Genomic DNA, 57,507 nt, shown 5'->3' on the forward strand with positions numbered 1-57,507 from the left:
TGAGCGGCCGAGGGTCCCGGCCCGACGCCAACGGCCTGTGGGGACGGGACCGCTGGCGCCCCTGGCCCCCCGTGCGTACGCGCACGGGGGGCCGACGCGTGTCCGGGGCCGCGGGCGGCGGGCCTCAGCGGTTGCGGCCCGCCGGGGACGGGGCCGCGCGGGCGTCGGTCGCGTACGTGTGGCGCAGGAAGCGGACCAGGGGCGAGCTGTCGAACTGGACCACCGCGACCCCCTGGGGCGAGTGGAACTCCAGGACCGTCTGGGCCCGGCCGCACGGCCACACCTCCACGTCACCCCGGCGGGCGGGTGCGCGCAGACCCGACTCCAGGAGGTCGCGCGGGAAGAGCCATTCGTTGCCGCCGGGGAAGGCGAAGCAGACCGTGCCCGGCGCGTCGGCAGGGTCGTAGCGCAGGGCCACCGGCACGGGGTTGGAGAGCGGGGCGTCGGTGACGACCCGGGCCCGGGCGTGGTCCTCGACGGAGCGGCGGTCGGCGTGGTCCTCGGCGTGGTCCTCATCGGCGGGGGACATCGGTCGCTCCTCACGCTGGGTGCTGAATGAATACCGGTTCGCGCTATTTGCTATCAAATGTCCCATATTTTTCAGGTAAACCCCCAGTGAGTCGGCTTGCCATTTGATGGCTGGCCGCTCTTGCAAGGAGTTCGCAACAGGGCACTATCATCAAACGGTTCTGCGCATGCCGCGCAGGGAAGAGGGCGCCACGGGAAATCGGAGTCCACCCATGCACGTACCCGATGGATTCATCAACGCACCTGTATCGGCCGTCACAGGCGTCGTCGCCGCGGCCGCCGTCGCCGTCAGCCTGCGCGGGGCGCGGCGTGAACTTGGGGGCACCTCCCACGCGTCGAGCAGTGGGGGAGAGAAGACGGCGCCGCTCGCCGGGCTCGTCGCCGCGTTCATCTTCGCCGTGCAGATGCTCAACTTCCCCGTCGCGGCGGGCACCAGCGGCCATCTGCTCGGCGGCGCGCTCGCCGCGATCCTCGTCGGGCCGTACACCGGCGTGCTGTGCGTGTCCGTGGTCCTGCTCATGCAGGGCATCCTCTTCGCCGACGGCGGCCTCACCGCGCTCGGCGTCAACATCACCGACATGGCGATCACCACGACCGTCGTCGCCTACGTCCTGTTCCGCACCCTGGTGAAGGTGCTGCCCCGCACCCGCCGCTCGGTGACCGCCGCCTCCTTCGTGGCCGCGCTCCTCTCCGTCCCGGCCGCCGCCCTCGTCTTCACCGCGATCTACGCGCTCGGCGGCACCACCGACGTGCCGATCGCCAAGGTGCTCACCGCGATGGTCGGCGTGCACCTGCTCATCGGCATCGGCGAGGCCGTCATCACCGCGCTCACCGTGGGCGCCGTCATCGCCGTACGCCCCGACCTCGTGCACGGGGCCCGCGGCCTGACCGCGCCGCTCAAGCTGCGGGTCGGCGGCGAACTCGTCGATGCCCCCGCCGCCCCGGCCGCGGCCCGCGCCGGGACGCGCTCCGGCTCGACGAAGACGGTCTGGGGCATCGGCATCGTCACCGCGCTCGTGCTCGCCGGATTCGTCTCCTTCTACGCCTCGGCCAGCCCCGACGGCCTGGAGAAGGTCGCCCACGACAAGGGCATCGACGCCAAGACCACCCCGCACGCCAGTTCCGACTCGCCGCTGGCCGACTACTCCGTCAAGGACGTCGGCGACGCGCGCCTGTCCGGCGGCCTGGCCGGAGTGATCGGCGTGGGCGTCACGGTGGCCGTGGGCAGCGGCGTGTTCTGGGCCGTGCGCCGCCGCCGCACGGAGCCCGCACCCGAGCGCGCCACGGAAACGGTCTGACGTGGGCGCGGGCCACTCCCACCGGCTCTACCGGCACGGCCACTCGCCCGTCCACGAGCTGCCCCCGCACTGCAAGCTCGCCGCGGTGTTCCTGTTCGTGGTCGTCGTGGTGTCCACACCCCGCGAGGCGATGTGGGCCTTCGCGCTGTACGCCGTGCTGCTGGGGCTGGTCGCACGCGCGGCCCGCCTCCCGGCCGGGTATCTGCTCAAGCGGCTGCTCATCGAGATCCCGTTCGTGGCGTTCGCCGTGCTCATGCCGTTCGTCGTGCCCGGCGAGCAGGTGCGCGTGCTCGGACTCTCCCTCAGCGAGAACGGGCTGTGGGGCGCCTGGAACGTCCTGGCCAAGGGCACCCTCGGCGTCGCCGCCTCCGTGATCCTCGCCTCCACCACCGAACTGCGCGCCCTGCTGCTCGGCCTGCAACGCCTCAAGCTGCCGCCGCTCCTCGTCCAGATCGCGTCCTTCATGATCCGGTACGGCGACGTGATCACCGACGAGATGCGGCGGATGTCCATCGCCCGCCGCTCACGCGGTTTCGAGGCGCGCGGGGTGCGCTCCTGGGGCGTCCTCGCCAAGTCGGCGGGCGCGCTGTTCATCCGCTCCTACGAACGCGGCGAACGCGTCCATCTCGCGATGGTCAGCCGCGGCTACGCCGGGGCCATGCCGGTGATCGACGAGGTGACGGCGACCCGCGCGCAGTGGACGCGGGCCGTCGCCCTCCCCGTGACGGCGCTCGCCGTCTGTCTGCTTGGGTGGATCCTGTGACTGCCGTGAACGTCCCCTCGCTCGAAGTGTCCGGGCTCGCCTTCGCCTACCCCGACGGCCACCAGGCGCTGTTCGGCGTCGACCTGACCGTGGCACGCGGCGAGCGGGTCGCGCTGCTCGGGCCCAACGGCGCGGGCAAGACCACGCTGGTGCTCCACCTCAACGGCATCCTCGAAGGCGGCGCGGGTTCCGTGACCGTCGCAGGGCTGCCGGTCGCCAAGCGCAACCTCGCCGAGATCCGTCGCCGGGTCGGCATCGTCTTCCAGGACCCCGACGACCAGCTCTTCATGCCGACCGTCCGCGAGGACGTCGCGTTCGGCCCGGCGGCGTCCGGGGTGCGCGGGGCGGAGCTGGAGGAGCGGGTGCGCGACGCGCTCGCCCGGGTGGGGATGGCCGAGTACGCCGACCGGCCGCCGCACCACCTGTCCTTCGGACAGCGGCGCCGGGTCGCCGTCGCGACGGTGCTCGCGATGTCGCCGGAGATCCTCGTCCTGGACGAGCCCTCCTCCAACCTCGACCCCGCCTCGCGGCGCGAACTCGCGGACATTCTGCGGGGGTTGGACGTCACGGTGCTCATGGTCACGCATGATCTGCCGTATGCGCTGGAGTTGTGCGGGCGGTCGGTGATCCTCAGTGACGGGGTCATCTCGGCGGACGGGCCCACCGTGGAGATCCTGTCCGACGAGGCGCTGATGCGGGCGCACCGCCTTGAACTGCCGTTCGGCTTCGACCCGACGTCGGCACCGCTCCCCAACTGACCCGCGCGCCCCCGGCTCCCCTTTCGCGCAGTTCCCCGCGCCCCTTCACCCGCCTTCGTCTCGCGGCCGTGCCCGCTTCTCGCGCAGTTCCCCGCGCCCCTTGGCGGCATCGTGCTGGCCCGCATGGGCAACCTCAGCCCGTCCGGCGTTTGAGGACGAGCGCCCTTTAGGCGCGAACGGGGTCTGGGGCGGAGCCCCAGGAACGCCTTCAACCCCCGGAGGGTTTCGGGAAGGGGCGGGGTGGGGGCTCCCGGGGTCTGGGCGGAGCCCCAGGGGGTGGCGTGGGGTCGGGCACCATGGTGGGGGGCGTCAGGGTGGCGTCCGGGCAGCGTGGGGAGACGGATCGTGGTCGACGTACAGGGCGCCGTGGCACCGGGCTACGAACCGGTGAAGGACGCCTTCGTGCGCAACTTCGAGCAGCGGGGCGAACACGGCGCGGCCGTGGCCGTCTACCGGGACGGGCACAAGGTCGTCGACCTGTGGGCCGGCACGAAGGACGTGGACGGCCCCGCCCCCTGGGCGCTGGACACCGCCCAGATCGTCCGCTCGGCCACCAAGGGCGTGGCCGCCGCCGTCCCCCTCCTCCTGCACCAGCGCGGCCGCCTGGACCTGGACGCCCCAGTGTCGACGTACTGGCCGGAGTTCAAGGCCCGCGGCAAGGAGCGCACCCTGGTGCGGCACCTGCTCGCGCACCGGGCCGGGGTGCCCGCCCTGGACGTCCCGCTCACCCCCGCCCAGGCCGCCGACGGCGAGTCGGGCCCGGCCGCGGTGGCCGCCCAGGCCCCGTTCTGGGAGCCCGGCACCGCACACGGCTACCACGCGCAGACCTACAGCTGGCTGCTGGGTGAGCTCGTGCGGCGCGTCACCGGACGCACCATCGGCCGCTGGACCGCCGAGGAGATAGCCGGGCCGCTCGGCCTGGACTTCTGGATGGGCGTGCCGGACACCGAGGCGCACCGGGTGGGCCGGGTCGGCCCGGTGGAGGCGCCCGAGGGCGAGGGCGGGCTGCGGCTGCGGCCCAAGCGCGCCGTCGCGGAGGCCTACCAGGACCCCCACTCGCTGACCCGCCGCGCGTTCGGCGCGATCGACCCGCTGCCGGACGAGAACGACCCCGCCTACCGCGCCGCCGAACTCCCCGCCTCCGCGGGCGTCTCCACCGCGCGCGCACTGGCCCGTTTCTACGCCGCCACCATCGGCGAAGTGGACGGCGGGAAGCGGCTGTTCGCGCCCGCCACGCTCACCCTGGCCCGCACCGAGGAGAGCGCGGGCCCCGACCGGGTGCTGGTCGTGAACACCCGCTTCGGGCTCGGCTACATGCTGCACGGCCCGGCGTCCCCGCTGCTCGCGCCCGGCTCCTTCGGCCACCCCGGCCGCGGCGGCTCGCTGGGCTTCGCCGACCCGGAGTCGGGGATCGCGTTCGGCTATGTGACCAACGGGCTGCAGAAGGGCGTCACCGCCGATCCCCGTGCCCAGGCCCTGGTACGGGCGCTACGTTCGACCGTATGACGCAACCTCAGACGGCCTTGACCACGGCGCGCTTCGCGGGACACGCGGCACTGATCACCGGAGCGGGACGCGGCATCGGCGCCGCCGTCGCGCGCAGACTGACCGCCGAGGGTGCCCGGGTCCTGGTCGCCGACGTCGACCTGGAGCGCGCGAAGGCCACCGCCGCCGAGCTGGAGGGCGCCGTCGCCCGGCACTGCGACGTCTCCGACCGGGCTTCGGTGGAGTCCGCGGTCGCCTTCGCCGTCGAGGAGTTCGGCCGGCTCGACGTCCTGGTCAACAACGCCTACTCGTGCAGCCCGGACGCCGACCGCTTCGAGGACGAGGACGACGAGGAGTGGGCCCGCGACCTCGACATCAGCCTCACCGGCGCCTTCCGGTGCGCCCGCGCCGCCCTTCCGCACCTGGCCGCCTCCGGCCGGGGCGCGATCGTCAGCGTCGGCTCGGTCAACGGCGCCCAGGACTTCGGCAACCACGCCTACAGCGCCGCCAAGGCGGGCCTCGCCTCGCTGACCCGTACGCTCGCCGGGGACGCGGCCCCGCGCGGGGTCCGGGTCAACCTCGTCCAGCCCGGCACCGTCCGCACCCCCGCCTGGGACGGCCGCGAGGACCGGCTGGACCGGTTCGCCGAGGTGTACCCGCTCGGCCGGGTCGGCGAGCCCGAGGACATCGCGGCGGCCGTCGCCTTCCTCGCCTCCGCCGACGCGTCCTGGATCACCGGCACCACCCTGCGCGTGGACGGCGGACTGCTCGCCGTGAACACGGGGTTCCAGCGACTGGCCCACGGCGAGTGAGGCCCGCGCCCGGGTGAGGGGCGGCTCGCCCTCCGTAGTCCCGGAACATCGCCCGGCGCGCCCCGGTCCCGGGAGGTCGTGCGTCAGCCCGCCCGCAGCATCAGGCCGATGCCCACCACCAGGAGGCCCGCCGCGGCGATCCGCGGGGCGCCGAAGCGCTCCTTGAAGAAGACGGCGCCGATCGCCGCGCCCACGATGATCGACGATTCGCGCAGCGCCGCGACCGGGGCCAGCGGCGCCCTGGTCTGCGCCCACAGGACGAGCCCGTACGCGGCGACCGAGAGCGCCGCCCCGAGGAGCCCGCGGGCCGCGAACGGGCGCAGTTCCCCGGCCAGTCGGGGGCCCCGGCGGTACAGGGCGTAGGCGGGGACGGCCAGGCCCTCAAGGAGCATCAGCCAGGCGATGTAGCCGACGGAGGAGCCCGAGGCGCGCACTCCGACGCCGTCGACGACGGTGTACCCGGCGATCGTGAGGCCGGTGGCGAGCGCGGCGACGATGGCCGGCCAGTTCGGCCGCGAGCCGCGGATGCCCCACAGGGCGACCCCGACCAGGCCCGCGCAGGCGACCGCCACCCCCGCCGCCTGCCAGGCGTTCGGCGTCTCGTGCACGAAAACGGCGGCGAGCACGGTGACCACCAGCGGGGCGGTGCCGCGCGCGATCGGGTACGTCTGCCCGAAGTCGCCCAGGGTGAACGACCGCATGAGCAGCAGCATGTAGCCGACGTGCAGCGCCGCCGAGACCAGCAGATACGGCCAGGCCCCGGCGGCGGGCACCGGCACGAAGGGCAGCGCGAGCAGTCCGATCAGCGCGCCGCCGCCCGATATCAGGGTGAAGGAGAGCAGCTGGTCCTTGAGGTGGTGGGCGAGCGCGTTCCAGCTGGCGTGCGCGAGGGCCGCGAGCAGCACCGCGCAGGTGACGGTCGGGGTCACGAGCGCCGCCCGCTCGGGTCGTGCGGGTCGTCCAGGTCGTACGGAGAGTTCATGGCCCGCACGCTAGTAGTAGGTGTACGGGCCATGCGAGGCGGTTTCAGCCGGCGCGCAGGACCTGCGCGACGATGGGCCCTGCCGCGGTGCCGCCGTGCCCGCCGGACTGCACCAGGGCGGCGGCCGCGAGGTCGTCGCTGTACCCGGTGAACCAGCTGTCCGACTTGTTCTGCCCGTCCCTCTCCGCGGAGCCGGTCTTGGCGCCCTTGGCGCCGCCGACGCCCGCCATGGCCTCGGTCGCCGTCCCGTAGGAGGCGGTCGCGGTGATGTGCATCATCTCGCGCAGCTGGGCGGCGATGCCCGACGGCAGCGGCGCGGCCTGGGCGAGCGCGCGGCCGTCCAGGGACTGCGGCACCAGGACGGGCTGGCGGAAGCGGCCCGACTGCGCGGTCGCCGCGATCGAGGCCATGTCGAGCGGGCTCATCTGCACCTTGCCCTGACCGATGTACGCCGCCGCCGTCTCGGCGCCGGCCGAGGCGGGCACGCTGCCGTCGAAGGACGGCACGCCGACCTTCCAGTCCTGGCCGATGCCGAAGTAGTCGGCCGCGACGCGCCCCAGCGCCCCGTCGTCGTTCACGTCGTCGACGAGCTTGATGAAGGCGGTGTTGCAGGACCGGGCGAAGCTCTTGGAGAAGGGCTGGCCGTCCATCGAGAAGTTGTCCAGGTTGTGGAAGGTGACGCCCTGCCACATCGCGTTCGCCGGACACTCGGCCGGTTTGTCCGCGGCCGCCTTGCCCTTCTCGATCAGCATCGCCGAGGTGACGATCTTCATCGTGGAGCCGGGCGCGACCCGGCCCTGGAGCGAGGCGGGGAACTTGTCGGCGCGGTTGTCCGCCACCGCCCTGATCTCGCCGGTGCTCGGCTTGACGGCGACCACCGACGACTCCCCGAAGCCCTTGACCGCCTTCTCCGCGGCGGCCTGCACGTCCGCGTCGAGCGTCGTCCTCAGCTTGCCCGGGGTGCCCTTCTGCAGCGTGATCAGGGTGCGCGCCGGGGTGCCGTTGCCCTGGATCTGGAGCTCGACGCCCGGCGTGCCGTCCACCTTGGTGCCGTACTTCTCGCGCAGCCCGTCCAGGATCGCGCCGAGCGAGGGGTACTGCTCCTTGGTCAGCGGGCGGTCCTTGTAGTCGACGGCCTGGATCTCGGGGTTCTGCGCCTTGTCGGTCACCAGGCGCTCGTCCTTCTTCAGCTGCGGGTACAGCACCGCGGGCTGCCAGTCGACCAGCGCCCTGTGCGTGGTCTGGCCCCGGACGACGGTCAGTTGGGAGGCGTAGGACAGCGGGGCCGTCCTGCCCTCGAAGGAGACGTCGGCCTTCACCGTGTACGGGACGACCGCCCCGTTCGGCGCGCCCGCGGCGACCGTCACGTTGGTGATGTGTGCCTGGTCGCGGAAGCCGGTCAGCGCGGTTGACGCGGCCTGCTGATTGTTGGTCAGGGCGGCGGCCCCCGCCGCGTCGCCCTTCGACCATGCCGTGAGGAAGCCGGTGGCGGCCTCCTTGATCTCGTCCGTGCCCGGCGGGCCGGTGCGCGCGGGCGCGCCCTGCGTGTGCGTACCGCCGGGCCCCTTGTCGTCACCCCCGCCCACCAGCGTGTAGCCCCCGTACGCGACGCCTCCGGCGGCCACCACGAACACCCCGCCCACGATGGCGACCTTCGCTCCACTGCGCATCCCGCAGTTCCCCTCCCCAGGAGTCCCCCGAACTCCTTGAACGTGTTCAAGGAGTACTTGGGAGGGACTCTACGGGACGGCAGTGACAAGGGGGCCGCCAGTTGTCCGAACGGTTACCGGAACGCGACCGGCGTCACACCCAGGTGTCCAGCCACATCCGGTTGCGCCAGGAGTCCAGCGGAATGGCCGTGCCCGTGTAGATCGGCCAGAAGTAGACGAAGTTCCACACGATCAGCAGGACGAGCACACCCGCCGCGATGGCCCCCACCGCACGGCGCCGCTCCCCGGGGGCGAGCCCCGCTTCCGCCGACGCCGCCGCGCCGCGCGCCGGCTGCGGCGGCCCGATGATCGCGCCGATCATCATCGCCACCGCCAGACACAGGAACGGCACGAACACGACCGCGTAGAAGAAGAAGATCGTCCGCTCCTGGTACATGAACCACGGCAGGTACCCGGCCGCGATCCCGCACGCGATGGCGCCCGCCCGCCAGTCGCGCCGGAAGATCCAGCGCCACAGGACGTACCCGATCGCGAAGCAGGCGGCCCACCACAGCAGCGGGGTGCCGAGCGCGAGGACCTCGGCGGCGCACTTCCCGCTCGTGTTCGCGGGGCATCCGGCGGTGCCGGGGCTCGGGCTCTCGTAGTAGTACGAGACGGGCCGGCCAAGGACCAGCCAGCTCCACGGGTTCGACTGGTAGGTGTGGCCCTCGGTCAGGCCCACGTGGAAGCTGTAGACCTCGGTCTCGTAGTGCCAGAAGCTGCGCAGCGAGGCCGGCACCCAGCTGAGGTCGAACTGCGGCAGATGGTTGACGGTGCCGATGACCGGCAGCTTGACGTGGTCGGGGGACAGGCCCGCCCGGCCGTCCGCCCAGTGCCGCCCGTACCCCTTGTCGGTGACGAACCAGCCCGTCCACGACACCATGTACGTGGCGATCGCGACCGGCACCGTGGACAGGAACGCCCAGAGCGCGTCCCGGCGCAGCACCGCCCGGTAGGGGCTGACCGCGCCCGCCGTGCGCCGGGCGCCCGCGTCCCACAGCACGGCCATCACGCAGAAGAACACCAGGATGTAGAGGCCGTTCCACTTGGTGCCGCAGGCCAGGCCCAGCATGATCCCGGCCGCGATCCGCCAGGGCCGCAGGCCGAACCGCAAGGTCGCCGCGCTCTCCGCGTCCGGGCGCAATTGCCCGTCCTCACCCTCGGGCAAGGCGGCCGCCAGCTTCGCCCGCGTACGGTCGCGGTCGACGAGCAGGCAGCCGAAGGCGGCCAGGACGAAGAACATCAGGACCGTGTCGAGCAGCGCGGTGCGGCTCATCACGAAGTGCAGCCCGTCGACCGCGAGCAGCGCGCCCGCCAGGCACCCCAGGAACGTGGAGCGGAACAGCCGGCGCCCGATCCGGCAGAGCAGCAGCACCGACAGGGTGCCGAGCACCGCGACCATGAACCGCCAGCCGAACGGCGTGAAGCCGAACATCTTCTCGCCGATGCCGATGAGGTACTTGCCGACCGGCGGATGCACCACGTAGCCCGGCGCGGTCGGCACCGCGATGAGGTCCGGGTTGGCCAGGATCGACTTGTCGATGTCCTTGGGCCAGTCGCCCTCGTAGCCGTGGTTGATGAGCGCCCAGGCGTCCTTGGCGTAGTACGTCTCGTCGAATATCACGGCATGCGGGGCGCCCAGGTGCCAGAACCGCATGAGTCCGGCGACCAGCGTCACCAGGAGCGGCCCCGCCCACGCCGACCAGCGCACGATCCGCGCCGCCCACAGCGGGGGGATGCCGAGCACCGTCCACAGCTGCCCCGACGGCCGGGTGAACGGAGGCACCAGGCGCTCGCGCAGCCCGGTTCTCGGCCGCGCGACATGGCCGAACCGGCGCATGCGGTGCTGCCAGGAGGGCGGCTCGTCCCCGGCTTCGTGGCCCGGCAGGGTCTGTGGCGCAGTACTGGTCACCGCGCCATCGTAGGGAACTCGCCTATGGGAGTCCCGTGGCCGGGCCCGGCGGCCGGGGCCGCGGCGGGCTGCGAGGATGGTCGGTGTGACCGGAACACTCGTACTCGCAGGCACCCCCATCGGCGACACCGCGGACGCCCCGCCCCGGCTCGCCGCCGAACTGGAGCGCGCCGACGTCGTCGCCGCCGAGGACACCCGGCGCCTTCGCCGGCTCACCCAGGCGCTCGGCGTGCACACCCAGGGCCGGGTCGTGTCCTACTTCGAGGGCAACGAGTCGGCGCGCACCCCCGAACTCGTCGAGGCCCTCGAAGGCGGCGCCCGGGTGCTGCTCGTGACCGACGCGGGCATGCCCTCGGTCTCCGACCCCGGCTACCGCCTGGTCGCGGCCTGCGTCGAGAAGGACATCAAGGTCACGGCGGTGCCGGGCCCCTCCGCGGTGCTCACCGCGCTCGCCCTGTCCGGGCTGCCCGTGGACCGCTTCTGCTTCGAGGGCTTCCTGCCGCGCAAGGCCGGCGAGCGCCTGGGCCGCCTGCGCGAGGTCGCCGACGAGCGCCGCACGCTGGTCTACTTCGAGGCCCCGCACCGCCTCGACGACACCCTGGCCGCGATGGCCGAGGTGTTCGGTGCCGAGCGGCGGGCGGCGGTGTGCCGGGAGCTGACCAAGACGTACGAGGAGGTCAAGCGCGGGCCGCTGAAGGACCTCGCGGTGTGGGCGGCGGAGGGCGTGCGCGGCGAGATCACCGTGGTGGTCGAGGGGGCGCCCGAGACCGGACCGGCCGATCTCGACGCCGCCGAGCTGGTCAGGCGCGTACAGGTGCGCGAGGAGGCGGGAGAGCGGCGCAAGGAGGCCATCGCGGCCGTCGCCGCCGAGACCGGTCTACCCAAGCGCGAGGTCTTCGACGCGGTGGTCGCGGCAAAGAACGCGGCACGTCAGGGCTCCGCGGACAGTAAAGGACTATCGTAAAAAGTAAAACGCAGGCCGCGCACCGGGGCAGGGAAAAGCACGCAGCCCTAGGAAAGGCCAAGACCACGCCAACTCTCGACAGCCCCTGATGCGTTTTGGCAGCGAAAGGCGTCTCCTGGATCGGGGACCTTTCGCCCCCGCTCGCAAGAGCGCTCGCAAGAGCTTGTCCAGCGGACAAGAGGAGCCGGCACATGAGTGAGATCGCTGAGACCACGGCACACGAGGCGTATGCCTTCGCGTGCATGAGGTGTGGATATGGCTGGGAGCAGGCGTACGAGATAGAGCACCACGTAGACGCCACGGGCCAGGCATTCGTCGTCTACAAGGCCAATGGCGACCGGGTGCCGTCCCCGCTGTCCTCGCCCACCTGCCTCAACTGCGGCGGACACGTGGTGCGCATCATGCGCGCCGGGCGGGTGTCGTCCGCGCAGCAGGGAATGATCCAGCACCGCGCGCCCGCGCCGACGCAGCCCGCTCCCCAGCACGGGGCCGACGGGGCCGACGCCACCGTGAAGCCGGAGCACCACTGGCACCTGTCGGACCTTCTGCACCCCTTCCACCGCAAGTGACCAGGGGCGCGTGAGCGGGCCGCCCACGGTCCGCCGCGCGCGCCTTTCGTAGGATCTGCGGTATGAGTGCCAAGGATGCCCCGCCGCCCCTGCCCGAGCCGCTCGCGGTGGCCGTGGCCGATTCGCACACCCACCTGGACATGCAGGACGGCACGGTCGAACAGGCCCTGGAGAAGGCCGCGGCCGTCGGCGTCACCACCGTGGTCCAGGTGGGCTGCGACGTGAAGGGCTCCCGGTGGGCGGCGGACACCGCCGAGGCGTACGCGAACGTCCACGCCGCCGTCGCGCTGCACCCCAACGAGGCCCCGCGGATCGTGCACGGCGACCCGGACGGCTGGTCCCGCCAGGGAGCGCGCGGCCCCGGCGGCGACGGCGCGCTCGACGAGGCGCTCGCCGAGATCGACCGGCTCGCGGCGCTGCCCTGGGTCCGGGCCGTCGGCGAGACCGGCCTCGACCACTTCCGCACCGGGCCAGAGGGAAAGGCCGCCCAGGAGAGGTCCTTCCGGGCGCACATCGAGATCGCCAAACGGCAGGGCAAAGCGCTCGTCATTCACGATCGCGAGGCGCACGCCGATGTACTGCGCATCCTGCGCGAGGAAGGCGCCCCCGAACGGACCGTGTTCCACTGTTATTCCGGTGACGCGGAAATGGCCGAACTCTGCGCCGAATCCGGGTACTTCATGTCCTTCGCGGGAAACGTGACCTTCAAAAACGCCCAGCCGCTGCGCGACGCTCTCGCCGTCGCCCCGCTGGAACTCGTTCTCGTCGAGACGGACGCGCCGTTCCTCACGCCGGCGCCGTACCGCGGACGGCCCAATGCGCCGTATCTCATTCCGGTCACGGTGCGCGCCATGGCGGCCGTGAAGGGCCTCGGCGAAGACGTGCTGGCCGCGGCGATCGCGGACAACACCGCGCGCGCGTTTGATTACTGACCGATAACGGAATGCGCCTCCTTCGGGTGGCGTGCAGGGTAGTGCCACGACACCGCGTAGTCGAATTGCTTTGGAGAGTGACCGTCGCTCCGCTAGTCTCCCGGCCCGCACCATCGGACCGGACCCTGGAGCGTCGTGAGCAATTCGCAGGGCAGTCACCGTGCCGCACGCGGCGGGCACCGCGCCGCGATCGCCACGGCCACGCCGCCTTACGGGGTGACCGCGCCCGCCGACCGGACTCCCGCGCCCCCCTCCGGACCCCCCGCCCCCCGGTTCGGAGGCCGCCCAGCCGCGGCCGCCTACGCCGACCACGAGACCCAGATCGCCCCGCTCCCCGTCCCCGAACCCCGCGAGCCCGCGCCGGACGGACGCGAACGCCCCGGCCGCGAAGAGGGCGAGAGGGCCGGGGCGCGCCGGGCGGCCCGGCGCCGCAGGTCCTCCGGCAGGCCCGACGCACTGCGCCGCCTCCTCCCGCAGGCCCTCGTCGTGGCCTTCCTGGCGGGCGGCACCTCGGCCTTCCTCGCCACCGACAAGGCCGTCAAGCTCACCGTCGACGGCGTGCCACGCACCATGCACACCTTCGCCGACAACGTCGAGGAACTCCTCGCCGACGAACACGTGCCGGTCGGCGCCCACGACATCGTGGCGCCCGGCCCGGCCGCGGCGCTCGCCGGCGGCGACGAGGTCGTGGTGCGCTACGGCCGCCCCGTCCAGCTCACCCTCGACGGACAGCGCCGCCAGGTGTGGACCACCGCGCGCACCGTGGACGGTGCCCTGCGCCAGCTCGGCGTGCGCGCCGAAGGCGCCTACCTGTCGGCGTCCCGCTCCTCGGAGATCGGCCGCGCGGGCCTCACCCTGGACGTCCGCACCGAGCGCTCGTTGACCTTCCTGGCGGACGGGCGCGAGCGCACCCTGCGCACCAACGCGGCCACCGTCGCCGAGGCCCTCCAGGAGGCCGGGATCTCCCTCCAGGGCCAGGACACCACCTCCGTGCCACCCTCCTCCTTCCCGCGCGACGGGCAGACCGTCACCGTCATGCGGATCAGCGGCACCAAGGAGGTGCGCGAGGAGCCCATCGCCTTCAAGGTCGAGAAGACCAAGGACGACACCCTGTTCGCGGGCACCCAGGTCGTGGTGCGCCAGGGGCGGCAGGGCGCCCGCAAGGTCACCTACGCGCTGCGCACCGTCAACGGCGTCAAACAGAAGCCCAAGAAGATCGCGGAGGAGGTCGTCCGCGCGCCGGTCACCCAGCAGGTCAAGGTCGGCACCAAGGCGCCGCCCTCGTCCGTCGGCGGCGCCGACCACCTCAACTGGAGCGGGCTGGCCCACTGCGAGTCCGGCGGACGCCCCGGCGCCCTCGACCCGTCGGGCACCTACGGCGGGCTCTACCAGTTCGACGCGGGCACCTGGCACGCGCTCGGCGGCAGCGGGCGGCCCGAGCAGGCACCGGCCGGCGAGCAGACGTACCGGGCCAAGAAGCTCTTCGTGACCCGGGGGTCGAGCCCGTGGCCGCACTGCGGCCGTAGGCTGTATCGGTGAGCACCACTGAGCCCGACGCACTCCTTACCCCCGCCGACATCCGTGAACTGGCCGCCGCGCTTGGCGTACGCCCCACCAAGCAGCGCGGTCAGAACTTCGTCATCGACGCCAACACGGTCCGCCGCATCGTGCGCACCGCCGAGGTCCGCCCCGACGACGTGGTGGTGGAGGTGGGCCCGGGCCTGGGCTCGCTGACCCTGGCGCTCCTGGAGGCGGCCGAGCGGGTGGTGGCCGTCGAGATCGACGACGTGCTGGCGGCCGCGCTGCCCGCGACGATCGCGGCGCGGATGCCGGCCCGGGCCGACCGCTTCGCCCTCGTCCACTCCGACGCCATGCTCGTCCAGGACCTCCCCGGTCCCGCCCCCACCGCGCTGGTGGCGAACCTCCCCTACAACGTGGCGGTCCCGGTCCTGCTCCACATGCTGGGCCGGTTCCCCAGCATCGAGCGCACCCTGGTGATGGTCCAGGCCGAGGTCGCCGACCGGCTCGCCGCGAAGCCCGGCAACAAGGTGTACGGGGTGCCGTCGGTCAAGGCGAACTGGTACGCGGAGGTCAAGCGGGCCGGGTCCATCGGGCGGAACGTGTTCTGGCCCGCGCCGAACGTCGACTCCGGGCTGGTGTCGCTGGTGCGGCGGGCCGCCCCGGTGGCGACGACGGCCTCCCGGGCCGAGGTGTTCGCGGTGGTCGACGCGGCGTTCGCGCAACGCCGCAAGACGCTGCGGGCGGCGCTGTCGGGGTGGGCCGGTTCGCCTGCCGCGGCGGAGGCGGCGCTGGTCGCGGCCGGGGTCTCGCCCCAGGCGCGGGGCGAGGCGCTGACGGTGGAGCAATTCGCCGCGATCGCCGAACACCGCCCAATCTGACCCCCTCCCGGGGCTCCGCCCCAGACCCCGTGTCGCGCCTCAAGGGCGCTCGTCCTCAAACTCCCCCAAGGCCTTAAGGGCCAGGGGGGACCCCCATGACGGGCTGAGGTTGCCCATGCAGGCCAGCACCGGTACCGCTAAGGGGCGCTGGGAACTGCGCGAGAAGCGGGCACGGTCCGCAGATCGAAGGGGGTTTGAGGGCGCGCGGAACCGCGCAGGGCGGGCCGCACCGGCAGGGGGCCGCGGGGTGGGCCTCGCGTGAGGGAGAATCGGGGCGCCCCGTACCAGAAGGAGCCCCGTGACCCCCCGCACCGTCACCGCCCGCGTCCCCGCCAAGGTCAACGCCCAGCTCGGCGTCGGCCCCGCCCGGCCGGACGGGTTTCACGACCTCGCCAACGTCTTCCTCGCGGTCGGCCTCTACGACACCGTCACGGTGACCCCCGCCGAAGAGCTCCGCGTGACCTGCGCGGGCCCGGACGCCGCCCAGGTCCCCCTGGACCGTACGAACCTGGCCGCCCGGGCCGCCGAACTCCTCGCCGCCCGGCACGGGATCGAGCCCCGGGTGCACCTCCACATCGACAAGGACATCCCCGTCGCGGGCGGCATGGCGGGCGGCAGCGCGGACGGCGCGGGCGCGCTCCTCGCCTGCGACGCACTCTGGGGAACGAACGCCTCCCGCGCCGAACTCCTCGACATCTGCGCCGAGTTGGGCAGCGACGTACCCTTCAGCCTCGTTGGCGGCGCCGCCCTCGGCACCGGCCGCGGCGAGAAGCTGACCCCCCTCGAGGTCGGCGGGACCTTCCACTGGGTGTTCGCGGTGGCCGACGGCGGGCTCTCCACCCCGGCCGTCTACCGCGAGTTCGACCGCCTCACCCCGGACGCCACCGCCCCCGTAGCCGCACCCGCCCTGCTCGACGCGCTCCGTACCGGCGACGCGAAGGCGCTCGCGGGCGCCCTGTCCAACGACCTCCAGGCCGCCGCGCTGTCCCTGTGCCCCTCGCTCGCGGACACCCTCGCCGCGGGTACGGCCGCGGGCGCCCTCGCCGCCCTGGTCTCGGGCTCCGGCCCGACCACGGCCTTCCTGTGCGCCGACCCGGAGACGGCCCGCACCGTCGCGACCGCCCTGACCGCGTCGGGCACCTGCCGCACCGCCCGGACCGCCTCGTCCCCGGCCCCGGGCGCCACCCTGGTGACGGGCTGAGGTTGGAACGCGGCCAGCCCGTCCGGTCCGGCAGCGCGCCAGGCCTCCTGCTCAACCCTCGATCGTCCACCGAAGGCGGGCCGACCGCTCGCGGCGACTACCCTGGACGACGATCCATCCCCCTGCTCAGGAGTGAAATGGCCGTCAACCTGGTCAATGTCGAGGCAGTCAGCAAGGTGTACGGGACCCGTGCCCTGCTCGACGGCGTTTCCCTCGGCGTCTCCGAAGGGGACCGGATCGGCGTCGTCGGGCGCAACGGCGACGGCAAGACCACCCTGATCCGGATGCTCGCCCAGCTGGAGGAGCCCGACACCGGCCGGGTCACGCACGTGGGCGGGCTGCGGCTCGGGGTGCTCACCCAGCACGACTCGCTCGACCCCGAGGCCACCGTCCGGCACGAGGTCATCGGGGACCTCGCCGACCACGAGTGGGCGGGCAACGCCAAGATCCGCGACGTCCTGACCGGCCTGTTCGGCGGGCTCGACCTGCCCGGCTTCGCCCAGGGCCTGGACACCGTCATCGCGCCGCTGTCCGGCGGCGAGCGGCGCCGCATCGCGCTGGCCAAGCTGCTCATCGGCGAGCCGGACCTGATCGTGCTCGACGAGCCGACCAACCACCTCGACGTCGAGGGCATCGCGTGGCTCGCCCGGCACCTCCAGGCCCGCCGGTCCGCGCTCGTCTGCGTCACCCACGACCGCTGGTTCCTCGACCAGGTCTGCACCCGCATGTGGGACGTCCAGCGCGGCTCCGTCTTCGAGTACGAGGGCGGCTACTCCGACTACGTCTTCGCCCGCGCCGAGCGCGAGCGGATCGCGGCGACGGAGGAGGCCAAGCGGCAGAACCTGATGCGCAAGGAGCTGGCCTGGCTCCGCCGCGGCGCCCCGGCCCGCACCTCCAAGCCGCGCTACCGCATCGAGGCCGCCAACGAGCTCATCGCCGACGTGCCGCCGCCGCGCGACACCAGCGAGCTGATGAAGTTCGCCAACGCCCGGCTCGGCAAGACCGTCTTCGACCTGGAGGACGTGACCGTCCAGGCGGGCGAGAAGCTGCTGCTCAAGCACCTCACCTGGCAGCTGGGCCCCGGCGACCGCATCGGCCTGGTCGGCGTGAACGGCGCGGGCAAGACCTCGCTGCTCCGCGCGCTCGCCGAGGCCTGGCGCACCGCGGGCGAGGCCCAGCCCGCCGCGGGCAGGGTCGTCGTCGGCAAGACCGTGAAGCTCGCCTACCTCTCCCAGGACGTCGCCGAACTCCCGCCCGCGCTGCGGGTGTTGGAGGCCGTCCAGCAGATCCGGGACCGCGTCGACCTCGGCAAGGGCCGCGAGATGACCGCGGGCCAGCTCTGCGAGCAGTTCGGCTTCTCGAAGGAGAAGCAGTGGACGCCGGTCGGGGACCTCTCCGGCGGCGAGCGCAGGCGCCTCCAGCTGCTGCGGCTGCTCATGGACGAGCCCAACGTGCTCTTCCTCGACGAGCCCACCAACGACCTCGACATCGAGACGCTGACCCAGCTGGAGGACCTCCTCGACGGCTGGCCCGGCTCCATGGTCGTCATCTCCCACGACCGGTTCTTCATCGAGCGCACCACCGACCACGTGTGGGCGCTGCTCGGCGACGCCACGCTGCGGATGCTGCCGCGCGGCATCGACGAGTACCTGGAGCGGCGCCGGCGGATGATCGAGTCCGCCCCGGCCCCGGCCGGGGCCGGCGCCGCCAAGCCCGCGAGCACCGTCTCCGCGCAGGACGCCCGCGCCGCGAAGAAGGAACTCCAGAAGGTGGAGCGGCAGCTCAACAAGATTTCCGACCGCGAGACCCGTCTGCACGCGCAAATCGCCGATAACGCCACGGACTTCGAGAAGGTGGCGAAACTGGATGCGGAGCTGCGCGAACTGATCGCCGAGCGCGACGAGTTGGAGATGCGCTGGCTCGAACTGGCCGAGGATGCCTGAGGCACACGCGTACGGACGTCGTGCGGCGCTTGCGTAGAGACGGCGTACAGAGTCAGTAACGGCGGCATTACGGGCCGGTTCTCCCTTGGGAACAGGGGTGGACCGGCCCATGGCGTGTGGTGCTCCGAGTGATAGAAAGTAGCTCCGTTCGACTGACGTAAAGACGCAAAGACGCAAATTCGGGGGTATCTCGCTGTGACTCAGCCGCCCAGTCCGCAGCCACCGCAGGGGGGCTTCGGGGCACCGCAGGACAAGCCTCAGGGACCGCCCCCGCCTCAGGGCCCGCCGTCCCAGCCGCCTCAGGGCCCGCCGTCCCAGCCGCCTCAGATGCCGCCCGCCCCGCCGGCCCAGCCGCCGCAGATGCCGCCGACCCCGCCGGCCGGCGCGCCCGGCTACGGCTATCCGCAGGCGCCCCCGCCGCAGCCCGGCTACGGCTACCCGGCGGCCCCGGGGCAGGCTCCGACGCAGGCCAACCCCTACGCGCAGACCCAGCAGGGCGGCTACGGCTACCCGGGCCAGCCGCAGTACCCGGGCGCCCCGATGCCGCCGCAGAACGGCGGCGGCAAGAACCCGTTCAAGGGCAGGCCCGCGGTGATCGTGGCCGCGGCGGTCGCGGGCCTCCTGGTCATCGGCGGCGGCGTGTACCTGGCGACGAGCGGCGGCGGCGACGACAAGAAGCCGGTGGCCGACAAGAGCCACGGCGCTCTGCCGTCCGGTTCGCCCTCCGTCGACAAGGGCGACGGCAAGGGCAACGGGGGCAGCGACTCCAACGACATCAACGGCGGGATCAAGCCCGGCGAGGCGCGGGTCTGGCTGCACGAGAACGAGACCCCGCTGACCCAGAACGGCGCCGAGCAGTACGGCCCCTGGCGCCTGGGCGACGTCGTCGTCAAGGCCATGTACAAGGAGATCGTCGGCTACGCGGTGGGCGACGGCCAGGAGAAGTGGAAGGTGTCCCTGGACACCCCCATCTGCGGCGCACCGCACGACACCACCGCCGACGGAAAGATCGTCTTCGGCGTCCAGGAGAACAACACCAAGGACGCCAAGTGCAACCAGCTCCAGCAGGTCGACCTCGCGGGCGGCAAGGCGGGCTGGAAGACGGCGGTGCCCTCCGAGGGCCTCTTCGACATCATGACCGGCTTCGACATGGCGATCACCGGCAACACGGTGACGCTGGCCCGCATGGGCGGCGCGAGCGGCTTCTCCGTCACCGACGGCAAGAAGCTCTTCGGCACCCCGAAGACCGGCAACTGCAGCGCCGACGCGTTCGCGGGCGGCCCCAAGCTCATCTCGGTCAGCACCTGCAACGACCCCAACGACACCAGCATGGACGCCCCGCGGTCGGAGCTCCTCCAGGAGCTGGACCCGGCCACCGGCAAGTCCAAGTGGAACTTCCAGTACGACAAGGGCTGGTCGATCCGGCGCGTCTACTCGATGGACCCGCTGGTCGTCTACGCCGCCAACAAGGACAAGAAGTCGTGGAACATCTCCACCTTCACCCCTGACGGCAAGGTCCGCTCGCAGGTCGACTCCAAGTCGCAGCTCACCGCGAAGTGCAGCGGCTTCGGCATCATCGCCCGCCAGCTCCAGGACTGCTCGGGCACGGCCCCCGACGCCAACACCCTCTACATCTCCACCGAGGGCAAGGACAGCGGCGAGCTCGGCGTCGGCCGCAGCAACGACGTGGTCGCCATCGACCTCGGCACGGGCAAGGAGAAGTGGCACGCGGCCGCCCCCAAGGGCCGCATGATGGAGCCGCTGGCCGTCGAGGGCGGCAAGGTCGTGGTCTACATCGAGCCCGGCATCGACGACGAGGGCGCCGCGGTCGCGACCCTCGCCCCGACCGGCGGCAGCCCCACGATCACGTTGCAGAGCCCGGGTGCCGCCGCCGGTACCGAGCAGAGTTTCTACAGCCCGCGCGTGGCGTGGGCGGGCGGCCGGTTCTTCCTCCTGAACGGGCGGGTCAGCACCCCCAAGGCCGACAAGAAGGACAACGCGATCCTGTCGTTCGGCAAGTGACGCCCCAACTCCCCGTTCCCGCCTTCCAGTCAGAGGTCCCTCCGGCATGAGCCAGCCACCCCAGCCACCGCAGCAGCCCCCGCGGCCCGAGGACGCGCCCCAGGGCTTCGGCGCCCCCCAGCAGCCCCCGGCCCCCGGGTTCGGCGCGCCCCAGGAGCCCCCGGCCGGCGGCTTCGGCGCACCCACCCCGCCGCCGCCCGCCGGCCCGCCGAGCACCCCGCCGCCCCCGGCCTACGGCTACCCGCAGGCCCCCGGCACCCTGCCGCCCGCGGCGCCGCCCGGCTACGGCTACCCGCAGAACCCGCAGCAGCAGCCCGGCTACGGCTACCCGGGCCAGCCCGGCCCGGCGGGGTACGGATACCCGGCCCAGCCGCCCACCCAGCCGATGCAGCCGCAGCCCGGGATGCCGGGCGCGCCCGGCCCCGGCGGCGGCAAGAAGCTCAACGCGCAGCTCACGATCATCATCGCGGCGGTCGTCGCGGTGGCCCTGATCGTCGGCGGCGGCATCTGGTACGCCACCAAGGACAACGGCAAGAGCGACGCCAAGTCCGGTGACAGTGGCGGCGCCAAGGGCGACGCCGGCGGCAGCGCGACCGGTGGCGGCGGCAAGGAGAAGGCGCCCGCCAACACCTCCGCCAAGGTGCTCTTCCAGACGCCCCAGCCCAAGGTCACCGACCTCACCGCGGTGCACGGCTCCTGGCTCACCGACAAGGTGTACGCCAAGTCCGGCGTCAAGGAGATCGTCGGCTACGACCCGGCCAAGGGCACCCAGCTCTGGAAGCTGCCGCTGACCGGCAACGTCTGCCAGTCGACCGCGCACGTCTCGGCCGACGGCAAGACCGCCTTCGCCTTCGAGACCCAGGAGAACGGCGCCAAGTACGCCTCCTGCACCGAGGTCGCCGGCCTCGACCTGAACACGGGCAAGCTGCTGTGGCAGGCGGACATCAAGGGCGCCAACGGCGACCGCAAGACCCGCTTCGACGAGGTCACCCTGGGCGCGGGCACCGTCGCCGCGGGCGGCCTCGACGGCGGCGCGGCCTGGGACCTGAACACCGGCAAGGAACTGTGGAAGCCCACCACCACCGCCGACCAGTGCAAGGACGTCGGCTACGGCGGCGGTGACGCACTCGTGGCCGTCCGCAAGTGCGGCGACTACCAGAAGCCCACCATCAACATCCAGCCGCTCGACCCCAAGACCGGCCAGCCCGCCTCCACGTACAAGATGATGCCCGGCATCCAGTACGCCCACATCGTCTCCACCAGCCCGCTGGTGCTCGCCGCCGACGTCGGCGACAGCGCGGGCGACGGCAGCGGCATCTCGGACTTCTTCTCCGTCGACGCCAAGTCCGGCAAGCTGCTCGCCCGCATCCCGGCGCCCGGCGACAAGTACGCCGCCAGTTGCGACAGCACCTCCGTCGAGAAGTGCACGATGGTCACGGCCGGCAACGGCAAGCTGTACGTGCCGACCGAGCAGCACGAGAACGCCGGGGGCTCCGGCTCGATCGGCCGCACCAACGAGATCGTCGCCTTCGACCTCGCCACCGGCCGGCCCGTGCCCGGCAAGGCGGACGCCGGCGACGGCTACACGCTGTACCCGATGCGCATGGACGGCAACAACGTCATCGCCTACAAGGACGCCCCGTACGACAAGGGCACCCAGGTCGTCAGCATCGACGGCGGCAGCCTCAAGTCGACGCTGCTCCTGGAGAACCCGGCCGACCGTGCGGTCCGCGACGCGATCACGTCGTTCTCGCCGAAGTACTCCGAGATGCGCTACGGAAACGGCCGCCTGTACCTGGGCGCGGTCCTGCTGAGCAAGCCGTACTCGGCGAGCGACGCCGACAAGAAGTTCCTGTTCATGGCGACCGGCACCGGCTGAGCCGCAGACGGCGAAGGCCCCGGCGGCGGAGTTCCTCTCCGCCGCCGGGGCCTTCGGTATTTCCCGCGCTTTTTTCGGCCATGCGTTCCCCTCGCAGGTCCGGGGCGCGCAAAGGGGCGGGAGATGGGCCGAGTTCGCCCCTTTACTTCACCTCGTACTTCCCCGTACTTCCTCAACCGGGCCTGAATGCCGGAGAATTCGGCATTCCGGGGGCTTCTTACCGGTAAGGGGCGCGCGGCGTCGAACAAGCGTGTAGCTTGCCGGGGCAGAAGGGGCCGGGGACCGGGGGTCCGAGTGGGCTGCCCTCGGCTCGAAGAGCTGGGGGGCCCGCGGGATGGGGGTAGCTCGATGGGCGTGCGGCTCATGGTGGTCGACGACCACCGGCTGCTCGCCGAGGCACTCGCCTCGGCGCTGAAACTGCGGGGTCACCGGGTGCTCGCCGCGGCGGCTCCGGTCGCCGGGGCCGCCGAACTGGTGGTGAGCCGGGCGCCCGAGGTGTGCCTGCTCGGCACGGCCTCGCCCGCCGAACCGGGGGTGTTCGACCCGATCGTCCGCATCAAACGGGAGCGGCCGCAGGTGGCCGTGGTGGTCCTCGGCCCGGTGCCGAACCCGCGCGGAATCGCGGCGGCGTTCGCGGCCGGGGCGTCCGGCTACGTGCGCCACGACGAGCGCATCGAGGGCGTCGAGCGGGCGATGGTGAAGGCCAGGGCGGGGGAGGCGGCGGTCGCGCCGCAGCTCCTCCAGGGCGCCTTCGCCGAGCTCCTCAACCCGGCGGCTCAGCCCGACGACGAGGGCCAGCGGCTGCTGCACCTGCTCACCCCGCGCGAGGTGGAGGTCCTGGTCCGGGTCGCGGACGGCGAGGACACCCGGCTGATCGCGGCGGGCATGGGCATAGCCCCCTCCACCGCCCGCACCCATGTGCAGCGGGTCCTGATGAAACTGGGCGTGGGCTCCCGCCTGGAGGCCGCGGCCCTGGCCGCCCGTACGGGCCTCCTGGACCGCGCGACCCAGCCGACGGCCCCCGCGGAGACGCCCTAGCGGCCGGGCGGTTCCGCCTGCGCGGGGCCGTGCGGGGTGTCATGTGCGGCCCCGCCACGCGGTCGTTCGGCTGCGGATCGTGCCGCCCGCTCGCGCAGTTCCCCGCGCCCCTTGGCGGGGTGCGATGTGCGGCTCCGCCGCGCGGTCGGTCGTTCGGCTGCGGATCGTGGCGCCCGCTCGCGCAGTTCCTCGCGCCCCTTGGCGGAGTTGCGGGCAGTGCTGTTCAGGGGCGCGGGGAACTGCGCGATCAGCCACCGTCGGGCCGCAGTCGGCCGTAAAGCGGCGGCAGCGCCTGGGCGGCCTGTGGGCGGCCGGTCCGGCCGGATTCAGGGGCGCGGGGAACTGCGCGACGAGCGACCATCGACCCGCACTCGATCGCGCAGGTGGCCCGCGGCGCGAGGTTCTCACTCCTCCCGGGCGGGCAGGGGGCGGAGTTTCAGCCAGGTCAGGAAGAACAGGCCCAGGACCAGCATGCCGACGCCGGTCCAGAGGTTGATGTTGACACCCTGCGCCTTCTTCAGGTCCGCGTCGGAGGCGAACACCCCCGCCCCGCCGACGATCACCCCGTACAGGGTGAAAAGCCCCCCGATGATCCGGCGGATGTCGAAGAGCCGCGCCGCGGACGCCGACTTCTGCTCCAACTCGGAGACTTCACGCTGCAGTTCGGACATGTCAGGACCTCCGGTTCAGAACGAGTAGGGGACGTAGCAGAGCGCGGCCAGCACGATCGCGCCCCAGCCGAGCAGGGCGGGCCTGCGGTACCAGGCGCTGTCGCCCTCGGCGGGCGGCTCCTCGACGCCGGGGGACTTCGTGCCGTACACCAGCCCCGCGAGCTCGGCCGCGGGCTTGGGCGCCGTGAACAGCGTGACCGCCACCATCACCACCGCGCCCGCCACGAACCCGACGATGGCGGAGACGAAGTTGGCGCCCTGGTCGGTCGGGATCGAGATGACGCCCTGCTTGTAGATCCAGAAGTAGTTGACCATCGCGGCCGAGGTGCCCGCGAGCAGCCCCCACACCCCCGACTTCACCGACGCCCGCTTCCAGAACATGCCGATCACGAACACCACGAACATCGGCACGTTGAAGAAGGAGAACAGGGTCTGGAGGTAGCCCATGATGTTGGAGAAGGACGAGGCGATGAACGCCGTGCCGATCGAGGCCAGCACGCCGATCGCGGTGATCAGCCGCCCGAAGCGCAGGTAGTACCCGTCGGACTGGTCCTTCTTCACGTACTTGGCCCAGATGTCGTACGTGAACACCGTGTTGAACGACGACACGTTGGCCGCCATGCCCGCCATGAACGCGGCGAGCAGACCGGTGACCGCGATGCCGAGCACACCGTTGGGCAGCAGCTCCTGCATCAGCAGCGGGATCGCGTCGTTGTACGTCAGGTCCGAGCCCGCGGTGCCGATCTTCGGCACGAGCACGGCCGCGACCAGGCCCGGGATCATCACCAGGAACACGATGAACATCTTCGGGAACGCGGCGATCAGCGGGGTCCGCCGGGCCGCGCTGAGGTTCTTCGCGGACAGCGCGCGCTGCACCTCGGCGAAGTTGGTCGTCCAGTAGCCGAAGGAGAGCACGAAGCCGAGGCCGAGCACGATGGTCAGCCAGTTGGCGCCCAGCGGGTTGGCCTGGCCGATGCCGGTGCCGCCCCACGCGGACAGGAAGTTGTCACCGTGGCTCGCCCTGAGCGACCCGGTCAGGCCGTCCCAGCCGCCTACGCGCTTGAGGCCCAGGATGGTCAGCGGTATGAGCGCGGCCAGGATCACGAAGAACTGGAGCACCTCGTTGTAGATCGCCGAGGAGAGCCCGCCGATGGTGATGTAGGCGAGCACGAAGAGCCCGGCGACGACGATCGCCACCCACTGCGGCCAGCCGAGCAGCGCCTCCACGACGATCGAGAGGGCGTACAGGTTGACGCCCGCGATCAGTACCGCGGCGAAGGCGAAGAGCACCGAGGCGAGCAGGTGCGCCGACCTGTCGAAGCGCTGGAGCAGGAACTCCGGTACGGAGCGGACCTTCGAGCCGTAGTAGAAGGGCATCATCACGAGCCCCAGGAAGACCATCGCCGGGATCGCGCCGATCCAGTACCAGTGCACGACCGCGACGCCGTACTGGGCGCCGGTCGCGGACATGCCCAGGATCTCGGTGGCGCCGAGGTTGGCGGCGACGAAGGCGAGTCCGGTCACCCAGGCCGGCAGTGAGCGGCCCGACAGGAAGAAGTCGAGGCTGGTCTTCACGCTGGCTCGGGCGGCGAAGCCGATGCCCAGGACGACGATGAAGTAGATCGCCAGAATCGTGTAGTCGAGCCCGTTGGTGGGGAGCCGGAGCCCCGCGGCCAGGTATTGCATGCGTACTCGCTTCGTCGCGCTTACTGATCCGGACGGGAACCTACGCCTCGATGTTCAGAAACTGAACAGTTTTGATGAGATTGTTTGTTTGATTGTGATCGAGCAGAGATGCTCCACCGCATGGGGGCATCCACGGCAACCGCTTGCGCGCCCATTGACGGAGCCTGTTGGCTTGTGGTTTGTTGTGTGCGGTTCTGTTGGATGGTGGAGGTTGCAGGTGAAGAAGACGTCGACCCGGCTCGCCGACGGTCGTGAGCTGCTCTACTACGACTCCCGTGACGACCTCGTACGGGACGAGTCGGACCGGCGCCCGCTCGACCCGGTGTCGACCGCGTCCGAGACCCGGCGCGACCCGCTGCTCGGCGACACCGTGGTCGTGGCCTCCCACCGCCAGGGCCGCACCTACCACCCGCCCGCCGACGAATGCCCCCTGTGCCCCTCGCGCGAGGGGCGCCTCAGCGAGATCCCGGCCGCCGACTACGACGTCGTGGTCTTCGAGAACCGCTTCCCCTCGCTCGCGGGCGACTCCGGCCGCTGCGAGGTCGTCTGCTTCACCTCCGACCACGACGCCTCCTTCGCCGACCTCACCGAGGAGCAGGCCGCCCTCGTCCTGGAGGCCTGGACCGACCGCACCGCCGAACTCGCCGAACTCCCGCAGGTCCAGCAGGTGTTCTGTTTCGAGAACCGGGGCGCCGAGATCGGCGTGACCCTCGGCCACCCGCACGGCCAGATCTACGGCTACCCCTTCACCACCCCCCGCACCGCCCTCATGCTGCGCTCGCTCGCCGAACACCGCGAGCGCACGGGCGGCCGCAACCTCTTCGACGACGTGGTGGAGCGCGAACTCGGCGACCGCACCCGGGTGGTCCTGGAGGGTGACCACTGGGTGGCGTTCGTGCCGTACGCGGCCCACTGGCCCTACGAGGTGCACCTGCACCCCAAGCGGCGGGTGCCGGACCTGCGGGCCCTGGACGACGCGGCGCGCACAGAGTTCCCACAGATCTATCTGGAACTCTTGAGGCGCTTCGACCGGATCTTCGGGCCCGACGAGCCGCCCACCCCCTACATCGCCGCCTGGCACCAGGCGCCGTTCCGCGGCGAGGAGGCGCTCGACCGGGACGAGTTCGGGCTCCATCTCGAGCTTTTCACCATCCGACGCACTTCCGGCAAGCTGAAGTACCTCGCGGGTTCCGAGTCCGGCATGAGCGTGTTCATCAACGACGTGCCGCCGGAGGCCGCGGCCGAGCGACTGCGAGAGGTGGCAAGCGAGTGAGCAAGTACCTGGTGACGGGTGGTGCGGGCTACGTGGGCAGCGTGGTGGCCGCCCACCTGGTCGAGGCCGGTCACGCCGTGACCGTCCTGGACGACCTCTCGACGGGGTTCCGCGAGGCCGTCCCCGCCGGGGCCGCGTTCATCGAGGCCCGCGTCCAGGACGCGGCCGCCCGGCTCGACCCCTCCTTCGACGCCGTCCTCCACTTCGCGGCGTTCTCGCAGGTGGGCGAGTCGGTCACGGCCCCCGAGAAGTACTGGGCGAACAACGTCGGCGGCACGATGGCGCTGCTCGCCGCGATGCGGGAGGCGGGCGTGCGCACGCTGGTCTTCTCCTCCACCGCCGCCACCTACGGCGAGCCCGTCTCGACCCCGATCACCGAGACCGACCCGACCGCCCCGACCAGCCCCTACGGCGCCTCCAAGCTGGCGGTCGACCACATGATCGCGGGCGAGTGCGCGGCCCACGGCCTGGCCGCGGTGTCGCTGCGCTACTTCAACGTGGCGGGCGCGTACGGGAGCTGCGGCGAGCGCCACGACCCGGAGTCCCACCTGATCCCGCTGGTGCTTCAGGTGGCGCTGGGCCAACGGGAGGCGATCTCGGTCTACGGCGACGACTACCCGACCCCCGACGGCACCTGCGTACGGGACTACATCCACGTGGCGGATCTGGCCGAGGCCCATCTGCTCGCGCTGGACGCGGCGACGCCGGGCGAGCACCTGGTCTGCAACCTGGGCAACGGGAACGGGTTCTCGGTCCGCGAGGTCGTCGAGACCGTACGCAAGGTGACCGGGCACGCGATCCCCGAGGTCGTGGTGGGCCGGCGCGGCGGCGACCCGGCGGTCCTGGTGGCCTCCGCGGCGCGCGCCCACGAACGCCTGGGCTGGCAGCCCTCGCGCGCCGACCTCGCCGAAATCGTGGCGGACGCCTGGGCGTTCGCGAGGCGAGCGGAGCACACGGATGAGTGAAGTGGCCACCGCGTTCCGGGAGTTGTACGGGCACGGGCCGGACGGAGTGTGGGCGGCGCCCGGCCGGGTCAACCTCATCGGCGAGTACACCGACTTCAACGAGGGCTTCGTCATGCCGCTCGCCCTGCCGCACACCGCGGTCGCGGCGGTGTCCCGGCGCACGGACGGGGTGCTGAGGATCCACTCGGCGGACATCGCGGGCCCCGTGGTGGAGCTCCGCCCCGACGAGCTGACCCCGCTGTCCGGCGCGGGCTGGGCGGCCTACCCGGCGGGCGTGGTGTGGGCCCTGCGCCAGGCGGGGCACGAGGTGCCCGGCGCCGACCTCCACCTGCGGTCGACGGTGCCGACGGGCGCGGGCCTCTCCTCGTCGGCGGCCCTGGAGGTCGTGACCGCGCTGGCCCTGCGCGACCTGTACGAACTGCCTCTGTCCCTGCCGGAGTTGGCCTCGCTCGCGCAGCGGGCCGAGAACGACTTCGTCGGGGTCCCCTGCGGGATCATGGACCAGACGGCGTCGGCGTGCTGCACCGAGGGCCATGTGCTCCACCTGGACGCCCGGGACCTGTCCCGGCGCCAGATCCCCTTCGACCTGCCCGCGCACGGGCTGCGGCTGCTCGTCGTCGACACCCGCGTGCAGCACGCGCTGGGAGACGGCGCGTACGCCGAACGGCGCGCCGGCTGCGAACGCGGCGCGCGGGAGCTGGGTGTACGGACCCTGCGCGAAGTCCCCTACGCGCACCTCCCCTCCGCCCTCGCCGAACTGACCTCGCCGCTCGTCCGGGACTACGTACGCCATGTGGTGAGCGACAACGAGCGGGTGGCGCGGGTGGCGTCCCTGCTCGCGGCGGGCGAGGTCCGCGAGGTGGGCCCCGTCCTCACCGAGGGCCACGCCTCCCTGCGGGACGACCTGCGGGTCTCCTGCGCGGAGCTGGACCTGGTGGTGGAGACGGCGGTGGCGTCCGGGGCGCTGGGGGCGCGGATGACGGGCGGGGGGTTCGGGGGCTCGGCGATCGTGCTGGTGGAGGAGGGCGGGGTGGAGCCGGTGACGAAGTCCCTGACGGCGGCCTTCGAGCGGGCCGGCCTGACCGGCCCGAGAGTGTTCGAGGCGACCCCGGCGGCGGGGGCGCGCCGCCTGGCCTGACCTTCCGCCCCACCCCGCCCCTTCCCATAACCCTCCGGGGGAGGGGGGCCGGATACCGGTCGGCTGCGGACCGTGCCCGCTTCTCGCGCAGTTCCGCGCGCCCCTGGCGGTGCTGGTGCGGGCCCGCATGGGGCATTTCAGCCCGTCATGGGCCCCCCGGCCCTTAGGCCTTGGGGGAGTTTGAGGACGAGCGCCGTTCAGGCGCGAACGGGGTCCGGGGCGGAGCCCCGGGAGGGGGGGGCCTGGGGGCGCAGCCCCCAGAAGCCGAACCATCCAACCCGCTGCACGGGCGGGTGGTGGGAAAACCCGCCGGGGTCTGGGGCGGAGCCCCAGGGGTGCGCGCATCGTCAAGGGAGGCGCTTCGTCAGGGTGTACTCCGTCACCCCGGGAGGATAGTCGGGGATGGCCGCCACCACCTCGTACCCCCGCTTGCGGTAGAAGCCGGGCGCCTGGAAGTCCCACGTCTGGACCCGGGCGAACCCGCACCCCCGCGCGGAGGCCAACTCCTCGGCCCGCGCGAGGAGTCGGGTGCCGAGCCCCGCGGCCCGCAGCCCCGCGTCGATCCACAGGAGGTCGACATGGAGCCACCCCGCCCACGTACGCCCCACCAGGCCCCCCGCCAGCAGCCCCTCCTCGTTCAACCCCCAGGCGTGAAGCGGAACTTCCTTCTCCGACCCCGTCCCGCGCAGCGCCCGCAGCACGGGAGAGCGCTCGGTGTTGGTATCGCGCAGCCGCCGCCGCAGCTGCACCTGCCGGTCCTTGTCCACTTCTGTCTCGATACGAAACATGGAACTCACCCTAAACATTCGGGCACGCCAAGTAGCCGTACGGGTTCAATCAGTTCTGCAAAGTGCCTTCCCCTCGCCGCCCACAGCCCTACGCTGATGCACAGCACCGGTGGGGGCCGGTGTTGATCAGGGGGCGAGACAGTCGGGTACGTCGCCCGGGGTGGGGTAGTACTCAGTGCACGGCGGCGGCCGTGCGACTGCGGTGATCCCGGCTCCGGGCGCCGTACCCGTACCGGTCCGTCCCCCGACCCTGGGGGTGTCACTTGGTACGTATCCGAGTTCTGGTGGTGGACGATCACCGCATCTTCGCCGAGTCGCTCGCCGCGGCCCTGGCGGCGGAGCCCGACGTGGACGTCGCCGCCGCCGGCAGCGGCCCCGCGGCGCTGCGCTGCCTGGAACGGGGCGCCGCCGAGGGCCGCAGATTCGATGTGATGCTCGTCGACGCCGACTTGGGAACGTCGGCGACGGTCCCGGTGGCCCGCGCGGTGCCCGACGGCGGCGCGGAGGGCCTGGTGGACGGCATCTCGCTGGTCGCGGGCGTCCGTACGGGCCAGCCCGCGGTGCGCACCGTCGTACTCGCCGAGAAGGACGACCCGCGCCGCGCGGCCCTCGCCCTCCAGGCCGGCGCCTGCGGCTGGGTCGCCAAGGACTGCTCGCTGCAACGGCTGCTCGCCGTCATCCGGGGCGTACTGCGCGACGAGACGCATCTGCCGCCCGCCCTGCTCACCGGCGTACTGCGCGAGCTGACGGCGGCCCGCAAGCACCGTACGGAGTCCGAGCGGCTGGTGGAGTCGCTGACCCCGCGCGAGCGCGAGGTGCTGCGCTGCATGGTGGCCGGGCTCGGCCGCAAGGCGGTCGCGGAGCGGCTTTTCCTGTCCCCGCACACGGTGCGCACCCACATGCAGAACGTGCTCGGCAAGCTCGGCGTGCACTCCACGCTCGCGGCGGTCGCGCTGGCCCGGCGGGCGGGCGTGGGCCCGGTCGACCTAGCCGGGGATGTTGTCGAACGGGGCGGTCAACTGGCGTAGCAGGGCTGCCAGTTCGACCCGCTGGTTCCGGCTGAGCTCGCCGAGGATGGCCCGTTCCTGCTCCAGCAGACCGGCCAGCGCCTGGTCGGCCCGGTCGCGCCCCTCGGGCGTGAGCCGGACCAGGACCCCGCGCCGGTCGCTGGGGTCGGGCAGCCGCTCGACCAGGCCCTTCTTGGCGAGCCGGTCGATCCGGTTGGTCATGGTGCCCGAGGTGACCAGCGTCTGGGTCAGCAACTGGCCGGGGGAGAGCTGGTAGGGCGCGCCCGCGCGCCGCAGCGACGTCAGCACGTCGAACTCCCAGGGCTCCAGGCTGTGCTCGGCGAACGCCAGCCTGCGGGCCCGGTCGAGATGGCGGGCCAGCCTGCTGACCCGGCTGAGCACCTCGAGTGGTTCCACGTCGAGGTCCGGGCGCTCTCGGCGCCATGCTGCGACCAACCGGTCGACCTCGTCCTCCATGGCGATCAGTGTAGAGGGTCTGTCGATGTGAAGTCTCTTGACGTCAAGATATATATCGAGCCACCATTGGGCATGCAGGGGCCGGGACCCTGTTCCGCTTCGGTCAGCCGCACCTGCAAGGGGGCTCGAACATGTATTCCGATTCGCCGTCGACCACCGCACAGACCCAGCCACCGGTCTGGGATCCACAGCAATATCTGCGGCACGCCGGGCACCGCACCCGGCCGTTCCTCGACCTGCTCAACCGCATTCCGGAACTCCCCGCGACCGGCGGCCTCTCGCCCCGGATCGCCGACCTCGGATGCGGCCCTGGCAATGTGACCGTCCGCCTCGCCGACCGCTGGCCCGACGCCCGCATCACCGGCTTCGACCTGTCGCCCCAGATGCTCGCCCAGGCCGACAAGGACTACGCGGGCACCACCGCGGGCGGCGGCTGGCTCGATTTCCAGGTCGCCGACGCCGCGCACTGGGTGCCCGGCGAGCCGTACGACCTGATCGTCTCCAACGCGGCCCTGCAGTGGGTCCCCAACCACCCCGAGTCGTTCCCCGCCTGGCTCGACGGCCTCAGCCCCGGCGGCACCTTCGCCTTCCAGGTCCCCGGCAATTTCACCTCGCCCAGCCACGCGATCCTCGCCGAGCTCTGCGCGTCCCCGCGTTGGCGCCACCGCCTCGACGACCACGGCCGCCGGTACGTCCATATCCTCGAACCCGCCGACTACCTCACCCGCCTCGCCGATCTCGGCTGCGAGACCGATGTCTGGGAAACCGTCTACCACCAGCTGCTGACCGGCCAGGACCCCATCCTCGACTGGGTGAAGGGCACCGCCCTGCGCCCCGTGCTCACCGCCCTCGACGGGGATCAGGAGGCCATTGACGCCCTGCTCGCCGAATACCGCGACCGGCTGCGCGAGGCCTACCCGCCGGGCCCGCACGGCACGGTCTTCCCGTTCCGCCGCATCTTCGCCGTCGCCAGGAAGAAGTAGCCGCAAGGAAGACACAGCCACCAGGAAGAAGAGGGAGGGCGCCGACCGTGCTCACCGCTGTCGACCACGTACAGCTCGCCGCCCCGCCGGGCAGCGAGCCGCAGTTGCGGACGTACTACGCAGACATACTCGGCATGACAGAAGTTCCCAAGCCCCCCGTCCTGGCGGCCCGGGGCGGCTGCTGGTTCCGGTGCGGAGCCGTCCAGCTCCACCTCGGCATCGACGAGGACTTCCGCCCGGCGAGGAAGGCCCACCCCGGGCTCCGCGTCACCTCCATCGAGGCGTACGCGCGCCGCATCGAGGAGCGCGGCGCGAAGGTCGTCTGGGACGGCGACCTGCCGGGCCACCGGCGCTTCTACTCCGAGGACCCGGTGGGCAACCGGCTCGAATTCCTGGAGCCGGACCCGGCCTGAACGCACGGCGCCCCGCCCCCCTCCGTGCGGAAGGGGACGGGGCGCTCGCGTACGTGAACCGCCGTGCGCACAAGGCGCGTTGGGCCTAGTAGATGCCGTTGTACGTGTTCCAGCCGCCGCCCAGGTTCACGCGCTCCTTGAAGGAACCCGTGCCGTTGGCGTCGTAACGCCAGGCGGTGCCCGACGCGTCCACGCCGATCAGGTCGGTGCGGCCGTCACCGGTCATGTCGCCCGGGGTGGCCAGCTTGTTGTAGCCGTTCCAGCCGCCGCCGAGGTCGATCCGGTTGCCGAAGCCGGGCGTCGACTTGCCCGGGTACAGGAACAGGTGGCCGTTGTCGTCACGGGCCAGCAGGTCCGCGATGCCGTCGCCGTTCACGTCACCGGCGCCGATGAGCTTGTTGAACCCGTTCCAGCCCGCACCGAGGTCGACCCGGTTGTAGAACCCGGTCGCCTGGCCGTTGCCCGGGTAGAGGTACATGTGGCCGTTGTTGCCGCGCGCGAGCAGGTCGCCGTTGCCCTCGCCGGTGAGGTCCCCGACCCCAGCGATTCCGTTGAACGCGTCCCAGCCGGCGCCCATGTCGTGGCCCGCGACGTACAGGTGGCCTCCGCCCAGTTCGAGCAGGGTGCCCCAGCGGCTGTCGGAGCGCAGCGAAGAGGCGAAGGAGATGTCGGCTCCGGCCCAGCCGCCGACGTCGCTGAGCAGCTGGCGGTCGGCCATGGTGCCGTTGCCCTTGGCCCAGTAGTAGTAGAGCGAGCCCTGGGTGTCGAGGGCCATCAGGTCGGCCTTGCCGAAGGCGGGGTTGCCTCCGGTGTTGGCCAGGGTGACGGCGCTCCAGCCGGTTCCCATCTGGGAGCGGTCACTGAGACCGCCCTTGCCGGTGGGGGCGTAGAACCAGAAGGTGCCCGCGGCGTCGCGCGCGATGATGTCGGCGTAACCCGTGGTGTCGTCCTGGCTGAGGATCTGGTTGTAGATCCCCCAGCCGGTGCCGATCTTGACCCGGTCCTTCAGCGGGGCCGCGGCGTTGCCGGAGCCCGGGTAGAAGTACAGGTCGCCCCCGGGCGTACGGGCCACGACGTCGGCGATGCCGTCGCCGTCCATGTCGCTGGCGCCGACGACCTGGTCGTAGATTCCCCAGCCGGTGCCGATCTTGATCCGGTCGCCGTACGGGCTGCCGCTGACGGAGCCGGTGCCCGGGTACAGGTAGAGATCGCCGGAGGGCGTACGCGCCATCAGGTCGGTCTTGCCGTCGCCGGTGACGTCGCCCGGCGAGAACAGCTTGTTGTACGCGTTCCAGCCGTTGCTCGACCAGGACAGCGAGCCGCTGTTGACGGAGAGCTGGTCCTTTCCGGCGCTGTCGGTGAAGTGGGTGGCGGACAGGCCGGTGAACAGCGACAGAGTGCCGGTCGGAGAGAGCACGAGCAGCTCGGGGTTGCCATCGCCGTCGAGGTCGCCGGGTTCGATGAGGTCCTTGAACGTGCCGTAGCTGTTCGGAACCGTCGGGTTCGGGACGTTCTTCCCGGTCTCCAGCGTGAGCGTGTCGTTGGGCTCTCGGACGAGCAGGTCACTCCTGCCGTCGTGGTCCAGGTCGAATCGGGGCTTGGAAGGGACGGCCGACGTGGTGGCGTACGCCGACTTGCGCTTCGGGAACTGCGCCGTGGGCTGGGTGGCCGGCTTCGCCGGCTCGACCGCGACGTGCGGGCCCGCCGGGTGGGTGTCGGCCGAGGCCGGGCCGGCGAGCAGCATGCCCGCCGACAGGACGATGGCGGTGCAGGCCGCGAGGCGGCTCGCGCGCTTGGTGCGCACAGAGGACAAAATTCCCCCCATGGGAATAAGCGGGTAGACCCGAGGGGAATGGGATTCGCTGCGTATTCGTCGTCGCATGGGCGCGCGGAAAGAGGCGCGGCACGCACGCCGGGGCGGCACGACGGCAGCCCTGGGTGATGGCACGCGAGGAATGGCGAAAATCCCCCCCGGGATTGTGCGTGAAGACTACAGGCGATTCTTGTGCAGTTGAAGTGAAAACTTTGACCGATGTTGCCCGGGGGGAGCTGGTGATCAGCTTTTGCGATGCCCTATCAGGCGCGGTTTCGGCTCAAGACCGTCCAAACCGTGCCAGGCCAGATTCACCAGATGCGCCGCGACTTCCGCCTTCTTGGGCTTGCGCACGTCCAGCCACCACTGACCGGTCAGCGCCACCATGCCCACCAGAGCCTGCGCGTACAGCGGCGCCAGCTTCGGGTCGAAACCGCGGGCCTTGAACTCCAGGCCCAGAATGTCCTCGACCTGGGTGGCGATGTCGGAGATCAGCGAGGCGAACGTGCCGGTCGACTGGGCGACGGGGGAGTCGCGCACCAGAATGCGGAATCCGTCCGTATACGTCTCGATGTAGTCGAGCAGGGCGAATGCGGCCTGTTCGAGGAGTTCTCGCGGATGGCCCGCCGTCAGCGCGCTCGTCACCATGTCGAGCAGCGAGCGCATTTCCCGGTCCACGACGACCGCGTACAGGCCCTCCTTGCCGCCGAAGTGCTCGTACACCACCGGCTTGGAGACGCCCGCCTTCGCCGCGATCTCCTCCACCGAGGTGCCCTCGAACCCCTTCTCCGCGAAGAGCGTGCGACCGATGTCCAGCAACTGCTCCCGGCGCTCGGCGCCGGTCATCCGCGTCCGGCGGGTTCGCCGCGGCTTCTCGGCGGAGCCGGGGGCCACGGCCGAGCGGGAGGAACCAGGGGTGCTGGTGGTGCTGGTGGTGCTGGAGTCGGTCGCCACGTCGTCCATCATGCCGCCTCGGCGGCCTTCTCCTTGCCCCGGGACCGGCCGCCCTCATTCCGCTTGGAGTCGATACGGGCCTCGCTCGGCCAGCGCACGTCATGGGCCAGACCCAGCTGCTCGCACCAGCGGATGATCCGGGCACTGGAGTCGATCTGCCCGCGCATCACGCCGTGCCGCGCCGACGTCGGGTCCGCGTGGTGCAGGTTGTGCCACGACTCGCCGCACGACAGGACCGCCAGCCACCACACGTTGCCGCTGCGGTCGCGCGACTTGAAGGGGCGCTTGCCCACCGCGTGGCAGATCGAGTTGATCGACCACGTCACGTGGTGCAGCAGCGCCACCCGCACCAGCGAACCCCAGAAGAACGCCGTGAACGCGCCCCACCACGACATCGTCACCAGGCCGCCCACCAGCGGCGGGATCGCGAGCGACAGGGCCGTCCACCACACGAAGTCGCGCGAGATCCGGCGGATCGCCGGGTCGCCCAGGAGATCCGGCGCGTACTTCTCCTGGGGGGTCTGCTCCTCGTCGAACATCCAGGCGATGTGGGCCCACCACAGGCCCTTCATCAGCGCGGGCAGCGTCTCCCCGAACCGCCACGGCGAATGCGGGTCACCCTCCGCGTCCGAGAACTTGTGGTGCCTGCGGTGATCGGCCACCCAGCGCACCAGCGGCCCCTCGACCGCCATCGAGCCCGCGACCGCGAGCGCGATCCGCAGCGGCCGCTTCGCCTTGAAAGAACCATGCGTGAAATAGCGGTGGAAACCAATGGTGACGCCGTGGCAGCCCAGGTAGTACATGAAGACCAGGAGGCCGAGATCCAGCCAGCTGAGCCCCCAGCCCCAGGCGAGCGGCACCGCCGCGAGGAGCGCCACGAAGGGAACGGTGATGAAGAGCAGCAGGGCGATCTGTTCGATCGAGCGCTTTTTCTCGCCGCCCAACGTCGCGGAAGGCGAGGAAGGTCCGTCCGACGATTTGAGCAGATCGGGACTGGTGGTCATGGGGAGTACCCCCGGCAGGGTGAGGAAAACGAGCGGATTCGCCTGGCTACGCTCGCGTAACCTACGGCAACGTAAGTATGGCAGCGCCGTGGCCCGGGACAAGAGCCCCTGGACGGCGGGGCGGAAACGGACACCTATCCTGGGTGTCGTCGGACAGCGCGGTCCGCAAGCCTCCAGAACCCTCCAGACGTGCTCAAACACTGCAAGGAGCCGCACCTGTGAGCAGTGCCGACCAGACCCCCGCCGCAAGCCACGAGCTGCGCGCCGACATCCGCCGACTGGGTGACCTCCTGGGCGAGACCCTCGTCCGACAGGAGGGCCCCGAGCTCCTGGAGCTCGTCGAGCGGGTCCGCGCGCTGACCCGGAGCGACGGCGAGGCCGCCGCCGAACTCCTCGGCGGCACCGAAGTCGAAACCGCCGCCAAGCTGGTGCGCGCGTTCTCCACCTACTTCCACCTCGCGAACGTGGCCGAACAGGTCCACCGCGGCCGGGAGCTGCGCGCCCACCGCGCCACCGAGGGCAGCCTCCTCGCCCGCACCGCCGACATGCTCAAGGACGGCGACCCCGAGCACGTCCGCGAAAGCGTCAAGAACCTCAACGTGCGGCCGGTCTTCACCGCCCACCCCACCGAGGCCGCCCGGCGCTCCGTCCTCAACAAGCTGCGCCGCGTCGCCGAACTCCTGGAGACCCCGGTCGCCGCATCCGACCGGCGCCGCCTCGACCTGCGCCTGGCCGAGAACATCGACCTGGTCTGGCAGACCGACGAGCTCCGCGTCGTACGCCCCGAACCGGCCGACGAGGCCCGCAACGCCATCTACTACCTCGACGAACTCCACGCCGGCGCCGTCGGCGACGTCCTGGAGGACCTCGCGGCCGAACTGGAACGGGTCGGCGTCGAGCTGCCCCCGGGCACCCGCCCGCTCACCTTCGGCACCTGGATCGGCGGCGACCGCGACGGCAACCCCAACGTGACCCCCAAGGTCACCTGGGACGTTCTGATCCTCCAGCACGAGCACGGCATCAACGACGCGCTCGACATGATCGACCACCTGCGCGGGCTGCTCTCCAACTCCATCCGCTACGCGGGCGCCACCGAAGAGCTGCTCACCTCGCTCCAGGCCGACCTCGAAGCACTCCCCGAGATCAGCCCCCGCTACAAGCGCCTCAACGCCGAGGAGCCCTACCGGCTCAAGGCCACCGCGATCCGCCAGAAGCTCGTCCACACCAAGGAGCGGCTGGCCAAGGGCACCGCGCACCAGCCCGGCCGCGACTACCTCGGCACCGCCGAGCTGCTCGCCGACCTCACCCTCATCCAGACCTCGCTGCGCGCCCACCGCGGCGCCCTGTTCGCCGACGGCCGCATGGACCGTACGATCCGCACCCTCGCGGCGTTCGGCCTCCAGCTCGCCACCATGGACGTACGCGAACACGCCGACGCCCACCACCACGCGCTCGGCCAGCTCTTCGACCGGCTCGGCGAGGAGTCCTGGCGCTACGCCGACATGCCGCGCGACTACCGGCAGAAGCTCCTCGCCAAGGAGCTCCGCTCCCGCCGCCCGCTCGCGCCGACGCCCGCCCCGCTGGACGCGGCCGGACAGAAGACCCTCGGCGTCTTCGGCACCATCAAGGAGGCCTTCGAGCGGTTCGGCCCCGAGGTCATCGAGTCGTACATCATCTCGATGTGCCAGGGCGCCGACGACGTGTTCGCCGCGGCCGTCCTGGCCCGCGAGGCCGGACTCCTCGACCTGCACGCCGGCTGGGCCAAGATCGGCATCGTGCCGCTCCTGGAGACCACCGACGAGCTGCGCGCCGCCGACGTCATCCTCGACGAGATGCTCGCCGACCCCTCCTACCGGCGCCTCGTCTCGCTGCGCGGCGACGTCCAGGAGGTCATGCTCGGCTACTCGGACTCCTCCAAGTTCGGCGGCATCACCACCTCCCAGTGGGAGATCCACCGCGCCCAGCGCCGGCTGCGCGACGTCGCCCACCGCTACGGCGTACGGCTGCGGCTCTTCCACGGCCGCGGCGGCACCGTCGGCCGCGGCGGCGGCCCCTCGCACGACGCCATCCTCGCCCAGCCCTGGGGCACCCTGGAGGGCGAGATCAAGGTGACCGAGCAGGGCGAGGTCATCTCCGACAAGTACCTCATCCCGTCGCTGGCCAGGGAGAACCTGGAACTCACGGTGGCGGCCACGCTCCAGGCCTCCGCCCTGCACACCGCGCCCCGCCAGTCCGACGAGGCCCTCGCCCGCTGGGACGCGGCCATGGACACGGTGTCCGACGCGGCCCACTCCGCCTACCGGCGGCTCGTCGAGGACCCCGACCTGCCGGCGTACTTCTTCGCCTCCACGCCGGTCGACCAGCTCGCCGAGCTCCACCTCGGCTCGCGGCCCTCGCGCCGCCCCGACTCGGGCGCGGGCCTCGACGGGCTGCGCGCCATCCCGTGGGTGTTCGGCTGGACCCAGTCCCGCCAGATCGTGCCCGGCTGGTACGGAGTCGGCTCCGGCCTCAAGGCGCTGCGCGAGGCCGGGCTCGGCGAGGTGCTCGACGAGATGAGCGAGCGCTGGCACTTCTTCCGCAACTTCCTCTCCAACGTGGAGATGACGCTCGCGAAGACGGACCTCCGCATCGCCCGCCACTACGTCGACACGCTCGTGCCCGACGAGCTCAAGCACGTGTTCGCGGCGATCGAGGCGGAGCACGAGCTGACCGTGCGCGAGGTTCTGCGGATCACCGGGCGCGACGAACTGCTCGGCGCCAACCCGGTGTTGCAGCAGACCTTCGCGATCCGGGACGCGTACCTGGACCCGATCTCCTACCTCCAGGTCGCGCTGCTCGCCCGCCAGCGGGCGGCGGCGGAGCGCGGCGAGGAGCCGGACCCCCTGCTGTCGAGGGCCCTTCTCCTCACGGTGAACGGCGTGGCAGCGGGCCTGCGCAACACGGGCTGACCCCACCCGGCCCCTTCCCGAGCCTCCCCTCCGGGGCCCGGGAAGGGGCCCCGCCCCGCGAGGACCGAGGCACCTGGGGGCGCGGGGAACTGCGCGAGCAACCGTGCACGGTCCGCGGACGAAGGGGCCTGCGGGCCGGGGGCTCGCGCATCGCACCCCGCGAGGACCGAGGCACCTGGGGGCGCGGGGAACTGCGCGAGCGGCCATCCACGGTCCGCGGACGAACGGAGGAGTGGGCGCGGGGCCCGCAGTCCCGCAAAGGGGGCCGGGGCGGAGCACCCCCGGAGTTACAGGGCGGCGAAGGCGGCCACCATCGTGGCCGCGCCCAGCAGCCCCGCCACCCACGCCGTCCGCGTGAGACGCACACCCCCGCCGATGACCAGCGCCGCCAGGAGCAGCGCCCCCGCCAGGGGGAGCCAGGCGTACAGAACGCCCGCCACCCCGCCGCGTACCGCCTCGTCCGTACCCGGCTTGACGACCACCGGCAGGGTCTCGCCCCGCCGCGCCGCCACCGACTCGGCGATCGTCACGCCGGAGTGCGGGGCGGAGCCGGGGGAGGGCCGGTAGCGGCCGGTGCAGACGTCGTTCGCGCAGGCCGTCACGGTCAGCGTGCCGCGGTCGCGGCCCTTCGTGAGGACCACGTGCTGGGCGGTCCCCCACGACGACCAGAACCCGGCGGCCAGGATCAGCGCGGCGACCAGGCCCATCACGGCCCGCCGCACGAACAGCAGGAAGGTACGGCTCCGGTTCGTCATGGGGCGCGATCCTGGCGCCCCTGACCGCGAACGGTCAAACCCGGGGCGCCGGTTCACCCCGCGAAGGGAGCCTTGTCAGGAGTTGTACGTCGACTGGGCCCGCTCCAGGCCCTCGATGACCAGCGCCTCCGCCGCGTCCGCCGCCCGGTCCACGAAGTAACCCAGCTCCTTGCGCTCCGTCGAGGAGAAGTCCTTGAGGACGAAGTCCGCCACCTGCATCCGCCCCGGCGGCCGCCCGATCCCGAACCGCACCCGGTGGTAGTCCGCCCCCAGCGACTTGGTGATCGACTTCAGACCGTTGTGCCCGTTGTCCCCACCCCCCAGCTTCAGCCGCAACACCCCGTAGTCGATGTCCAGTTCGTCATGGACGGCGACGATGTGGGCGACCGGGACCTTGTAGAAGTCGCGCAGCGCCGTCACCGGGCCGCCCGACAGGTTCATGTACGACATGGGCTTGGCGAGCACCACCCGCCGGTTCAGCGGACCCGGCGGACCGATCCGCCCCTCCACGACCTGCGCCCGCGCCTTGTGCGCCTTGAACCGGCCGCCGATCCGCTCCGCGAGCAGGTCGACCGCCATGAACCCGACGTTGTGCCGGTTCGCGGCGTACTCCGGACCCGGGTTGCCCAGGCCCACGATCAGCCAGGGTGCGTTCGCGTCGTCGGTCGTCATGGGGGCTGCGTCTCCTCGGTCACGTACAGCGGGAACAACACGTACACAGAAAAAACGGGGCGGCGGGCCAAGTGTGGCCCGCCGCCCCGTCGGAGTCCGTGCCCGGCACGGAACTCAGGCAGAGCGTGCGGCTCAGGCCTCGGCGCCCTCGGCGGCCTCGGTCTCGGCGGCCGGCTCCTCGGCCTGCGCGGCCAGGATCTGGATGACGACGGCCTCGGGGTCGGTGGCCAGGGTGGCACCGGCGGGCAGCTTGACGTCCTTGGCGTGGATCGAGTCGCCGGCCTCCAGGCCCTCGATGGACACGGTGACGGAGGTCGGGATGTGGGTGGCCTCGGCCTCGACGGAGAGCGCGTTCAGCACGTTCTCGACCAGGAAGCTGCCCGGGGCCAGGTCGCCCTCGGTCTCGACCGGAACCTCGACGGTGACCTTCTCGCCCTTCTTGACGAGCAGCAGGTCGACGTGGACCAGGTAGCCCTTGATGGCGTCACGCTGGACGGCCTTCGGGATGGCGAGCTCGGTCTTGCCGTCGATGTCCAGGGAGAGCAGGACGTTCGGCGTACGCAGCGCGAGCAGCAGGTCGTGGCCCGGCAGGGTCACGTGGACCGGCTCGGTGCCGTGACCGTAGATGACACCGGGAACCTTGTTGTCGCGGCGGATGCTGCGGGCGGCGCCCTTGCCGAAGCTGGTACGGACGTCGGCGGCGAGCTTGACCTCGGACATGTGCACTCCTCGTAGAAAGTGATCCAAAAAAGGCGGTCACCCGGCCACGACTGGCCTGCTACGAAGAGCGCGTCGATAACGGACCGCCGTACCCCAGGTACGGCCTCCCTCGCCGAGCAACTTCCCCAGACTACCCGGCCACCCCCCACCGGCCCAATTGGATCAACCCCCGGGGCCCGGGTATGGACGGTGCCTCCATAGGCATGCGCCTATCCTTGCCGGTCATGGACCTGCTGCTGCACCTCAGGTACTTCCGCACCGTCGCCGAAGAACAGCACTTCGGCCGCGCCGCCGAACGCCTGCGCGTCGCCCAGCCCTCCCTGTCCCAGCGCATCCAGCGCCTGGAGCGCGAACTCGGCGTACGCCTCCTCGACCGCGGCCGCACCGGCGCCACCCTCACCCCCGCCGGCCACCTCGTCCTCGCCGAGACCCACACCCTGCTCGACGCCGCCGACCGGCTGCGCACCCTCGTCGGCCGCGTCCAGGGCGGCGCCGCCGGCACCCTGCGCGCCGCCGTCCCGCCCCAGCTCGGCGGCGCCACCGTCGCCGCCCTCCTCACCGCCTACCGCGAACGCAGCCCCGGCGGCACACTCGACCTCCGCGAACTCACCACCGCCGAACAGACCGCCGAACTCACCGCCGGCACCCTCGACGCCGGCATCGTCCGCCACCCCTGCCCCACCACCGGCCTCGGCTTCGGCCCCCAGCTCCACCAGCCCCTCGGTGCCCTCCTCGCCGACCAGGACCCCCTCGCCCAGCACACCGAGATCGACATGGCCGAACTCGACGGCCGCGAACTCGTCCTCTTCCCCCGCCACACCGCCCCCGCCCTCCACGACGAAACCCTCACCGCCTGCGCCCGCCACGGCTGCACCCCCAGCGCCGTCCGCGAAGTCGCCGGCATCGAGTTCACCCGCGCCCTCGTCCTGTCCGGCACCCACGTCGTCGCCCTCGTCCCGCGCCCCGCCCCCGAACCCGGCACCACCTGGCGCCCCCTGCGCGCCAACCCCCTCACCTGGCGCACCTCCACCGCCTGGCCCGCCGGACGCGACAGCCCCGCCGTCCACCTCTTCACCCAAGCCGCCCACGACGTCCTGCGCGACCACGCGGCCATGACCCCCACCGCCACCCCACGGCGCCTGTTCCCCCGCCCCGCATCGGAGTTCCCGCTGTGAACACCCCCGTACGCAGCCGCCTCACCGCAGCCCTCACCGACGCCGGACTCACCGGATCCCTCTGCGCCACCGACATCGACACCGGCGACGACATCACCCTCGCCGCCGACACCCCCGTCTCCACCGCCAGCGTCCACAAGCTCTGCCTCGTCGCCACCCTCTACCGCGAAGCCGCCGCGGGCCGCCTCGACCCCAGCACCCCCCTCGACATCCCCGCCATCGGCCGCGCCCCCGGACCCACCGGCCTCGCCGTCATGCGCGACGCCGCCCGCCTCTCCCTGCGCGACCTTGCCTCCCTCGCCATCGCCGTCAGCGACAACGCCGCCGCCGACCTCCTCTGGGACCACCTCGGCCTCGACACCGTCAACGCCACCATGGCCGCCCTCGGACTCCACCGCACCATCGCCGTCCACAACCAGGCCGCCCTCTACGCCACGATGGTCACCGACACCGGCCGAAGTGGCCCCGCCGCCCTCGTCGACCCCGCCGCCGTCGCCCGCCTCACCGCCCTCGACCCGGCCCGCACCAACCGCTCCACCCCCCGGGAGATCGCCGCGCTGCTCACCGCCGTCTGGCGCGACGACGTCTGCGAAGGACCCTGGGGCGAAGAACTCCGCGCCGTCCTCGGCGTCCAGGCCTGGAGCCACCGCCTCGCCTCCGGCTTCCCCTTCGACGACGTACGCGTCAGCGGAAAGACCGGCACCCTGCCCACCCTCCGCCACGAAGCGGGCGTCGTCGAATACCCCGACGGCGGCCGCTACGCCGTCGCCGTCTTCACCCGCGCCGCCTCCACCGCCGCCACCCTGCCCGCCGCCGACGCCGCCATCGGCCGCACCGCCCGCATCGCCGTGGACGCCCTGCGCGCCCGAGCCGCCAGCCGGACCTGAAGCCACCCCGCACCGGACCGCCCGGGCATGAAGACCGCGCCCGGGCATGAAGAAGGGCCGCGTCCGAAACCGGACGCGGCCCCAACTCCCAACCACTACAGGCTAGTTCTCCTCGAAGAGACTCGTCACCGAGCCGTCCTCGAACACCTCGCGCACCGCGCGGGCGATCGACGGAGCGATCGAAAGCACCGTGATCTTGTCGAGCTCCAGATCCGACGGATCCGGCAGCGTGTTCGTGAACACGAACTCGCTCACCTTGGAGTTCTTCAGGCGGTCCGCGGCCGGACCCGACAGAATGCCGTGCGTCGCCGTCACGATGACGTCCTCCGCACCGTGCGCGAACAGCGCGTCCGCCGCGGCGCAGATCGTGCCACCCGTGTCGATCATGTCGTCGACCAGGACACAGACCCGGCCCTTCACGTCACCGACGACCTCGTGCACCGTCACCGTGTTCGCGACGTCCTTGTCACGCCGCTTGTGCACGATCGCCAGCGGCGCGTCCAGCCGGTCGCACCAGCGGTCGGCGACCCGGACACGACCCGCGTCCGGAGACACGATCGTCAGCTTCGAGCGGTCCACCTTCGCACCCACGTAGTCCGCGAGGACCGGCAGCGCCGTCAGGTGGTCCACCGGACCGTCGAAGAAGCCCTGGATCTGGTCCGTGTGCAGATCCACCGTCAGGATGCGGTCCGCGCCCGCCGTCTTCAGCAGATCGGCCACCAGACGCGCCGAGATCGGCTCACGGCCCTTGTGCTTCTTGTCCTGACGGGCATAGCCGTAGGACGGAATGATCACGGTGATGGATCGCGCCGACGCCCGCTTCAGGGCATCGATCATGATCAACTGCTCCATGATCCACTTGTTGATCGGAGCCGTGTGGCTCTGGATCAGGAAGCAGTCCGCACCACGCGCCGACTCCTGGAAACGAACGTAGATCTCACCGTTCGCGAAGTCGAAGGCCTTCGTCGGCACGAGGCCCACACCCAACTGGTGCGCAACCTCCTCGGCCAGCTCGGGGTGGGCGCGGCCGGAGAAGAGCATCAGCTTCTTCTCGCCGGTCGTCTTGATCCCGGTCACAGCACAGTCTCCTCAGACGTGTTCGATGCTGCTGCACCCGCGCGGTCCCTTTCGCGGCGAGCCAGCCGAATATGTGCACCTATCACGGTAGCCCGTGAAAGACGCACCCGAATCCGGTCAGTTCTCTCCGCCCGACTGCTCGGCCGCAGCCTGAGCAGCCTGCGCGGCAGCACTTCCCGGACGCTTGCGCTCCACCCAACCCTCGATATTCCGCTGCTGGCCACGGGCGACAGCCAACGAACCGGGCGGCACATCCTTCGTGATCACCGACCCCGCGGCCGTGTAAGCACCGTCCCCCACTGTGACAGGAGCAACAAACATGTTGTCCGAACCCGTCTTGCAGTGCGAACCGATCGTCGTGTGGTGCTTCGCCTCACCGTCGTAATTCACGAACACACTCGCCGCGCCGATGTTCGTGAACTCACCGATCGTCGCGTCCCCCACATACGAAAGATGAGGAACCTTCGTCCCCTCACCGATCGTCGCGTTCTTCGTCTCCACATACGTACCGATCTTGGCCTTCACACCAAGCCGCGTACCCGGCCGCAGATAGGCGAACGGACCCACCGACGCACCCTCACCCACCTCCGAGTCGTACGCCACCGCGTTGTCGACCCGCGCACCCCGGCCCACCACCGTGTTCGTCAGACGACAATGGGGACCCACCTCCGCACCCGAAGCCACATGCGTCGAACCCATCAGCTGCGTCCCCGGATGCACCACCGCATCCTGCTCGAACGTCACCTGCACATCGACGAACGTCGACGCCGGATCCACCACCGTCACACCCGCGAGCATCGCCCGCTCCAACAACCGGTCATTCAACAGACGCCGCGCCTCGGCCAACTGCACCCGGTTGTTGATCCCCAGAATCTCCCGGAAATCCCCCGCCAACGACGCACCGACCCGATGCCCCGCCTCACGCAGAATCCCCAGCACATCAGTCAGGTACTCCTCACCCTGACTGTTGTCCGTCCGCACCTTCCCCAGCGCATCCGCCAACAACGCGCCGTCGAACGCGAACACACCCGAGTTGATCTCACGAATCGCGCGCTGCGCCTCGGTCGCGTCCTTGTGCTCGACGATCGCGGTGACCGCGCCCGAGACGTTGTCGCGCACGATGCGGCCGTAACCGGTCGAGTCGGCCACCTCGGCGGTCAGCACGGTGACCGCGTTGCGGTCCGCCTCGTGCGTACGCGTCAGCTCCGCCAGCGTCGCGCCGGTCAGCAGCGGGGTGTCGCCGCAGACCACCACGACCGTGCCCTCGATGGTCTGGCCCAGCTCCTCCAGCGCCATCCGGACGGCGTGGCCGGTGCCGTTCTGCTCGTACTGCACCGCGGTGCGCACCCCCGCGTCGATCGCGCCGAGGTGGGCGGACACCTGCTCGCGGGCGTGGCCCACGACCACGACGAGGTGCTCGGGGTCCAGCTCACGAGCGGCGGCGACGACGTGGCCGACGAGCGAGCGCCCGCAGATCTCGTGCAGGACCTTGGGAGTGGCCGACTTCATGCGGGTGCCCTCACCCGCGGCGAGGACGACGACGGCGGCCGGGCGGGTTGCGCTCACGGAGGTGCCCTTCGGCTTCGGGGGGTGGACACCCGAAGGATACCGGGGGGTTTCGCGGATGAAATCGGGGTGGGGGCGGCGGAAAACGCGGCGGGTCCTGACTGGGACAGTCAGGACCCGAACCACTGGGGCTCCCGGGGGAGGACTCGAACCCCCATATGGAGAACCAAAATCTCCCGTCTTGCCCTTAGACGACCCGGGATTACCGCTATGTCCGATTCCATCGATCGGGCGCGGAGGCAGCCCCTACTATGCCGCACCACCACCCTTCGATGCGACGGTAGAGGTCAGCGCTTTGCGCAACGTCGACGACGAGGCAGCCCCGGTAGGCCTCGCCGACGTTCTTGCGCACCGTCTTGGGGTTGTGCCGTTTCAGGGTCGTCTTGCCGAAGAGAGTGCGGTGTGTCCCGACGAGGTCTGCCCAGTACTCTTCGGCGCCCCGTACGTCGGCCGACTCGTGAATCATGAGGCGGAACTTCAGGTGTCGAGGCTCCACGCCTACCAGGTGCAGCCAGGACAAGAAGACCGTGATCACGTCCGGGTCGCTGTTCACGAAAGTCACCCGCTCCCTGCGCGCGTGCGGTTTGTCCTTGGTGCCCTCGGCCCAGTAGAGGCCCACGCCGAACAGGAACAACTCGCGGTCGGTCAGGGTGCCGATGTCGGCTGCGGCGTACTGCTTCGTCATCTGGCGCTCCTCGTCGCGGCGCTGGAGCGTGACTGCCCACCCCCGCCGGGCAATGGCCGATGCCTCTTCGGGGGTGCGGGTGCGGTCCGGCTTGGGGAGGTCGCGGACCCACAGGGATATCGAGCTCTTCGAGCAGCCGAGCTCGACCTGGATCTGGTCGTACGTCATGCCTTGCGTGCGGAGCTCTCGCGCGCGGGCCCGGAGGTCGTCCTTGGCGTTGGGGCGCTTGGTCCACTCGGGAGCGGGTTCGCCGTTCAGGAGTCGGTTCAGGAGATCGTTGTTGTCGACGAACAGGCGGTCTCGGATCTGGCGGCGGCTGAGGCCCTCGCGGCGCAGGGTGATGGCCTGCCGACGCAGGCCTTCGAAGTCGGCGTACTTGCCGGGTGTGGTCGATGTCATACGGACACGCTCGTCCGGAATGCGGACGTCCGGTCGAGGAATCGGTTGATTCACTCCATCGTGGGATGGACGCCGATTACCGGCGTGTTCGGGGTGTTTTCGTGCTGCCCGTGCCGGAGGAAAGCCGCCGGAAAAACGTTCGCGCCCGCCCGTAGTCTGGGAGCTATGACCGCAACGGGGGCTTACCAGGAAGCCACGGGGTTGACCTCCCGTGGCTGGTGGTGGTGGGAACGCAGGCGCAGCGCCGTGCTGGATGTCCTGCTCGGGTTGATCTCCGCGCTGGAGTGTGCGCTGGAGGGTGTGAGTTTCGCGGGGGACGCCGGGGTGCCGGTGCCGGCCGGGGTGGTGCTCGGGCTGGTGTCGGGGGCGTCGCTGCTGCTGAGGCGGCGGTGGCCGATCGCCGTGGTGCTGGTGTCGGTCGCGGTGACGCCCGCGAGCATGGGGCTCGTGCTGAGCGTGGTGGGGCTGTACACGCTGGCCGCGTCGGACGTGCCGCGCCGGATCACGGCGGCGCTGGCGGGGATGTCGGGGGCGGGGACGTTCATCGTCACGTTCGTACGGATGCACCAGAGCGTGGCGGGGGGCGAATACGACCCGGGGCGCTGGTACGTGCCGCTGGTGTCGGTGGTGATGTCGCTCGGCATCACGGGTCCGCCGTTGCTGTACGGGCTGTATATAGGGGCGCGGCGGCGGTTGATGGAGTCGTTGCGGGAGCGGGCGGATTCGCTGGAGCGGGAGTTGTCGCTGCTCGCGGACCGGGCCGAGGAGCGGGCGGAGTGGGCGCGTACGGAGGAGCGGACGCGGATCGCCCGGGAGATGCATGACGTGGTGGCGCATCGGGTGTCGTTGATGGTGGTGCATGCGGCGGCGTTGCAGGCGGTGGCGCGCAAGGATCCGGAGAAGGCGGTCAAGAACGCGGCGCTGGTCGGTGACATGGGGCGGCAGGCGTTGACGGAGTTGCGGGAGATGCTCGGGGTGTTGCGGGCGACGGACCCGCAGTCGGTGGCGGTGCTGGTGGATCCGGTGCCGTTGGCGGCGGTGGGGGCCGCGGCCGCGGCTGCCGCGGCGGCGGCCGAGGAGGGTCCGTGTCTGGCCGACATCGAGGCGCTGGTGGGGCAGTCCCGGGAGGCCGGGATGGTGGTGGAGCTGCTGGTGCAGGGGGAGGCGCGGGGGTGTGACGCGCTGGTGGAGCAGACCGCGTACCGGGTGGTGCAGGAGGCGTTGACCAATGTGCACAAGCACGCGGCGGGCGCGAAGGTGAGGGTGCGGCTGGCGTACCGGGCGGGCGAGGTGGCGATGCAGGTGGAGAACGGGCCCGCGGACGGGGTCACGGCGGACGCGGGGCTGCCGAGCGGGGGCAATGGGCTGGTGGGGATGCGGGAGCGGGTGACGGCGCTGGGCGGGGTGTTCGTGTCGGGGGCGACGGACGCGGGCGGCTTCCGAGTCTCAGCAGTCCTGCCAGACCGCATGCCGGCGATCTCATAACCCCGGCTCCACCTGGTCTGCCCCCCCCAGCAGCATGCCGCTAAGGGGCGCGGGGAACGGCGCGAGCAGCGAGCACGGCCGTCAGACGAAGACTGGTGTTCAGGGGCGTGGGGAACGGCGCGAGCAGCCACGCACGTCCCGCAGCCGAGCGCGGACCAGGGGCGCGAGGAACTGCGCGAGCAACCATGCACGTCCCGCAGATGAGCGCGGACCAGGGGCGCGAGGAACTGCGCGAGCAACCATGCACGTCCCGCAGATGAGCGCGGACCAGGGGCGCGAGGAACTGCGCGACAAGCCGAACGCGGTCCGCAGCCGAAAGCGGGGGCGTGGGGAACGGCGCGATCAGCCACGCACGTCCCGCAGCCGAGCGCGGACCAGGGGCGCGGGGAACTGCGCGATCGGGGCCCTGGGGCGCGCAGGCGCAGGGGGTTCAGGGGTGGCGGGGCAACCCCGTGAGGGGCCGGGGTCAGCCTGAGGTGAGGCGGACCGGCTGGGTGCCCGTGATGAGCGTGTTGAGCGCATGGTCGACGTCGGCCCCGAGGTACCAGTCCCCGGTGTGGTCGAGGGAGTACACGCGGCCCTGCGCGTCGATGGCGAGCACGGCCTGCTGGTCGCCCTCCTCGCCGAGCGGGGCGATGTCGGTTTCGAGGGCGCGGCCGAGGTCGGCGAGGGTGCGGGCGAGGTGGAGGCCCGCGAGGGGGTCGAAGCGCAGGGTCGCGGGGGCGTTGCGGCGGCCGGGGCCTGGGGCGGTGAGGGTGAGGCCGCCGAATTCGGCCCAGGCTTCGACGGCGGCGGGGAAGACGGTGTGGCGGTGTCCGGCGGGGGAGGTGTGGCCGCGCAGGACGTCGGCCCAGGCTTCGGCCTGGCGGATGTCCCAGCGGCCGGGCTGCCAGCCGGCGGTGCGGAGCGCGGCGTCGACGGGGACGGGGAAGCGGGTGGTGGAGATGTCCGGCATCGGCCGCGGCCTTTCCGTGAGGGTTCGGTGTGGGGTTCCGTGGGGTCGTGTCAGGGTTCGACGCTGCGGACGCCGAAGTGGGCGAGCAGGGCGGTGCAGGAGCGGCAGGGCGGTGCGTAGCTGCCGTGGAGGGGGTCGCCGTCCTCTCGGATGCGGCGGGCGGTGAGTTTGGCGTGTTTGAGGGCGCGCCGGGCCTCGCCGTGGGTGAGGGGTTTGCGCTGGGCGCGTTTGGAGCGTCCTGTTTCGACGGCGGTCAGGTGTCGGGAGAGCAGGATCGCTTCGGGGCAGCGGCCGGTGAAGCGTTCGCGTTGGCCGCTGGTGAGGGTGTCGAGGTAGTCCTGGACGAGGGTGTGCAGGACGGGGGGCTGTTCGCCCTTGCCCGCGGTGCAGGTGAGGGTTTCGCCGCGTACGGACAGGGCGGCGGCGATGGCGGGGAGGATGCCGTCGCGGCGGTGGCGGAGTAAGGGCGCCGCGGTGGTGGCGGTGGCGCTCCACCCCAGGCGTGGGTCGCCGGGTGTCTCATTTATCGCGTTTGTTGCGGATGTTTCGCCTGGTGCGGTGTGCATGGTGCTGTGTTCCTCCCACTGGCGGCGGCTTCAGCCGCACGTGTCAGCGCCCCCGAGTTGCGGAGACAGCCTGCCAAATGCGGGCGCTGGTACGGAAGCTGGGGCGTGGTAAGCCGCGCGTCGGGGGCTCAGGGTGATGTGGGTGTGACGGTTGGTGACCGAATTGCGGGGCCGGGACCCGGTATTGCCTCACCGCATAGTCTGGTCCTCACCAGCCAGACGCAGAGCACGCAGCAGGGGGCAACCGCCATGACGACAGGTCGGCTCGGGCAGCATGCCGCGCCACCGAACGCGGCCTATGCCGGGCAGGTCGTGCACTTCCCGGATCCGGTCCGGGCCTCCCGGCATCCCAGAGGGGTGCGGGTGGACGAGAACGGCTTCCCGGTCTTCTCGGCGTACGCCCGCGCGGCGGCGGAGATCGCGGAGCCGCCCGAGGGTTTCGGGGTGGACGAGCTCCGGCTGACCGACTACGTGTCGGCGAACGCGGCGCTGGCCGCGGCGGGCCACGAGCTGTGGGACACGATCGCGCCGGTGGCGACGCCGCACGGCTGGACGTGGCACCACGTGCCGGGCGGTCGGCGGCTCGAACTGGTGCCGGTCGAGGTGAAGGCGCTGCTGCGGCATTACGGCGGTCTGGCGACGGCGCAGGTCGAGCACGACAAGCGGGGCACGCGTCCGTTGCAGGAGACGCGGCCCGCGCACTTCGGTCTGCCGAAGGGCTCGGTGTCGGTGACGGAGTCCCAACTCCTGGGTGTGGAGGAGGACTTGGGGTACCGGCTGCCGGGTGCCTACCGGTCGTTCCTGAAGGCGGCGGGGGGCTGTGCCCCGGTGGGTGCGGCGCTCGACGCCGAGTTGGGTCTGCTGGTGGACCAGCCGTTCTTCACGGTGCGGGACGAGGCGGCGGTCAATGACCTGGTGTACATCAACAAGTGTCTGCGTGATCACCTCACCAAGGACTACCTGGGCGTCGCGTTCGTGCAGGGCGGGATCCTCGCGGTGAAGGTGCGGGGTTCCGGGGTCGGTTCGGTGTGGTTCTGCGCGTACGACGACGCGCGGGACCGGGACGGGCTGAGTGTCGCGGAGCGCGTGGAGCAGCTGTTGTTGCCGTGCGGGGACGATTTCGACGCGTTCCTCGCGCGGCTGGCGGGCAATCCGCCGGAGCTGGAGACCGTGGCGAACCTGATGGTGGACGGCGGCTTCGCGCGCGCCGTCGAGACGACCTCGGTAGGGGAGTGAGCCGGCCGATGGTGACTTTCGCTCAGGCGCAGGAGCGCGCGGAGGAGTGGATCAACGGCGACGTGCCCGCGTATCAGCACCGGGAGGTGCGGGTGCGGGAGTTCGAGCTGGGTTTCGTGGTGTGGGCGGAGGACCGTGAGAACGGGCCTTCGGGCGGTGGCGGAGCGCAGCGTCTGGTGATCGCCCGGGACAGCGGCGAGGCGTCGTTGTGGCCGGGGTTGCCGGTGGGTGAGGTGATCCGCCGGTACGAGGAGGAGTACGGGGTGCCCGAGGACGCGCCGCCCGCGCCGCAGCCCGCGGCGCGGATCGATCTGAACCAGACGTCGTTCCTGCTGAGCCCGCCGGAGTGGCTCCAGGAGGCGGCGGACAAGCTGGGGATTCCGGACCGGCGGGGCGAGAGTGCCGCTTCGGGTGCCGGTGCGGCGCAGGGTTCTGGTGCTTCTCAGGGTGCGGGTGTGCCTGCTCCGGCCGCGCCCGAGCCCTCCGCGCCCGCCTGGCCCGAGCCTGCCGGTGCTTCGGGGACTCCCGCCGGGGCCACGCCGTGGGCGGGTACGGACACCAACGCGGGTTCGGACGACGGTTCGGTGCCGCTGCCCGCGACGGTGTACGCGCCCGCGCTGTCCGGTTCGGACGGTGGGGACACCCCGCCGCCGAGGGTGCTGCCCGAGGCGAAGACCGCGTTGATGGCGGGGGGCAGCCAGCTTCCGCCGACCGCGCTCGCGCCGGCGCTCGACCCGCAGGGCGGGCCGGTGCCGGGTGCGCCGCCGCAAGGTGCCACCCCGCCGCCGGTGGCTCCGGCCGCCTCGCCCGCCGGTCCCGCCGTGTCCTCGGGGTCCTCGGGGTCCTCTGGGTCCTCGGGGTCCGACGACATCGCGGATGCGGCCACCAGCAAGGCCGCCGGTCCGCCGCCGGGTGCGCGGGCCGCGCGGGGCGGCGTTCCGGCGACTCCTCCGCCGCCGGGCGCGCCGGGTACTCCGGGTGCGCGTCCGGGCGGGCCGGTGGCGCCGCCGGTGCCGGGTTCGACTCCGCCGCCGGGTGCTCCGGCGGGCGGCTACCTGCCGACGCAGCTGGTCTCGCAGCTCGGTCCCGAGGGGCCGCAGCCGCCCGGCACGCCGACGCCTCCGCCCGCGCAGGGCGGGGTGCACCAGGCGGCCACGATGTTCGCGGACCCGAGCCAGCTGGGCCCCGGCGGGCCCGGCGCCCCAATGCCTCCCGGCCCGCCGGGCGCTCCGGGTGCCCCTGGCGCGCCGATGCCTCCCGGTCCGCCCGGCGCCCCCGGTGCTCCGATGCCTCCGGGTCCGCCCGGCGCTCCCGGTACGCCGCCCGGCGGGGTGCACCACGCCGCGACGATGTTCGCGGACCCGAGCCAGCTGGGCCCCGGCGGGCCCGGCGCCCCGATGCCTCCCGGCCCGCCCGGTGCTCCGGGTGCCCCGATGCCTCCCGGTCGGCCGGGTGCCCCGGGTGCTCCGATGCCGCCTGGTCCGCCCGGCGCCCCGGGTGCGCCCGGTGCTCCGATGCCGCCCGCCGCTCCCGGGGCTCCGGGTGCGCCCGGGGGTGGGGTGCATCAGGCGGCCACGATGCTGGCGGGGCCCGCGCAGATGGGGCCCGGTGGCGGGGTGCCGCAGCCGCCCGGTCCGCCCGGCATGCCGCCGGGTGGGCCCGCGCCGCAGACGCCGCCGCCCGCGTACGGCTATCCGCAGCAGCCCCCGGCGGGGCTGCCGACGGTGGGGCCCGGGTACCAGGCGGTGCTGCGCTACCGCGCGCCCGACGGTTCCGAGCAGCAGCTCATCCGCCGTTCCGCGCCGGGCATCCCGCACCCGGAGTGGCAGATCTTCCATGAGCTGCGGGCGATGAACGTGCCCGCGGACCATGTCCTGGAGCTGCACACGGAGCTGGAGTCCTGCGAGCTGCCGGGTGGCTACTGTGCGCGGATGATCCGTGAGCAGTGGCCGCAGGTGCGGATCACGCATGTGGCCCCGTACGGCAAGGATCACGGGTCGCGCCGTCAGGGCGTCCAGCATCTGCTCACCCACCAGGGTGAGTTGGCGCAGGTCGCGGACGGCCCGGCGCGGCCGCAGCCGGTGCGCGCACCGATTCCGGCGGTGCAGCCGGCGCCGCCGCTGCCGCCGGAGGGCGTGGCGCACGAGCTGGCGGGCGCGTTCGGTCCGCAGGGCGTCTTCCGCTTCGACCAGCGGGCGGTGTCGCGGCAGGGTGTGCCGGAGGCCGTCGCGGTCACGCTGGTGTGGGCGGGGCTTCCGGTGGACTTCGGGCCGTTCTTCTGGGCGCAGGCCGTGCCCGGGCAGCCGGTCCCGACGCTGGCTGAGCTGGCCCAGCAGCGTGGTGTGCAGCCGGCCGCCGACGCGGGCTCGTACCTGGTGATGGGTTCGGACTTCGGGCGGGCGATCTGTGTCCAGTACGGGACCGCGAACATCGTGGCGGTGCCGGTGGAGGCGGGCTCCTCCACGGGAGGGCACGGCCAGTCGATACCGCCGCAGTTCGTGAACTCGGGGCTGCCCGAGTTCGTACGGTCGCTCGCGCTGCTCGGCCGGATGTGGCGGCTGCGGTTCGGGCTCAATCCGGAGCAGGCGGGCCGCTGGACGGTCGACTTCCAGGCGCAGCTCGCGGCGCTTGACCCGGCGGCGCTCGCGTCGCCGGAGAGCTGGTGGTCGGTGCTCCTGGAACAGATGTGGGACGGGCTGCTCTGAGCCTGGTGTGGTGCGGAGCGGAGGCGCTCACCGTGCGGGTCGCGGTGGGCGCCTTCGGCGTGAGGCGGCCGTGATTGCGTCTTCTTACGCCCCTTGGAGCATCCTTGAGCGTGTCATGTGGGCGGAGTGTCGCGTTATGACCATTTCGCTTCGATCGGCCAGGATGCGATCGGTCAGGATCGTCCGGTCGGCAGGCGAGCGGGCAGGACCGTTTCGGTCAGGGTGAGCGCCGGGCAGCGGGAACAGCGCGACCGGGTCGCCAGTGGGTGCGGGAGAGAGGCCTCAGGATGAGCGCAGCATCGATGTCACCGCCGCCGCCGTCGGCGCAGCCGTTCGGGCCCGTCCGGGGCCGCGGCTACCGCCCCGACCAGGTCGACCGCGCGCTGGCGCGGCTCTCGCAGGAGCGGGACGCGGCCTGGGAGCGCGCGGCCCGGCTCACCGTCCTCGCCAAGGAGATGGGCGCCCAGGCGGCGGCCCTGCGTGAGCAGGTGGCGGCGCTGGGGCCGCAGACGTACGAAGTGCTCGGCGGGCGGGCCGGGGTGCTGTTCGCGCTGGCCGTCGAGGAGGCCGACGAGGTGCGGGCCTCGGCCGAGGAGGCCGCGGCCGGGCAGGTGCGGGCGGCCGAGGAGGCGGGCCGGGCGGTCAGGGAGGCGGCCCGGGCGAAGAGCGAGGCGGTGCTGGCGGCGGCGGAGGCGCGGGTGCAGCAGACGCTGCTCGCGGCCCGCACCGAGGCCGACGAGATGCGCGTCGCGGCCCGCATCGGCGCCAAGGAGCAGCGCGAGGACGCGGCCGGAGCCCTCGACGAGATGCGCCGGCGCTGCGAGACCTATCTGGCCGGGCAGGACGAGCAGCGGGCGCAGACGCTCGGTGCGGCCGAGCGGGAACAGGCCGCTCGCGAGGCCGAGTTGGACGCCCGTCACGCCGAACTCACGGTGGCCGCGCAGGCGGTTCTCGACGAGGCGAAGCGGGCGTTCGCCGAGGCCGAGGAGAACGCGCGGCGCGGCCAGGAGGACGCCGAGGCGCGGGCGGCGGAGCTGGTGGCCGCGGCGCGGGCGAGCGAGGAGCGGATCGCGGGCGAGACGGAACGGGTGCTGCGCGAGCACGCCCGCGCCCGCGAGGAGGTGCAGGCGCACATGACGCACGTACGCAACAGCCTGGCCACCCTGACCGGCCGCACGGCCACCGAGGAGCCTCAATAGCCTTGCCGCGCAAGCGGGTTGACGCGGCGCGCCGCCGCTCTGCCCGCGCGGGGTCCCGCCCCCTTGGCCGGAGTGACCCCGCAGGTCACTCCTCGCTCTGTTCCGTCAGGACGGGGAAGCGGCGCGGGGCCAGGAAAAGCAGGACCAGCAGGGACAGGGCGGCCGCGGCGGCGGCGCCGAGGTAGACGTGGTCGACGGCGCTCGCGACCGCGCGGCGCAGATAGTCGGCGGCGTCACCGGTCAGGTCCGCCGGGTGTCGCAGGGCGTGCGACACGGAGTCGAGGTCGCCGGGCAGGCCGGGCATCGGGGCGTGGCCCAGGCGGGCGGCGAGGGTGGTGTTGGCGACCGCGCCGAACAGGGCGGCCCCCACGGACTGGCCGACCTGGCGGCAGAACAGTACGGACGCGGTGGTGGTGCCGCGTTCCGACCAGCCCACCGTCGACTGGACGCCGACGATCAGGGGGAGCTGGAACAGGCCGAGCGCGCCGCCGAGCAGGAGCATGAGCAGCGCGGGCTGCCAGGCCCGGCCGGGGAAGGGCAGCAGCGGAAAGGCGAGCAGGATGAGCGCGGCGAGCGAGATGCCGGTGATGGCGGTGTTGCGGAAGCCGATGCGGGTGTAGACGCGGCTGGAGAGGGCGGCCGACAGGGGCCAGCTCAGCGTCATCACGGACAGGACGAATCCTGCGGCGGTGGGGTTGAGGCCGAGGACCGACTGGGCGTAGGTGGGCAGGAACACGGTCGGCGCGACCATGAGCAGGCCGAGTCCGCCGAGCGCCAGGTTGACGGCGGCGATGGTGCGCCTGCGCCACACCCAGCCGGGTATGACGGGTTCGGCGGCCCGGCGCTCCACGTACACGGTGAGGGCGGCGAGCGCGGCGCTGCCCGCGAGCAGGGCGAGGGAGGGCGCCGAAAGCCAGGGCCAGGCGACGCCGCCCTGGACGAGCGCGGTGAGCAGCAGGGCGCCGGTGGCGAAGACGCACAGCGCGCCGGCCCAGTCGACGCGGGGCCGGACGGCGGGCCCGGGCCGGGCGGGTTCGGTGAAGTGCCGGACGACGAGGTGGAGGGCGACCGCGCCGACGGGCACGTTGATGAGGAAGATCCAGCGCCAGTCGGCGTACGTGGCGAGGAGGCCGCCAAGGGCGGGCCCCGCCACCGCGGAGACCGCCCACACGGTGGACAACTTGGCCTGGATCCTGGGGCGTTCCTTGAGCGGGTACAGGTCGGCGGCGATCGTCTGGACGGTGCCCTGGAGGGCGCCGCCGCCGAGGCCCTGCACGATGCGGAAGGCGATGAGCGCGGCCATGTTCCAGGCGAAGGCGCAGAGCACGGAGCCGGTCAGGAAGACGATGACGCCCGCGACGAGGACGGGTTTGCGGCCGAAGGTGTCGGAGAGCTTGCCGTAGACGGGCAGGGTGACGGTCACGGCGAGCAGATAGCCGGAGAACAGCCAGGAGAAGACGGCGAATCCGCCGAGGTCGCCGACGATCTGGGGGACGGCGGTCGACACGATGGTGCCGTCGAGCGCGGCCAGGGCCATGCCCATCATGAGGGCCGCGACGACCGGGCCGCGTCCGCGTGCGGGGGCGGCCGGAGGGGCGCCGGGTATCGCCGCTTCGGTGCCGGGTGTTCCGTCGGAGACGCTCACCGAAATCCCTTCACTGTGCATGCATATGGGGGACTCACCTTCTCACCCGGGCCTGGAGTCGCGGCAGGGGTGGAGGCGCCCCTGACAGGTACTGGTCCTGGGGGTGGAGACCCCTAGGGGGCGCTCCCTCCTTGGGGGCAGGGCGGGTTCGTCCCGGCGGAGGAGGTGGCGGGGGACCGCCGGTCCTTACCGTGGTCTTACGTCGGGGGGCGCGGCCCGGGGTGGGGAAAGCCCCACCTCAAGACGGTGCCTGGCACCAGGGCGCGGGACCCCGGCGTTCCCGGACACTCAGGACGTACCCCAGCGACTGGCTGGAACTGACCTAGGAGAACACCGTGACAACGGCTGTGACCATTCCCCGGCACGGGGACACCGGAGGACGGACGGCGGTCGCGGCGCGTGCGCGGCAGGTCGTGAAGGCGTACGGGGCGGGTGAGACCCGGGTGGTGGCCCTCGACCACGTGGA

At 72.0% G+C, this 57,507-nt stretch carries 49 protein-coding genes and 1 tRNA gene (1 of these 50 cut by a window edge); 29 read left to right on the forward strand and 21 right to left on the reverse strand.

What is annotated here, in order from left to right:
- Window positions 1-124: 124 nt before the first annotated feature.
- The gene (locus DT019_RS25495; RefSeq protein WP_114039246.1) at window positions 125-529 is read right to left on the reverse strand and encodes an SsgA family sporulation/cell division regulator; all 405 of its coding nucleotides are present in this window, start codon (window positions 527-529) and stop codon (window positions 125-127) included.
- 211 nt (window positions 530-740) lie between these two features.
- Between DT019_RS25495 and DT019_RS25500 the strand changes: the two genes are divergently transcribed.
- From DT019_RS25500 to DT019_RS25520, 5 genes are all read left to right on the forward strand, one after another.
- Window positions 741-1,826, forward strand: coding sequence for an energy-coupling factor ABC transporter permease (locus DT019_RS25500; RefSeq protein WP_114039247.1), 1,086 nt, complete (start codon window positions 741-743; stop codon window positions 1,824-1,826).
- 1 nt (window position 1,827) lies between these two features.
- Complete coding sequence (gene cbiQ, locus DT019_RS25505) at window positions 1,828-2,589, forward strand: cobalt ECF transporter T component CbiQ (RefSeq protein WP_114039248.1); 762 nt, start codon at window positions 1,828-1,830, stop codon at window positions 2,587-2,589.
- Window positions 2,586-3,347 carry an energy-coupling factor ABC transporter ATP-binding protein gene (locus DT019_RS25510; RefSeq protein WP_189389916.1) on the forward strand — a complete coding sequence of 254 codons (762 nt, stop codon included), beginning with the start codon at window positions 2,586-2,588 and terminating at the stop codon, window positions 3,345-3,347. Before cbiQ ends, DT019_RS25510 begins: the two co-directional genes overlap by 4 nt.
- Window positions 3,348-3,692: 345 nt before the next feature.
- Window positions 3,693-4,853 (forward strand): serine hydrolase domain-containing protein, encoded by a 1,161-nt coding sequence (locus DT019_RS25515; RefSeq protein ID WP_411292731.1) that lies wholly within the window; start codon window positions 3,693-3,695, stop codon window positions 4,851-4,853.
- Window positions 4,850-5,644, forward strand: a complete 795-nt coding sequence (locus DT019_RS25520; RefSeq protein ID WP_114039250.1) for an SDR family NAD(P)-dependent oxidoreductase — start codon at window positions 4,850-4,852, stop codon at window positions 5,642-5,644. The genes DT019_RS25515 and DT019_RS25520 overlap by 4 nt, the downstream gene beginning before the upstream one ends.
- An 83-nt stretch (window positions 5,645-5,727) precedes the next feature.
- Here the strand turns inward: DT019_RS25520 and DT019_RS25525 are convergent, their stop codons facing one another.
- From DT019_RS25525 to DT019_RS25535, 3 genes are all read right to left on the reverse strand, one after another.
- A complete protein-coding gene (locus tag DT019_RS25525; RefSeq protein ID WP_114039251.1) occupies window positions 5,728-6,573 on the reverse strand; it encodes a DMT family transporter in 846 nt (281 codons plus the stop codon).
- A gap of 97 nt (window positions 6,574-6,670) precedes the next feature.
- Window positions 6,671-8,296, reverse strand: a complete 1,626-nt coding sequence (locus DT019_RS25530) for a penicillin-binding transpeptidase domain-containing protein (protein ID WP_114039252.1) — start codon at window positions 8,294-8,296, stop codon at window positions 6,671-6,673.
- A 133-nt stretch (window positions 8,297-8,429) separates the two neighbouring features.
- Window positions 8,430-10,247: a dolichyl-phosphate-mannose--protein mannosyltransferase gene (locus tag DT019_RS25535; protein ID WP_114039253.1), complete on the reverse strand. Its 1,818-nt coding sequence runs from the start codon at window positions 10,245-10,247 to the stop codon at window positions 8,430-8,432.
- A gap of 76 nt (window positions 10,248-10,323) precedes the next feature.
- On the opposite strand from DT019_RS25535, the gene rsmI reads away from it, so the two are divergent.
- From rsmI to DT019_RS25585, 10 genes are all read left to right on the forward strand, one after another.
- On the forward strand, window positions 10,324-11,211 hold the full coding sequence (gene rsmI, locus DT019_RS25540) for a 16S rRNA (cytidine(1402)-2'-O)-methyltransferase (RefSeq protein ID WP_189389918.1): 888 nt from the start codon (window positions 10,324-10,326) through the stop codon (window positions 11,209-11,211).
- A 191-nt stretch (window positions 11,212-11,402) separates the two neighbouring features.
- Complete coding sequence (locus DT019_RS25545) at window positions 11,403-11,780, forward strand: hypothetical protein (protein WP_114039255.1); 378 nt, start codon at window positions 11,403-11,405, stop codon at window positions 11,778-11,780.
- Between the two features lie 62 nt (window positions 11,781-11,842).
- A complete protein-coding gene (locus tag DT019_RS25550) occupies window positions 11,843-12,712 on the forward strand; it encodes a TatD family hydrolase (protein WP_114039256.1) in 870 nt (289 codons plus the stop codon).
- 135 nt (window positions 12,713-12,847) lie between these two features.
- The gene (locus tag DT019_RS25555) at window positions 12,848-14,251 is read left to right on the forward strand and encodes a resuscitation-promoting factor (protein WP_114039257.1); all 1,404 of its coding nucleotides are present in this window, start codon (window positions 12,848-12,850) and stop codon (window positions 14,249-14,251) included.
- Entirely contained in the window at window positions 14,248-15,111 is an 864-nt protein-coding gene (gene rsmA / locus DT019_RS25560; RefSeq protein WP_114039258.1) for a 16S rRNA (adenine(1518)-N(6)/adenine(1519)-N(6))-dimethyltransferase RsmA, read from the forward strand. Before DT019_RS25555 ends, rsmA begins: the two co-directional genes overlap by 4 nt.
- A gap of 298 nt (window positions 15,112-15,409) precedes the next feature.
- Window positions 15,410-16,312, forward strand: a complete 903-nt coding sequence (locus DT019_RS25565; RefSeq protein ID WP_114039259.1) for a 4-(cytidine 5'-diphospho)-2-C-methyl-D-erythritol kinase — start codon at window positions 15,410-15,412, stop codon at window positions 16,310-16,312.
- 137 nt (window positions 16,313-16,449) lie between these two features.
- Complete coding sequence (locus tag DT019_RS25570) at window positions 16,450-18,255, forward strand: ABC-F family ATP-binding cassette domain-containing protein (protein WP_114039260.1); 1,806 nt, start codon at window positions 16,450-16,452, stop codon at window positions 18,253-18,255.
- Window positions 18,256-18,582: 327 nt separating this feature from the next.
- On the forward strand, window positions 18,583-20,277 hold the full coding sequence (locus DT019_RS25575; protein WP_223279746.1) for a PQQ-binding-like beta-propeller repeat protein: 1,695 nt from the start codon (window positions 18,583-18,585) through the stop codon (window positions 20,275-20,277).
- 46 nt (window positions 20,278-20,323) lie between these two features.
- Complete coding sequence (locus DT019_RS25580; RefSeq protein ID WP_114039262.1) at window positions 20,324-22,156, forward strand: PQQ-binding-like beta-propeller repeat protein; 1,833 nt, start codon at window positions 20,324-20,326, stop codon at window positions 22,154-22,156.
- A 348-nt stretch (window positions 22,157-22,504) separates the two neighbouring features.
- Entirely contained in the window at window positions 22,505-23,194 is a 690-nt protein-coding gene (locus DT019_RS25585) for a helix-turn-helix transcriptional regulator (protein ID WP_114039263.1), read from the forward strand.
- Window positions 23,195-23,598: 404 nt separating this feature from the next.
- On the opposite strand, the gene DT019_RS25590 is transcribed toward DT019_RS25585, so the two are convergent.
- Both DT019_RS25590 and DT019_RS25595 read right to left on the reverse strand, forming a co-directional pair.
- Complete coding sequence (locus DT019_RS25590; RefSeq protein ID WP_114039264.1) at window positions 23,599-23,865, reverse strand: hypothetical protein; 267 nt, start codon at window positions 23,863-23,865, stop codon at window positions 23,599-23,601.
- 15 nt (window positions 23,866-23,880) lie between these two features.
- Complete coding sequence (locus tag DT019_RS25595) at window positions 23,881-25,551, reverse strand: sodium:solute symporter family protein (RefSeq protein ID WP_114039265.1); 1,671 nt, start codon at window positions 25,549-25,551, stop codon at window positions 23,881-23,883.
- A 217-nt stretch (window positions 25,552-25,768) separates the two neighbouring features.
- On the opposite strand from DT019_RS25595, the gene galT reads away from it, so the two are divergent.
- Genes galT through galK form a run of 3 tightly spaced genes read left to right on the forward strand, consistent with a single transcriptional unit; the run spans window position 25,769 to window position 28,927 of the window.
- Window positions 25,769-26,824 carry a galactose-1-phosphate uridylyltransferase gene (gene galT / locus DT019_RS25600; RefSeq protein WP_114039266.1) on the forward strand — a complete coding sequence of 352 codons (1,056 nt, stop codon included), beginning with the start codon at window positions 25,769-25,771 and terminating at the stop codon, window positions 26,822-26,824.
- A complete protein-coding gene (gene galE, locus DT019_RS25605; RefSeq protein WP_114039267.1) occupies window positions 26,821-27,789 on the forward strand; it encodes a UDP-glucose 4-epimerase GalE in 969 nt (322 codons plus the stop codon). Before galT ends, galE begins: the two co-directional genes overlap by 4 nt.
- Complete coding sequence (galK, locus tag DT019_RS25610; RefSeq protein ID WP_114039268.1) at window positions 27,782-28,927, forward strand: galactokinase; 1,146 nt, start codon at window positions 27,782-27,784, stop codon at window positions 28,925-28,927. Before galE ends, galK begins: the two co-directional genes overlap by 8 nt.
- Before the next feature lie 347 nt (window positions 28,928-29,274).
- Here galK and DT019_RS25615 read toward each other — a convergent pair whose 3' ends face one another.
- Window positions 29,275-29,715, reverse strand: coding sequence for a GNAT family N-acetyltransferase (locus DT019_RS25615; protein WP_114039355.1), 441 nt, complete (start codon window positions 29,713-29,715; stop codon window positions 29,275-29,277).
- 263 nt (window positions 29,716-29,978) lie between these two features.
- Here DT019_RS25615 and DT019_RS25620 point away from each other — a divergent pair, with 263 nt between their 5' ends.
- Window positions 29,979-30,743 carry a LuxR C-terminal-related transcriptional regulator gene (locus DT019_RS25620; RefSeq protein WP_114039269.1) on the forward strand — a complete coding sequence of 255 codons (765 nt, stop codon included), beginning with the start codon at window positions 29,979-29,981 and terminating at the stop codon, window positions 30,741-30,743.
- Here DT019_RS25620 and tamR read toward each other — a convergent pair.
- Window positions 30,702-31,199 (reverse strand): MarR family transcriptional regulator TamR, encoded by a 498-nt coding sequence (gene tamR / locus DT019_RS25625; RefSeq protein WP_114039270.1) that lies wholly within the window; start codon window positions 31,197-31,199, stop codon window positions 30,702-30,704. The two genes, DT019_RS25620 and tamR, sit on opposite strands and share 42 nt — an antisense overlap.
- Window positions 31,200-31,330: 131 nt before the next feature.
- Between tamR and DT019_RS25630 the strand changes: the two genes are divergently transcribed.
- Together DT019_RS25630 and DT019_RS25635 are read left to right on the forward strand one after the other, a co-directional pair.
- Window positions 31,331-32,182: a trans-aconitate 2-methyltransferase gene (locus DT019_RS25630; RefSeq protein WP_114039271.1), complete on the forward strand. Its 852-nt coding sequence runs from the start codon at window positions 31,331-31,333 to the stop codon at window positions 32,180-32,182.
- A gap of 47 nt (window positions 32,183-32,229) precedes the next feature.
- Complete coding sequence (locus DT019_RS25635; RefSeq protein WP_114039272.1) at window positions 32,230-32,595, forward strand: VOC family protein; 366 nt, start codon at window positions 32,230-32,232, stop codon at window positions 32,593-32,595.
- A gap of 85 nt (window positions 32,596-32,680) precedes the next feature.
- Here DT019_RS25635 and DT019_RS25640 read toward each other — a convergent pair whose 3' ends face one another.
- From DT019_RS25640 to DT019_RS25650, 3 genes are all read right to left on the reverse strand, one after another.
- Window positions 32,681-34,399 carry an FG-GAP repeat domain-containing protein gene (locus DT019_RS25640; RefSeq protein ID WP_223279747.1) on the reverse strand — a complete coding sequence of 573 codons (1,719 nt, stop codon included), beginning with the start codon at window positions 34,397-34,399 and terminating at the stop codon, window positions 32,681-32,683.
- A gap of 252 nt (window positions 34,400-34,651) precedes the next feature.
- Complete coding sequence (locus DT019_RS25645) at window positions 34,652-35,374, reverse strand: TetR/AcrR family transcriptional regulator (RefSeq protein ID WP_189389920.1); 723 nt, start codon at window positions 35,372-35,374, stop codon at window positions 34,652-34,654.
- Window positions 35,371-36,366 (reverse strand): acyl-CoA desaturase, encoded by a 996-nt coding sequence (locus DT019_RS25650; RefSeq protein ID WP_114039273.1) that lies wholly within the window; start codon window positions 36,364-36,366, stop codon window positions 35,371-35,373. The genes DT019_RS25645 and DT019_RS25650 overlap by 4 nt, the downstream gene beginning before the upstream one ends.
- Before the next feature lie 218 nt (window positions 36,367-36,584).
- Here DT019_RS25650 and ppc point away from each other — a divergent pair, with 218 nt between their 5' ends.
- Window positions 36,585-39,314 (forward strand): phosphoenolpyruvate carboxylase, encoded by a 2,730-nt coding sequence (ppc, locus tag DT019_RS25655; protein WP_114039274.1) that lies wholly within the window; start codon window positions 36,585-36,587, stop codon window positions 39,312-39,314.
- 287 nt (window positions 39,315-39,601) lie between these two features.
- Here ppc and DT019_RS25660 read toward each other — a convergent pair whose 3' ends face one another.
- The 3 genes from DT019_RS25660 to DT019_RS25670 form a co-directional block, all read right to left on the reverse strand.
- Window positions 39,602-40,069, reverse strand: coding sequence for a hypothetical protein (locus DT019_RS25660; protein WP_114039275.1), 468 nt, complete (start codon window positions 40,067-40,069; stop codon window positions 39,602-39,604).
- Between the two features lie 75 nt (window positions 40,070-40,144).
- Complete coding sequence (pth, locus tag DT019_RS25665; RefSeq protein WP_114039276.1) at window positions 40,145-40,741, reverse strand: aminoacyl-tRNA hydrolase; 597 nt, start codon at window positions 40,739-40,741, stop codon at window positions 40,145-40,147.
- 132 nt (window positions 40,742-40,873) lie between these two features.
- Window positions 40,874-41,461, reverse strand: coding sequence for a 50S ribosomal protein L25/general stress protein Ctc (locus tag DT019_RS25670; RefSeq protein ID WP_114039277.1), 588 nt, complete (start codon window positions 41,459-41,461; stop codon window positions 40,874-40,876).
- Window positions 41,462-41,685: 224 nt separating this feature from the next.
- On the opposite strand from DT019_RS25670, the gene DT019_RS25675 reads away from it, so the two are divergent.
- Both DT019_RS25675 and DT019_RS25680 read left to right on the forward strand, forming a co-directional pair.
- Window positions 41,686-42,636, forward strand: coding sequence for a LysR family transcriptional regulator (locus DT019_RS25675; RefSeq protein WP_114039278.1), 951 nt, complete (start codon window positions 41,686-41,688; stop codon window positions 42,634-42,636).
- The gene (locus tag DT019_RS25680) at window positions 42,633-43,523 is read left to right on the forward strand and encodes a serine hydrolase (protein ID WP_114039279.1); all 891 of its coding nucleotides are present in this window, start codon (window positions 42,633-42,635) and stop codon (window positions 43,521-43,523) included. The genes DT019_RS25675 and DT019_RS25680 overlap by 4 nt, the downstream gene beginning before the upstream one ends.
- Window positions 43,524-43,625: 102 nt before the next feature.
- Here DT019_RS25680 and DT019_RS25685 read toward each other — a convergent pair whose 3' ends face one another.
- The 4 genes from DT019_RS25685 to DT019_RS25700 form a co-directional block, all read right to left on the reverse strand.
- Window positions 43,626-44,600 carry a ribose-phosphate diphosphokinase gene (locus DT019_RS25685; protein ID WP_114039280.1) on the reverse strand — a complete coding sequence of 325 codons (975 nt, stop codon included), beginning with the start codon at window positions 44,598-44,600 and terminating at the stop codon, window positions 43,626-43,628.
- A 117-nt stretch (window positions 44,601-44,717) separates the two neighbouring features.
- Entirely contained in the window at window positions 44,718-46,166 is a 1,449-nt protein-coding gene (gene glmU / locus DT019_RS25690) for a bifunctional UDP-N-acetylglucosamine diphosphorylase/glucosamine-1-phosphate N-acetyltransferase GlmU (RefSeq protein WP_114039281.1), read from the reverse strand.
- 131 nt (window positions 46,167-46,297) lie between these two features.
- Window positions 46,298-46,368 (reverse strand) — tRNA-Gln (locus DT019_RS25695).
- A 6-nt stretch (window positions 46,369-46,374) separates the two neighbouring features.
- Window positions 46,375-47,250: a hypothetical protein gene (locus DT019_RS25700; protein WP_114039282.1), complete on the reverse strand. Its 876-nt coding sequence runs from the start codon at window positions 47,248-47,250 to the stop codon at window positions 46,375-46,377.
- 165 nt (window positions 47,251-47,415) lie between these two features.
- On the opposite strand from DT019_RS25700, the gene DT019_RS25705 reads away from it, so the two are divergent.
- Window positions 47,416-48,735 carry a sensor histidine kinase gene (locus DT019_RS25705; protein WP_114039283.1) on the forward strand — a complete coding sequence of 440 codons (1,320 nt, stop codon included), beginning with the start codon at window positions 47,416-47,418 and terminating at the stop codon, window positions 48,733-48,735.
- A 466-nt stretch (window positions 48,736-49,201) separates the two neighbouring features.
- Here DT019_RS25705 and DT019_RS25710 read toward each other — a convergent pair whose 3' ends face one another.
- Entirely contained in the window at window positions 49,202-49,690 is a 489-nt protein-coding gene (locus tag DT019_RS25710) for an SUKH-3 domain-containing protein (protein ID WP_114039284.1), read from the reverse strand.
- A gap of 50 nt (window positions 49,691-49,740) precedes the next feature.
- Complete coding sequence (locus DT019_RS25715) at window positions 49,741-50,256, reverse strand: YwqJ-related putative deaminase (protein WP_114039285.1); 516 nt, start codon at window positions 50,254-50,256, stop codon at window positions 49,741-49,743.
- Between the two features lie 249 nt (window positions 50,257-50,505).
- On the opposite strand from DT019_RS25715, the gene DT019_RS25720 reads away from it, so the two are divergent.
- From DT019_RS25720 to DT019_RS25730, 3 genes are all read left to right on the forward strand, one after another.
- On the forward strand, window positions 50,506-51,492 hold the full coding sequence (locus tag DT019_RS25720) for an SMI1/KNR4 family protein (protein WP_114039286.1): 987 nt from the start codon (window positions 50,506-50,508) through the stop codon (window positions 51,490-51,492).
- An 8-nt stretch (window positions 51,493-51,500) separates the two neighbouring features.
- Complete coding sequence (locus tag DT019_RS25725; RefSeq protein ID WP_114039287.1) at window positions 51,501-54,197, forward strand: SUKH-4 family immunity protein; 2,697 nt, start codon at window positions 51,501-51,503, stop codon at window positions 54,195-54,197.
- 287 nt (window positions 54,198-54,484) lie between these two features.
- Complete coding sequence (locus tag DT019_RS25730; protein WP_223279748.1) at window positions 54,485-55,396, forward strand: cellulose-binding protein; 912 nt, start codon at window positions 54,485-54,487, stop codon at window positions 55,394-55,396.
- An 85-nt stretch (window positions 55,397-55,481) separates the two neighbouring features.
- On the opposite strand, the gene DT019_RS25735 is transcribed toward DT019_RS25730, so the two are convergent.
- Entirely contained in the window at window positions 55,482-57,062 is a 1,581-nt protein-coding gene (locus DT019_RS25735) for an MFS transporter (protein ID WP_189389922.1), read from the reverse strand.
- Window positions 57,063-57,376: 314 nt separating this feature from the next.
- On the opposite strand from DT019_RS25735, the gene DT019_RS25740 reads away from it, so the two are divergent.
- A protein-coding gene (locus tag DT019_RS25740; RefSeq protein ID WP_114039290.1) for an ABC transporter ATP-binding protein crosses the window boundary here: on the forward strand, window positions 57,377-57,507 show its beginning. Its footprint extends 658 nt past the window's final position; the window shows 131 of its 789 coding nt (coding positions 1-131); it begins with the start codon at window positions 57,377-57,379; the stop codon falls past the right edge of the window.

Source organism: Streptomyces sp. SDr-06, assembly GCF_003324565.1.
Lineage (GTDB): Bacteria > Actinomycetota > Actinomycetes > Streptomycetales > Streptomycetaceae > Streptomyces.

Bases quoted from the DNA above. Each gene is read 5' to 3' on its own strand.
- DT019_RS25495 (WP_114039246.1), bottom strand. From the start codon at position 529: ATGTCCCCCGCCGATGAGGACCACGCCGAGGACCACGCCGACCGCCGC.
- DT019_RS25500 (WP_114039247.1), top strand. From the start codon at position 741: ATGCACGTACCCGATGGATTCATCAACGCACCTGTATCGGCCGTCACA.
- DT019_RS25520 (WP_114039250.1), top strand. From the start codon at position 4,850: ATGACGCAACCTCAGACGGCCTTGACCACGGCGCGCTTCGCGGGACAC.
- DT019_RS25530 (WP_114039252.1), bottom strand. From the start codon at position 8,296: ATGCGCAGTGGAGCGAAGGTCGCCATCGTGGGCGGGGTGTTCGTGGTG.
- rsmI (WP_189389918.1), top strand. From the start codon at position 10,324: ATGGTCGGTGTGACCGGAACACTCGTACTCGCAGGCACCCCCATCGGC.
- DT019_RS25545 (WP_114039255.1), top strand. From the start codon at position 11,403: ATGAGTGAGATCGCTGAGACCACGGCACACGAGGCGTATGCCTTCGCG.
- DT019_RS25550 (WP_114039256.1), top strand. From the start codon at position 11,843: ATGAGTGCCAAGGATGCCCCGCCGCCCCTGCCCGAGCCGCTCGCGGTG.
- DT019_RS25570 (WP_114039260.1), top strand. From the start codon at position 16,450: ATGGCCGTCAACCTGGTCAATGTCGAGGCAGTCAGCAAGGTGTACGGG.
- DT019_RS25575 (WP_223279746.1), top strand. From the start codon at position 18,583: ATGCCGCCCGCCCCGCCGGCCCAGCCGCCGCAGATGCCGCCGACCCCG.
- DT019_RS25580 (WP_114039262.1), top strand. From the start codon at position 20,324: ATGAGCCAGCCACCCCAGCCACCGCAGCAGCCCCCGCGGCCCGAGGAC.
- DT019_RS25585 (WP_114039263.1), top strand. From the start codon at position 22,505: ATGGGCGTGCGGCTCATGGTGGTCGACGACCACCGGCTGCTCGCCGAG.
- DT019_RS25590 (WP_114039264.1), bottom strand. From the start codon at position 23,865: ATGTCCGAACTGCAGCGTGAAGTCTCCGAGTTGGAGCAGAAGTCGGCG.
- DT019_RS25595 (WP_114039265.1), bottom strand. From the start codon at position 25,551: ATGCAATACCTGGCCGCGGGGCTCCGGCTCCCCACCAACGGGCTCGAC.
- galK (WP_114039268.1), top strand. From the start codon at position 27,782: ATGAGTGAAGTGGCCACCGCGTTCCGGGAGTTGTACGGGCACGGGCCG.
- DT019_RS25615 (WP_114039355.1), bottom strand. From the start codon at position 29,715: ATGTTTCGTATCGAGACAGAAGTGGACAAGGACCGGCAGGTGCAGCTG.
- tamR (WP_114039270.1), bottom strand. From the start codon at position 31,199: ATGGAGGACGAGGTCGACCGGTTGGTCGCAGCATGGCGCCGAGAGCGC.
- DT019_RS25630 (WP_114039271.1), top strand. From the start codon at position 31,331: ATGTATTCCGATTCGCCGTCGACCACCGCACAGACCCAGCCACCGGTC.
- DT019_RS25645 (WP_189389920.1), bottom strand. From the start codon at position 35,374: ATGATGGACGACGTGGCGACCGACTCCAGCACCACCAGCACCACCAGC.
- DT019_RS25650 (WP_114039273.1), bottom strand. From the start codon at position 36,366: ATGACCACCAGTCCCGATCTGCTCAAATCGTCGGACGGACCTTCCTCG.
- DT019_RS25660 (WP_114039275.1), bottom strand. From the start codon at position 40,069: ATGACGAACCGGAGCCGTACCTTCCTGCTGTTCGTGCGGCGGGCCGTG.
- pth (WP_114039276.1), bottom strand. From the start codon at position 40,741: ATGACGACCGACGACGCGAACGCACCCTGGCTGATCGTGGGCCTGGGC.
- DT019_RS25670 (WP_114039277.1), bottom strand. From the start codon at position 41,461: ATGTCCGAGGTCAAGCTCGCCGCCGACGTCCGTACCAGCTTCGGCAAG.
- DT019_RS25675 (WP_114039278.1), top strand. From the start codon at position 41,686: ATGGACCTGCTGCTGCACCTCAGGTACTTCCGCACCGTCGCCGAAGAA.
- DT019_RS25700 (WP_114039282.1), bottom strand. From the start codon at position 47,250: ATGACATCGACCACACCCGGCAAGTACGCCGACTTCGAAGGCCTGCGT.
- DT019_RS25705 (WP_114039283.1), top strand. From the start codon at position 47,416: ATGACCGCAACGGGGGCTTACCAGGAAGCCACGGGGTTGACCTCCCGT.
- DT019_RS25710 (WP_114039284.1), bottom strand. From the start codon at position 49,690: ATGCCGGACATCTCCACCACCCGCTTCCCCGTCCCCGTCGACGCCGCG.
- DT019_RS25715 (WP_114039285.1), bottom strand. From the start codon at position 50,256: ATGCACACCGCACCAGGCGAAACATCCGCAACAAACGCGATAAATGAG.
- DT019_RS25720 (WP_114039286.1), top strand. From the start codon at position 50,506: ATGACGACAGGTCGGCTCGGGCAGCATGCCGCGCCACCGAACGCGGCC.
- DT019_RS25725 (WP_114039287.1), top strand. From the start codon at position 51,501: ATGGTGACTTTCGCTCAGGCGCAGGAGCGCGCGGAGGAGTGGATCAAC.
- DT019_RS25730 (WP_223279748.1), top strand. From the start codon at position 54,485: ATGAGCGCAGCATCGATGTCACCGCCGCCGCCGTCGGCGCAGCCGTTC.
- DT019_RS25735 (WP_189389922.1), bottom strand. From the start codon at position 57,062: ATGCACAGTGAAGGGATTTCGGTGAGCGTCTCCGACGGAACACCCGGC.